A 56,396-nucleotide genomic window follows, 5' to 3' on the forward strand; every position below is an offset into this window, starting at 1 on the left:
GTCCACCTGCGGCAACAAGGGCTCTATCCGCTCCCACGCCGCATCCGTCAACTCACCTCTACCTGCCACAAGATCAATTATCAGACAGGCCTTAGTACTTCACCTCGGCCTCCACATAGGCGACCGGCCCTGCGGCGGACAGTGAGCGAGCTCCTTCTCGAAGCCTCCCCTGCAGCCGCCAACATCACAGGGGTCCTTCAGCACTGCCGTCCGTGACCGCGTCGAACATCTCATCCGTCATCGGCATCAGCGACAGGCCCTGGCGAAGGGTTCCACTCGCGCGCCAGGAACGTCCCGTGATGCGGCAGGCGTCGATACGGAACCGACCTATGTCAGTTGCCAGTTGAGTGGTGGGGGTGATGGCCAGTGGGTAGCCGATGACGTAGCTCTCCTGGCTCGCCCGTAGCTTCGGGTTGGATCCGTAGACCGCATCTGCGTGTCCCACTTCGCCCGGGCCAGTGGTGCCGCAGCCCATCGAGGGTGGCATGCCCATGCCCTGCGTGCCCGGCCGGGCGTCCAACCGTTCTCATACGGCGGGTCCGACAGCAATCCCATCACCAACTGCCTTGCGTGACAACGGGGGTTCGCACGGAACGGCTCTTGTAGATGTCTACGAACAGCCGGTCTCAGCCTGCGGGGTTTTCATGTCTTCCGCCCCTACCTGCCTCCGCTCTGATTGCTGTGTACTCCTCACACACACGTTGTAATGAAACAGGGGGAATTGCGCTTGCGGTGGCCGCACCGCCACCCGCTTCGAGGGGCGTTTTGCTTGATGCCGGATTGCCAGCCACTTTTCGTTCACCGACTATCTGATCCCAACCATTCCGGACACGCCGCCGATAACGGTGGATGTGATCGGAAGGGCTGACCCGAACTCGCCGTAGAGCGTGCGTAGCGTCGGCGGGCCGCCCACCATTTCCGCCACGCCGACGGTCGTGAACGCCATCCGCAATGGAACGGGGTCAAACCTGACCTACACCCCTGTCTCACCGAAGCACACTGTTGGCGCCTAGCCGCGCTGATTTACCGCGAGGTGTCGCCGGCTGCTGATCTCAACGCGGCACCCAGCGGAGCCCCAGTTGTTGCCCCGGTGGTCTGGCCGTGCGGTGTCCCGCACGGCCAGACCACCGGGGAGTCCCCCACCGTCTGCGACAAAGGAGTAACCATGACCGCGCATACTCAAGAAACCAGCGTCCAGGAGCTCGAGCGCACCTGGATGGACGAGGCCATCGGCTTTGCCACCAACAGCGTGAAGAACGGCGGCGGTCCGTTCGGCGCACTGATCGCCAAGGACGGCGAGATTATCGCGATCGGGAACAACAAGGTCACTTCGAACCTGGACCCGACGGCGCATGGCGAGGTCAGCGCTATCCGTGCCGCCTGCCAGAAGCTGGGCACCTTCTCGCTCGAGGGCTGCGTCTTGGTCACCTCGTGTGAGCCGTGCCCGATGTGTCTTTCCTCTGCGCTGTGGGCGAGAGTCGACCGGATCATCTTCGCCGCTGATCGGGACGACGCTGCGGTGGCCGGTTTCGACGACCGCAGGTTTTACGACCTGTTCGAGAAGAAGCCCGCGGAGCTGTGGCCGATGGCGATCGAGCGAGTGGACATGCCGAACCGTACGGCGCCGTTCGACGCGTGGGTGGCCAAGTCCGACCGAATCGATTACTGAAAATCCCGTTCACCGCGCACCGGCATCGAGTGAATCGAAGATTCCCCGCAAGCTGGGTTTCGGTATGACGACCGGGTCATCCGTCGCCCTGGGGGTCGTCTCCTGGGACCTCGTCGTAACACGGCGCAGGTGCCGGGCCCGGGAGGCGACCTCCGCCCCGCCGGTCGACGCGAACGCGTATAGACACGCAGGCCCTTCACCCCGTCCCCCGCACGACAGCCGCTGCCAGGTATCAACAAGTACTTCTTCGATGCGCGGGTCGATACGCCGGATCCGGCCGGAGGCTTCATCTGCTGGGACTTGGGGACCGCCACCACGTAACCGACGACCAACTGCTGGAGCGGGCGACGGAAGTGCCAGTCCTGCCCGCACGCCTGGTCGGGTGACCCAGGCGGCGGGCGGATCAGCGGTGAGGCAGCTCCGGACGATGTCCCGGGCCAGTTCGCCCGTGAGAAAGCCACCGTGTTCGTCAGGGATCTTCGCCGCCCGGCAACGTCGGCGGTCGGACGTCGGGGGCTTCGGCAGGTAGAGCTCACGGCTAGCTGGCGCGCGATCCGGGCTGCAGGCAGGGGGATGACGTTCGGGTCGTCGAAAGACGCAAGGTGCGTCCTGCCCTGGTGAGGCCGGCCTGCTGAAGTGACGGCATAGTCGTGCCCAAAGGGTGCCCCGCATATGTGCGTTCGCACGAGCGCGGGGCACCCCCTGTCGATGCGGGTAGAGAGTCAGTTCCCCTCAGTTTCGAAGGTGCGCAGCAAATCGGCAGCGACGCTCACGGCGATTGTCGCGGGTTCCTTGCCGGTGATGTCGGCCATCCCGATCGGGGTCTTGATCCGATCGATGGTGGCGTCGTCGTGACCGCCCTCGGTGGCGAGGCGTTTGCGGAACCGCACCCACTTGGCCGCCGACCCGATCAGCCCGATGGAGCCGAGGTGGGTTGTACGCAAGGCGGCGTCGCACAGAGCGGCGTCCTCGGCGTGATCATGGGTCATGATCAGGACGTGGGTGCCGTGCGGCAACTCTTCCAGCACCTCCTCGGGCAGCAGCGGCGTGTGATGCACGTGCACCTGCGCCACCGCGTCCGCCAGTACGTCGAGCCGCTCCTCGGTGAGGATGTCGGAGCGGGTGTCGATCAGATGGAGGTCGAGGTCCTGACGTGCCAGGATGCGCGCCAGTTCCAGCCCTACGTGCCCTACGCCGAAGACCGCGACTGCCCGTACCACCGGCAGCGGTTCGAGCAGCACTGAGACCGTGCCACCGCAGCACTGCACGCCATGCTGGTTGGTCACCTTGTCGTTCAAAGCGAAATCAATCAACTCCGGCTCGGGCTTGGACGCGGCGATCATCTCCCTGGCTCGATCGATCGCGACAGCCTCGATGTTGCCGCCGCCGATCGAGCCCGACGTCTCGGTCTGCCCCACGACGAGTTTCGCACCGGCATCGCGCGGGGCATGGCCGCGCACGGTCGCAACGGTGACCAGCACACCGGACTCCCGGCGTGCTCGCAACCGTTGGACCGCGGCGATCCATGTCATGTCAGGCACCGTTCAACGCTTTTGCGTCGGTTCGGGGCTCGCCGTTGGCGGCGTGCCCGTTTCCGGTGTGGCTGTCAGCGGCAAACCCGTTACGGGCGTGACCGTTCCGAGAGGCATCGTTCTGGCGAGCCGCCTGGATCGCCCAGTACACCGCCTCCGGGGTTGCGGGCGAAGCCAACTCGACGCTGGCCCCGCTCGGTCCGAACGCGGCGGCGGCCTGCCGCAACGCTTCCCGCACCGAGAACGCCAGCATCAGCGGAGGCTCACCCACCGCCTTGGACCCGTACACCGAGCCCTCTTCGGTGGCGTTCTCCAGAAGCGTGACGTTGAACTCCTCAGGCATCTCCGAGAAGCTCGGCAGCTTGTAGGTGCTCGCTGCCTGGGTCAGGAGCCGGCCCCGGTTCGGCCCGTCAGTGGCGTCCCAGCGCATGTCCTCGAGCGTCAGCCAGCCCGCCCCCTGGACGAAGCCACCCTCGACCTGACCGATGTCGATCATCGGGGACAGACTGTCGCCGACATCGTGCACGATGTCTACCCGCCGGATGCGGTACGCGCCGGTGAAGCCGTCCACCTCCACCTCCGCCGCGGCGGCGCCGTGGGAGAAATACTTGAACGGGGAGCCCCTGAACGTCTTCGCGTCCCAGTGCAGTCCTTCGGTCCGGTAGAAACCGGCTGCCGACAACTGAACTCGCTGGAAGTACGCGGTGCGCACCAGGTCGTCCCAGGCCAGCTCCTTGTCGCTGCCCAGGGTGCGCGCGACGCCCTCGACGATGCGTACGTCCGAGGCGTTCGAGCCCAGCTGCGAGGCGGCCACCTGTAGCAGCCGCTCACGCAACTGCTCGCAGGCGTTCTTCACCGCCGCACCGTTGAGGTCCGCCCCGGAACTGGCGGCGGTGGCGGAGGTGTTGGGCACTTTGTCGGTTCGCGTCGGGGCCAGCCGGACCTTGTGCAGCGGAATACCCAGCGTGGTCGCGGCCACCTGCAGCATCTTGGTGTGCAGGCCCTGGCCCATCTCGGTGCCGCCGTGGTTGATCAGGACGGAGCCGTCCTTGTAGATCAGCACCAGCGCGCCGCCCTGGTTGAAGGCGGTGAGGTTGAACGAGATTCCGAACTTGATGCCGGTGACCGCGAGTGCCCGCTTGGTGTTCGGGTGTGCGGCATTGAAGGCGGCGATCTCGCGCTTGCGATCGGCGACGCCGCCGTTGTCCAGGGTCTTCTGCCAGACGGCGGAGATCCGTTCGGGCTGGACGACCGGCTGTCCGTACGGCGTCGCCTGACCCTGCTGGTAGAAGTTGCGCTCCCGCAACTCCATGGGATCCAGGCCGAGCAGCGGCGCGCACCGGCCCATGATGTCCTCGATGACCAGCATGCCCTGCGGTCCGCCGAAGCCGCGGAATGCGGTGTTGGAGACCTTGTTGGTCTTGGCGATGCGACCGGCGATACTCGCGTTGGGAAGCCAGTAGGTGTTGTCGATGTGGCACAGCGCACGGGCCACCACCGGCTCGGACAGATCCAGGCTCCAGCCGCCGTCCGCGGTCAGGGTGGCGTCCAGTGCCCGGATGCGGCCGTCGGCGTCGAAGCCGATCTTCCACTGGGCGTGGAACCCGTGCCGCTTACCGGACATGGTCAGATCCTGCGTCCGGTTGAGCCGCAGCCGAACCGGGCGGCCGGTCAGCTTGGCACCGAGTGCGGCGACGGCCGCGAACCCGTGCGGCTGCATTTCCTTTCCGCCGAAGCCGCCACCCATCCGCAGACACTGCACGGTCACCTCGTGGCTGTGCAGACCGAGCACGTGCGCGACGATTTCCTGGGTCTCCGAAGGATGCTGGGTGCTGCTCTGGATGAACACCTGCTCGGCCTCGTCGACATGGGCCAGCGCCGCGTGCGTCTCGAGGTAGAAGTGTTCCTGGTCGGAGAACTGGAACTCGCCGGTGAACACGTGCGCGGAGTCGGCGAAGCCGGCGTCGACGTCGCCGGCCAGCATCACGGGCTGAGCGCCGTGAAAACTGTTGGCCGCGATGGCGTCCTGCAGCGTGACCACGGAGGGCAGTTCGTCAAGTTCTACCTCGACGGCCGCCGCACCGAGCCGGGCCGCCTCCAGGGTCTCACCGAGCACCCAGGCGACCGCGTGGCCGTAGAACATGACCTCGTCGGGGAACAGCGGTTCGTCGTGCTTCATCCCGGCATCGTTGACGCCGGGTACGTCAGCACCGGTCAGGACGCGGACCACGCCGGGCACGGCGAGCGCGGGCTCGGTGCGCAGCGCGTTGATCCTGCCGTGGGCCTTCATGACCTGGACCGGGTAGGCGTGCAGCACGTCCTTGGTGCGGTAGACCAGGTCGTCGGTGTACAGCGCGGTACCGGTGACGTGCAGGGTGGCACTCTCGTGCGGCATCGAGACGCCGACGACAGGCTTTTCGGGGCGTTCGGACAAATGACTCATGACGACACCGCCTCAGTGGTTTGCGCGTACAGCTTCAGCAGGCTCTGGCCCAGCATCGCGGAACGGTAGAGGGCGCTGGCGCGATGATCGTTCATCGGTGTGCCCTCGCCCCGCAGCTCCCGGGCCGCGGCCTCGACGGTCTCCGTCGACCACGGCTTGCCCTCCAGGGCCGCCTCGGTGGCGAGGGACCGGATCGGGGTGGCGGCCACGCCGCCCAGCCCGATGCGTGCCTTGCGGACGATCCCGTCCTCGATGTCGAGCGCGAAAGCGACTGCCACGCTGGAGATGTCGTCAAAGCGCCGCTTGGCGATCTTGTGGAAGGCCGCGACCGGCGACAGCGGCAACGGGATGCGTACCGAGCGGATCAGCTCGCCGGGACGCCGCACGCTCTGCCGGTAGCCGGTGAAGTAGTCCGCCAGCGGGACCTCGCGCTCACCGTCGGCGTCGGCGAGCACCACCGATGCCTCCAGCGCGAGCAGCACCGGCGGGCTGTCACCGATGGGGGAGCCGGTACCCAGGTTGCCGCCGAGGGTCGCACCGTTGCGGATGAGCCGGGACGCGAACTGCGGAAACAGCTCTGCGAGCAGCGGGACTTCGCCGTCGAGACGGCGTTCGATCTCGGTGAGCGTCAGCGCCGCCCCGATCTCGATGCAGTCGGATTCGACTCGCAGCTCCCGCAGTTCGGACAGCCGGTCGATGCCGACCACGCAATCCGCCCGGCGGGAACGGATGTTCACCTCGACGCCCCAGTCGGTGGAGCCGGCGACCACCACCGCGTCGGGCCGCTCGCGCAGCAACTCCAGCGTTTCGGACAGGGTGCTCTTCCGCAGGAAAACACTGTCGTCCTGGGTGTATTCGGTGGCAGCCGGTGCGGGCGGGGACTGCTCGCGACGCTGCGCCAGCGGATCCTCATCGGTGGGTGTTCCGACGGCGAAAGCGGCATCGCGAATGGGACGGTAACCGGTGCAGCGGCACAGGTTTCCGCTCAGGGCGTGCAGGTCGAAACCGTTAGGACCGTGCTCGGCATCGGTGCTGTCGTCCGGGCCCGTGCTGTTGGCCAAGTCCGCATGCGCGCAGCGGTTGGGTCGGTAGTACTCGGCGGCCATGCTGCAGATGAATCCCGGCGTGCAGTAACCGCATTGGGAGCCGCCGCGCACCGCCATCTCCTCCTGCACCGGGTGCAGGGTGGGCGGCTTGCCGGGTTCGCCTGCGGTGGCGAGACCTTCGGAGGTGATGATCTCCTGACCGTCGAGCGCCGCGACCGGGACCAGGCAGGCGTTGACCGCCACCCAGTCGGTCGGCTTGTTCACCCCGGGACGGGCCACCAGGACCGAGCAGGCGCCGCATTCACCCTCGGCGCAACCCTCCTTGGTTCCGGTGAGGCCACGCTCGCGCAGGAAATCCAGCGCTGTGGTGTGGGGCGCAGCCGGTGAAATCGGTGCTTCTTTCCCGTTGACCGTGATCCGCGCCGCTACCATGACAGGCCTTCATTTCGGTGCGCGATCGGTCGATTCATCATGTTCGCCAATTTCAGGCAGCTTTCTGTGTTCAGACGCGCCACGTGAGAGGAGTGGGCGCAGAAAGGCACGTAACAGCGACGTGCGGGAAGGTGGTGACGGGAAACCCGGAATGTGCCACGAACGGGCACATCAGAACGGCGTGCTCAGCAGCCGTGCGCGATCCGACCCGGAACCCAGACCGTGCACTGGGCGAGGCGACCAAGATCAGAGCTGGTGTACATCCGCTGGTCGCCTCCTTTCCGGTAGTCATGGGTCGACGATTACCGTAAGTTAGTGGCTCGGGCCACAGAGGTCAAGAGGTTGACCTCTGCATCTCGAGAACCGATCGGATGCGAGGCTGGGGCGCCACCGCTGGGTGGTCGAGCGCGCAGTGTCGTGGCCGGCCGGCTGCCGTCGCCCGCACCGCTGCTACGAACGCAAGGCCGAGCCGTCGCCATCCTCAGCAACTCGATGGCCGCGAGTTGTCGCGACCGGCTCACCGCCCGCCCGACCATCGATCACATCGCAACACCGGCCTTGCAACCCGGTCCGGTCTGCATCACATCAGTGATCCCGACCTGAGACGCGCCCCCGGCCGACCGAGGAATCCGTCAAAGCGTGGCAGCGCTGGGCGATGACTCGGTGGCGGCGTCGCCAGCGGGACCAGTTCAATGCGTGGCCGACGTGCCGGAGATGCGTCGGCGAGGGGCGGTTAGCTGCCAGGCGTGGTGCCGCGTACGCGATCTTCCAAACTTGGGCCCCACCAGCGCTATGATCGGCGGATGATGCCACGAAGGGCCAACGCCGCGTAGGGCCCCGGGTGCGCTTCGGGTCAGGCCGCCCGCTCGCCAAAGCCGTAGTCAGACCAGCACCTTGCTCATCGACACTTGCCCTGGGCCACCCGTATGCAGCGCCGTGCATACGTACCTTTTCGTCGACGGCCTCGATTTGATCGCGCGCAGCAACAGCAGCGTCATGGGCATGCATCCGGAGGAGCTTCTCCGGCCCGGCGGACCGCTCTACCCGACAGACGCCGCCCGCAGCGTCCGCCTGGCGTCTCAGGAACATTCCGAGTCCGGCTCTTTGGAGCTCCACATCCGGGTGCGACTACGTGGTGAGACGGTCGTCTGGAGCGAGCTGATGTGTCCGGGCCGCGACCACGGGGTAATCGAGGAGGCCTGCTTCGACCTGGGGCAATACGTGGGCGAGATCGAGCGAGCGCATCGCCTGCGCCCCTGGGCAGCGCCTTCGTCGGCTTGAAAGTCTGTCATTGAACGCCGAGGCTGCCGTCCCGCAGTCGAGTACAGCAACCGATTCGCCCGTGAGCGCCCTGTGACGGCCGGCAGCATCCCGGCAGCGGCCGGTATGACCGTCGCAGACCGATCTGGCGAGAGCTACGGATCAGAAGGGTCACCGACACCCAGGCTGACATCAACGACGCCGGACGGAGACGTACCCCACCGCCCTTGCGCAGTCGCCGTGTGAGTGGCTGGTGGCGGCCGGAGCAGGCCCTGATCGAACTCCTAGAGGTCCGTCGCGTCACGGGGGCCCATGCACGGCGACCGGCGGAGAGGTCGTCGGTGTTCGTCCACCACCGCGACTCATAGCCCAGGAGCTTCATCAGTCGCTCAGCGGCTCGAAGCGCATGGGCACGGTCGCGCCGTAGCCCAGGGAACACCAGGTCGTCGACCGACAGGTAGGTCATGAGCTCCGCTGCGCGGTGTCCGGTCGTCTCGGTGAGTGCGTCAGCGATCTCCGCCGGCGATTCCGGTTCCCTGGGCACCGTGCACGGCATAGCGCGCCCATGCCTGCTGGGCTTCAACGGCAAGGCGGGGCAAGGCGGTGGACCTCTTCACAAACGGCGCCGACCCCTGCGGGGACAACTCGCCCATAGACGTTCTCGCCGTCGGCCAGCGATCCCAAGAGTCTCTGCAGCTCCGTTCTCCACGAAGCCCCATGGTTGCAGAGCCCATCGCCACCGGTAGCCGTGCCAGAGCCGTTCCGCCAGAACAACCTGTCAGCCATGGTCAGTTGAGGGTGCGTACGGCGTGGCTGCGCACTACAGGCCGCGCGCGGCGATCGTGGGGAGGCGTCCTGGGTGAGCCGGTCCAGAGATCACCCCAAGGTCCAGAGATCGCCCCAAGCTTACAAACCAATTGTCGGCGGTTCGACAGCGTAGGAGCGCGCCAAGGCGACGGAAATTGGCCGCCAGCGCTTCAGCTTGAGGACGCTCAGCCGGGTTGACGTGGACGAGCGCGGACTGCAGCAGGGTGCAGGGCGAGGATTGAGGTTTCGGCGTGCTCATTGTGCAGGCCCGTGAGGGCGCCATCCTTGCCGTAGTGGAGCACGGTGTTCGCGCTGTTCCACTTCTCGGCGACCGGGAGCCCGCCGTGGATCTCGCGGCGCGGGCCGGGGCTGGTGAGGTAGTCGCAAGCGGAGATCGTGCGGACGGCCCGAACAGCTCACCGCTGTCACTGCTGCACATCCGTGGCCGGGTTGGACCTTCCGTCGCCGTCGCCGTCGCTGAAAGGTGGTGACAAACAGCCAGGATGACTCGACGCCCCCGGTTGCCGATCATGTCTTTCGGTGTGGATCTTCGTTAAGTGAGAGAAGGCGCGGCCTTCCATGGTCGGATCCCTGCCTTGCTCACCTGGAGTGTTGCCTTGTCAATTGGCTACGACGTCTCTTCCTCCGCTTCGGTCCCCGATGACCTGCCCGAGGACGCAGTGGCCGTGGTGGGGGTCGGTGTGCGACTGCCCGGCGGCATCCGGTCCTTGGACGGACTGTGGGCGGCGCTTACGGAGGGGCGCGACCTGGTCGGTGAGGTTCCGGACGACCGGTTCGAGACCTCGGGGTTCGTCGCGCCCGTCCCTGTGCGGCCGGGCAAGTCCTGCACGGCGGCCGGGGGTTTCCTTGCCGACGTGGCGTCATTCGACGCGGGGTACTTCGGAATCGCTCCCAAGGAGGCGGCCCGGATCGATCCGCAGCAGCGGCTCCTGCTGGAGTGCGCAGTCGAGGCGTTCGACGACGCCGCGATCGATCCGGCGAGGCTGGCGGGCAGCGATACAGCCGTGCTGATCGGTGTCTCCTCGCATGACTATGCCGATCTGCAAGTGCGGCGGTCCCGTTCGGTCAACGCTTACACGATGACGGGGTCGGCGGCCAGCATCACGGCGAACCGCCTCTCTCACTTCTTCGATTTCCGCGGGCCCTCGAACGCGGTGGACACGGCCTGCTCGTCGGCGCTGACCGCGGTGCATCAGGCCTGCGACGTTCTGCGGTCGGGGCGCAGCCCGATGGCTGTGGCCGGGGCGGTGAATGTTCTGCTGAGTCCTTCGCCTTATGCAGGCTTCACTCAGGCGTCGATGCTGTCGCCGTCGGGGCGGTGCCGGCCCTTCTCGGCCGCGGCGGACGGGTACGTGCGGGCCGAGGGCGCCGGCGCGTTGCTGCTGAAGCCGCTGGCGGCGGCGTTGGCCGACGGTGACCGGATGCACGGGGTGATTGTGGCCAGCGGTGTCAACGCCGACGGGCGGACCGCTGGGCTGGCCTTGCCCAGTGCCCGCTCGCAGGCTGACCTGCTCACGCGGGTGTATGGGGGTGCGGGTCTCCGTGCGGGCGATGTTGCGTATGTGGAGGCTCACGGGACGGGGACGCAGGCCGGGGATCCGGTCGAGTGCCAGGCCCTGGGGCAGGTCTTGGGCAGCGGTGGTGACGGGCAGCCGCTGGCAGTGGGATCGGTGAAGTCCAATCTGGGGCACTTGGAGGCCGCCGCTGGCGTACCGGGGCTGCTGAAGGGGCTGTTGGTACTGCGGGAGGGCAGGATCCCGGCGACCCTGCATGTCACGCCGCAGAACCCGGCCATCGACTTCGCGGGCCTCGGGCTGGAGCCGGTGGTGCAGGAACGGCTGTTGCCGACGGTAGGCAAGGGCCTGGTGGGGGTTAACTCCTTCGGGTTCGGAGGCGCCAACGCCCACGTCGTCCTGGCGGCGGCTCCTGCTTCCAGTCGGATTCAGGCAGAGGATCGGCAGGAGAGTGCCTCGCGGACGCGTCTGCCCGTGGTCGTCTCGGCCCGCACCCCCCAGGCTCTCACCGAAGCCGCGCTCCTGTGGGCGGATCACTTCGAGGCCTTGGCGCAGCGGCAGGACGAACGAGCCGAAGGCCGTTTCTACGATGCCGCGTTCACGGCATCCAGGCGCCGTGCTGGGCTGGAGCAGCGGATCGCTGTCTTCGGGGAAGGGCCCGGTGAGGTGGCTGCGGCGCTGCGTGCGGTCGCGTCCGGGGAGCCGGCCACGGGGGCGGCAACGGCGCAGGCGGCTGACTGCGGCCGCGTGGGGTTCGTCTTCAGCGGCAACGGCGCGCAGTGGATGGGTATGGGAGCCGATCTGCTGGGTGCGGATGAGGCCTTCACGGCCGAGGTGAGCGCTGTGGACGGTGTGTTGCGGCCGATGGTGGGCTGGTCGGTGTACGAGGAGCTTGCCGGGGGGAGGGAACAGGGGCGCTGGGATCGGACCGAGGTGGCGCAGCCGTTGCTGTTCGCGGTGCAGGCCGGTGTGGTGGCGGCGTTGGCCGCCCGTGGTGTCGAGCCGGCGGCGGTGATGGGCCACAGTGTGGGTGAGGTCGCGGCGGCATACTGCGCGGGGGCACTGACCCGGTCGCAGGCTTGCCAGGTGGTCGCTGAACGCAGCCGCGCGCAGGCGGCGACCGCTGGGGCGGGCCGGATGGCAGCGGTGGGGCTGGGCTACGACGCGGCACGGCGGCACTTGGCCGAGGGGGGATATGCCGATCGTCTGACGGTCGCCGCGATCAATGCGGACCAGGATGTGACGGTCGCCGGTGAGGCGGCAGCGTTGGGCGAGTTCGGGGCACGGCTGGACGGCGAGGGTGTTTTCTTCCGGGATCTGGGGCTGGATTACGCCTTCCACACGCCTGCGATGGACCGGATCCGCGAGCCGCTGGCCGATGCGCTGGGGGGTATTCGTCCCGGCAAGTGCCGCGTGCCGTTTGTCTCCACCGTGACGGGCACTGCGCTCGAGGGAACGGCTCTTGATGGCGGGTACTGGTGGGCCAATGTGCGCGAGCCGGTCCGGTTCGCCGAGGCGGCCGCGGTGCTGGCCGGGGATGAGCTTCAGTGCGATGTGCTCGTGGACGTCGGTCCGCATCCGGTGCTCAGCGGATATCTGCGGCGCGTGGTGTCTCACGGCGGCTCCCGTGTCAACGCCGTTCCGACGCTCTCGCGCGTCCACTCTGGCCCGGCGGCCCTGGATGCGGCGCACGCCCGCCTGCTGGCGCTGGGCGCTCGGGTCGACTGGTCGGTCTTCTTCCCAAGGCGGGGCACGGTGGTTGGCATGCCTGCCTATCCCTGGCAGCGAGAGCGGCACTGGAACGGCGATCCGCAGTGGTGGCGCGAGGACGACGCCGGGGAGGACGCCACGCGGGTGCGACAACCGCTGCTGGGCATCCGGCAGCCGGTCGCTGAGCCGGTGTGGCGCCAGCGCCTCGATCCCGACGCCCTGGCGTGGCTGGCCGACCACACGGTCGAGGGAACGGTGGTGTGGCCTGCGGCCGCCTACACCGACATGGCGCTGGCCGCCGGGATGGAAACCCACGGCGCACCGACAGAGATCACCGGACTCATCTTCGAGCGGGCGCTGAGCCTGCCATTCGACGACGCGGAGATGGAGATCGAGCTGTCCACCAGCCTGGCGGGCGACGGAGCACTCGTCGTTTCCAGCCGCGCCAACAGCCAGGGCGACTGGCGTCCACACGCACGTGGTCGGGTGAGGCGCCTGCTGCGTGAGCGGCCTTCGGTACTTGACGCGGACGCGATCCGCTCCAGACTTCCGCAGGTCCTGTCTGCGCGGGAGCACTACGACGCCTGCGCACAGGCGGGCTTGCCCTACGGGCCGGCCTTCCAGACTCTGACCGGCCTGCTCGCCGGCCCCGGGGAGGTCCTGGCGCAGTACGCAATGACGATCGAACCGGGTCCGGGTCATATCGCCCACCCCACTGTCCTGGACGGGGCCTTGCAGGCGGGCATGCCGCTCATCAGCGCCGTCACCGACGAGGCCTGCCCCTACCTGCCCGCCGTCATCGACACCGTCCGTTGCTGGCACCCCATGCCCGCAACGGGGCTGGTCCATGTGCGCCATCGCTCGATCACCACCCAGGAAGCGGTGTGGGACATCACCGTCAGCGGCCCTGACGGCGTGGTAGCGCTGGAACTCCTGGGGTGCAGGCTGAGGCGCTTCGAAGCGGGCCGCCCAGCCCGACCCCAGCGGTTGGCCGAGGCCCTGCGAGCGGCTCCCCTGCCTGGGCAGGCCGCGCGCCCGTCGCCGCTGCCGGCGCCCCGGCAGGTCTTCGCCGCCTGCTCCCAGGAACTGGCGGCACTCACCGACGCGTGGCAGGCGGGGCCCTACGACCGGTTCCGGGCGAGGGGCCTGGAGGTGGCCAGCCATTTCGTCGGAGCCGCGGTACGTGAACTGCTGCCCGGCACCAACATCGTCACCGTCGAGAAGCTCATCGCGGCAGGTGCCGGTGCCCAGCACACTCCACTGCTCCACCACCTGCTGGGCATGGCCGCCCAGCGAGGGGTACTCGAGTTGGTCGGCCCCGGCTGCTGGCAGCTGGGGAAGGAGCCCACCCCCGCGCCGATGTTCGCCGCGATGCTCGACGAATTTCCCGGGGAGGCGATCACCGGGCTGCTCTACGGAGTCTTCGGACAGCATCTGCCGGGGGTACTTCGGGGTGATGTCGACCCGCTCGAGCTGCTGTTCTCCGAAGCTGACGCCCTGGCGAGCCGCTTCTATGACGGTGCTCCCGTCCTGGCTCACCACGGCCGTCTCGCCGCTGCCATCCTGGTGGCAGCAATCGCCCAATGGCCCAAGGACCGCCCGCTGCGGATCCTGGAAGTCGGAGCGGGCACCGGCTCCACCACCGCGGCTCTCCTGCCCCACCTGCCGCCCGGACTGACCACCTACACCTTCACCGACATCTCCTCCGCCTTCTTCCCGCAGGCGCGGGCCCGTTTCGCCGCCTACGACTTCGTCGACTACCAGGTCCTCAACCTGGAAGGCGAACTGGCCGGACAGGGCTTCACCTCTTCGTCCTTCGACATCGTCGTGGCATCGAATGTTTTGCACGCCACCGCCGACCTCAAAGCCACGCTTGGCCGGGTCGCGGATCTGCTGGCCGACGACGGGCTCCTCCTCGCGGTGGAGAGCCACAGCCTCGATCTCCTGGCTCCGCTCTTCGGGCTGCTGGACACGTTCTGGGCCACCACCGATCACGATCTGCGGCCCGACGGGCCGCTCCTGGACCGAGACCGGTGGAAAACCCTCCTTGACCACAGCGGCTTCACCGGCACCGTCTCCACCGGCAGCTCCGCTTCCTTCTCGCTGAGCGATCACTCCGTCCTCGCCGCTGCCCGCCGCCCGCGCCGCACCGCTGAAAGCACCGTTCCACTCCCCCCGCCCACCCCCGGCGCGGTCGGCGCACGCCGGTGGCTGGTGGGCACCCTGCCCGGCCGCCAAGCAGGTGAAGCCAGCCTCCAGAGTGCGCTCGTAGCCTCTCTGCGCCGAAGCGCGGCCGCCGAGTGCGTCACCACCGTGCCCCTGGAAGACTCCTGTTGGGCGGCCCTGCTCGCCCACGAACAGCCGCCGACCGACCTCGTCCTGCTGGCCGAGGACAACAGCGCACCACCGACCGGCGTGACCGACACAGCAGTCCGGCACCTGTCGGTCCTGCGGGAGCTCAGCGTGGCGTGCGCGCAACCGTCCGGCAGCAGCGACCTGACCGTGTGGCTGGTCCACAGCAGCCCTCACCAGCCCATGACACCGCCGCCGGCGGCCGACATCGCCGGCGCGTGGGGAGGAGCGCGCACCCTGGCGAACGAGCATCCGACGCTGACGGTCCGCAGGATCGCCCTCACAGGCGCCCGCGACACCGAAGCCTGCGACCTGTTGGCCGGGCACCTGACACGGGAAATGCTGCTGCGCCCGGAGGACGACGAAGTCGTCCTCACCCCGCAAGGGCGCTTCACCACCGTCGTGCGGCCCCTGTCACCACCTGTGCGTCCCAGCGGGACCAGCGGCTACACCCTCACGCTGGACAACCCCGGGTTGCACTACCGGCTGAGCTGGCGAGCCGCCGGGCCCCCCGTGCCCGGGGCCGGTGAAGTGGTGATCTCGGTCGCGGCGGCGGCGCTGAACTACCGCGACATCATGGTCGCCACCGGCCGGGTCCCCGCGGTCGCGTCCAGCCGCCTGACCGACCGGGCCGGTGTCGGCCTCGAATGCGCCGGCGTGATCAGCGCGGTCGGTCCCGGCGTCACCCACCTCGCCCCCGGTGACCGGGTAGCGGCACCGGCACGAGGCGCCTTCGGTACCCACGCCCTCGCCCGCGCCGACCGCATCGTGCCCCTTCCTGCGGACATGACCTTCGCCGAGGGCAGCACCCTTCCGGTGGCCCTCGGCACCGTCCACCACAGCCTCCACCACCTCGCCCGCCTGACCCGGGGCGAGACCTTGCTCATCCACGGTGCCGCCGGCGCCGTGGGCCTGGCCGCCCTGCAGTACGCCCGGCGCGTCGGCGCCCACGTGATCGCCACCGCAGGCACCCCCGTCAAGCGCGACGCGTTGCGCCTGCTGGGAATCGAGCACGTGCTGGACTCACGGCGGCTGGACTTCGCCGAACAGGTCAAGGACCTCACCGGCGGCGAGGGAGTCGACGTAGTCCTCAACTCCCTCGCGGGCGAGGCGCTGGTGCGCAGTGTCGGCCTGCTCAAACCTCATGGCAGGTTCATCGAACTGGGCATGCGGGACTTCCTGCTGGACAGCCCGCTGCCCCTGGCCCCGTTCGTGCGCAACCTCTCGTTCTTCGGGGTGGACCTGTCACCCATGCTGAACGGGCCCTCACCCTTGATGGACGCTCACCTCTCGGAGCTCAGTGAGGCCGTGCACGTGGGCGATTACAAGCCGCTGCCGCACCGCACCTACCCCGCCCACCGCATCGCGGAAGCGTTCAGCAGCCTCCAGCACTCCCGGCACATCGGCAAGGTCGTCGTCACCTTCGAAGACCAGGTCCCCCTCCACCAGAACGCCCAACGGACCGCCCTGGACCCTGAAGCCACCTACCTCATCACCGGCGGCCTGAGCGGACTGGGCGCCGCCACTGCACGCCATCTGGCCAACCGCGGCGCCCGCCACCTCACCCTGCTCAGCCGCCGCGGCGACAGCGCCCCCGAAGCCGCCCCTCTCCTGGCCGACCTGCGCGGCACCGGCGCGGACGCCACCGTGTACGCGGCCGACGTCAGCGACGAAGCAGCCCTGCGCAGGATCCTGCAGGACATCGACACATCCGGGCGCCGACTGGCCGGCGTCGTCCACGCCGCCATGGTCCTGGACGACGGGCCACTGGCCGACCTGAGCAATGAGCGCCTGCGCACCGTCCTCGCGCCCAAGACGACCGGAGGCCTGCTCCTGGACTCCCTGACCCGCGAGCGCGCTGTGGACCTGTTCGTCGTGTACAGCTCGGTGGCAGCCCTGGCCGGCAACATGAAGCAAGGGCCCTACGTCGCCGGCAATCTCGCCCTGGAGGCCCTGGCCCGCGAACGGCACCGATCCGGCCTGCCGGCCCTGGCCGTGCAGTGGGGCAGCATCTCCGACACCGGTTACGTCCACCGCAGCGGCCGAGGCTCCGAGATGGCCGCGATCGGTCTCGGCCACCTCACCGCCACCGACGCCCTCGCCTGCATGGACGAACTGCTGGAGCGGGGCAATGCCCCGAGCGTGACCATCGGCCTTTTCGACTGGGACCTGCTGCAGCAACACGTGATGCCGTCCCTGGCAGCCCCCCGCACCTCCGGCCTGCTCCAGGGCCGCCAAGAACGCGAAGCCGCACACCACTGGCGCACCACCCTGGCCGCCGCCGCCGGCCCCACCGAAGCCATCCAGCTGATCGAGGACAAGCTCACCGACCTCCTGGCACGGGTTCTGCAGACCGAACCCGAACGCATCGACCGCTCCCGCCGCCTGGAACTACTCGGCCTGGACTCCCTGATGGCCCTGGAACTGTCCACCGCGCTGGGCGAGAACACCGGCTGTGACCTGCCCGTCGTGGAACTCGTCGGGGCAGGCAGCCTGACCGACCTCGCCCAGCGTGTCGCCGCGCGCCTGGGCCGCCTGGAGCACTGAGCACCCGGTGGCAGCCGCCCCACGGATGGCGCGGCGACCACCGCCCCACGCCCGTACAACCCCTCAGGACACGCAACCTTGACACTCCACAACGACGCCGGTGCGGGACCCACGCTCACGGCTCTCACCAACCACTCCGACGCCACCACGCGGCTGGTGTGCATCGGACCGGCAGGCAGCACCCCCGCCTTCTACCTCCCTCTCGCGCAACACCTGCCTGCGACAGTGGACCTCCACGCCGTTCAACTGCCCGGCGGCGGCCACCTCGCCGACCAACCACCTCTCACCGACCCGCAGCAGATCCCGCAGGCCCTGGCCGAGCTGATCCGCCACAGCACCGACGAACGGCCCTTCGCGCTGTTCGGCCACAGTCTCGGCGCTCTCCTCGCCTACGAAACCGCGCGCGCCCTGCACCGCGGCCGCGGCCGCGGCCGCCCGCCCGTGCTGCTCGCGGTGTCCGCCCTGCCCGCCCCCCACCAGGACACCCTCCTCACCATGCTCGCGCCCCTCTTCTTGGACAGTCGCCAGGGGCTGGTGAAAATCATGGGATCCCTGCCGGACAAAGTCCCGCACGACCGCCGCATCCTCACGGCGGCCGTCCCGTTCGTAGCGGACCTGCTCATGGCCCTGCAGTACCGACACCACCACGAGCCACCGCTCGATCTGCCCCTGGCCGTGTACGGCGGCAGCGACGACCCCCTCGTCTGCTCCGACGCCCTGAACGCCTGGAGCGATCTCGTCCTGCAGCCCATTACCCCCCGGCTCTTCCCCGGTACGCACACCTACCCAGCCCATCAGGCCGGTGCTCTGGCCGAGCGGCTCGCCAAGGACCTCCACGCCGCACACCGCTACACACCCGACCGCCCATGACCGGCCGCCATGACCCATCGCATACGAGGTGGTGGTCCCGGCGGTGCGGGCCGGCCGGGCGGTCAGGAGGTGCGCTGCTGCGGCCGACGCGAACAGACTGCCCCGGCTTGGGCGACATCAGCCCGGTCCGCCGCTGGGCCGCCACCGGCGTCGTCTGCCTGAGCCTGTTCCTCCTCGGTCTGGACCTCACCGTCCTCAACGTCGCCGTCCCCGACCTCCAACACCGTCTGCAGCCCACCATGGCGCAGGTGCAGTGGATCGTCGACGGCTACGCTCTCGTCCTGGGCGGCACCGTCCTGGCCTGTGGAGCCCTCACCGACCGCATCGGCCGCCGCCGCTCCCTGATGCTCGGACTGGCCCTGTGCGGCCTCACCTCCCTTCTCGGCGTCACCGCCACCAGCCCCGACCAGGTCATCGCCGCCCGCTGCGGCATGGGCGCCGGAGCCGCCCTGATGATGCCCGCCACCCTCTCCACCATCACCGCCCTCTTCCACGATCCCCGCCCACGCCGACGAGCCATCGCTTTGTGGGCAGCGGTGGGCAGCACCGGCGGCCTGACCGGACCGGTTGTCGGAGGCTGGCTGGTCGAACACTCCTCCTGGCGCGCCGGATTCTGGATCAACCTGCCCGTCGCCGCAGCAGCGATCGTCCTGACCCGGTGGCTCGTACCAGAATCCCGCGCCCGGCAGCCCCAGCGTGTCGACTGGCCCGGAGCCGCCCTGTCGACCGGCGGCCTTCTCGCCCTCGTCTGGGCGATCATCGAAGGACCCGCCCGAGGATGGACCAGCCCGCCCATCCTGTGCGGCTTCACCGCAGCGGCCCTGCTCCTGTGCGTGTTCCTCATCTGGCAAGCACGCAGCACCGCACCCATGCTGCCCCTCGCCCTGCTCCGCAACCGCCGCATCAGCACCGCCACCACGGCGCTCGCTCTGATGTCCTTCGCCTTGTTCGGCGCCCTGTTCGTCATGACGCTCTACCTCCAAAGCATCCTTGGCTACACCCCCTGGCAGGCCGGCCTGCACACGCTCCCCCTCCCCGCGGCCCTCGCCACCGGGGCGGTTACCGCGCTGATACTGCTCGGCCGGTGGAGAGAACCACGCTGCATGGCCCTGGGCCTGGCCCTGGTGACCACCGCCTTCGCGGTCCTCGCCGGCACCAGCACCACCTCCGGCTACCGCCGGCTGCTCGTCTTCCAGGTCATCGCCGGCTTCGGCGCCGGTATCGTGGCCACCGCCGGAACCGAAAGCGTGATGCGCACCGTCCCCGCCGACCGCTCCGGCCTCGGCTCTGCCATCAACGACGCCACCCGCCAGATCGGCGCCACCCTCGGCGTCGCCGTCCAAGGTTCCGTCCTGACCACGACGCTTACTTCCCGCCTGCAGACCCTCTCCGCCACAGCCCCCGCGGACCTGGCCGAAGCGGCAACCGACGGCCGCCTCACCGCCGCACAAGCCGCCGGCCCTCCCTCAGGCGCACGCCACCAGCTCTCCACCGCCACCCGGCAAGCCTTCATCGACGGCCTCACCGTCACAGCCCTCACTGCCGCAGCAGTCACCCTGGCAGCCACCGCTTGCGTCGTCCTCTCCCAGACGTGGCCCACCGCAGGGACCCGCAATCGCAGCGGTGAAACGCAGCCGTCCGTCGCACCCCCCGGGCTTGAGTGAGAACCGGGGGTGCGCGTGGGTCGGGTCGACCTCACGACCGCTGTGGACCGGCAGCGGGAACGCGCGGGAGGCGCCGTCCGGGTGTCACCGTCAACCGTCCCTGTAGCGCGGGAAAGCGGCGTGGTGCGGCCGACCAGGCGCAGCCGCCCGTCGCGCAGCGTACGGGGACGGAGAACTCGACACGTTCTCACTGGTCATCGATGAAACTTCCTTGATCAGGGGTTACACCGAACGATTTCCAGTCCCCGGACCGGGCTCGGTCTTCCCTGGGGCGACTCCTTACGAACGGCACCGGTTGACGGCGAGGACCACCACCCTCTCGCCTGCCAATCGTTGATCTCCGCTGCGGGTCGCAGATCGGATCTCCGGAACATCTGGGACCATTCACCCATGGCGCCCGGGACAGACACGGCTGAGAGTTCGGCAACAGCGCGACTCGTCCTGCTGACACTCGCGGCCGGTCAGTTCCTGATGACGCTCGACAGCTCCGTCATGAACGTCTCCATCGCGACGGTGGCCGACGACGTGGGCACGACGGTCACGGGGATCCAAGGCGCCATCACGGCCTACACGCTCGTGATGGCAATGCTCATGATCCCTGGCGGCAAGGTCGGGGCCGTCATCGGCCGAAAACGGGCATTCATGATCGGCTGTGGCATCTACGGCTGCGGCTCCCTGATCACGGCGCTCGCACCGAACTTGCCGGTGCTACTGCTCGGCTGGTCATTCCTCGAGGGGGTGGGAGCGGCGCTCATCCTGCCCGCGATCGTGGCGCTGGTGGCCGGAAACTTCACCACTGAACGCCGTCCCGCCGCCTACGGACTCGTCGCGGCCGCAGGAGCCGTTGCGATCGCGTTCGGTCCGCTCATCGGAGGTGTCGCGACGACGTACTTCTCCTGGCGCTGGGTTTTCGCCGGTGAGGTCTTGATGGTGCTCGGCATCGTGGTGCTCGCCCGCCGCATCGCTGACGGTGCGAGCGACGAACACCCCCGCATCGATCTCGTCGGCGCTGTGCTCTCCGCACTCGGGCTCGGCCTCTTCGTCTACGGCGTACTGCGCTCGGCCGAGTGGGGCTGGTTCCGCCCGAAGCACGACGCGCCTTCGTGGCTCGGGGTCTCGCTGGTCGTGTGGCTGATGCTGGCCGGCCTGCTCCTGCTGTGGCTCTTCCTCCGCTGGGAAGCCCGCCTCGTCAAGCGGCACAAGGAGCCGCTCGTCGATCCGGCCATACTGCGCAACAAGCAGCTCACCGGTGGATTGACCATGTTCTTCTTCCAGTACCTCGTGCAGATGGGCGTGTTCTTCGTCGTACCGCTCTACCTGTCGGTCGCCCTGGGGCTGTCCGCGCTCGCGACCGGTGCTCGCATCCTGCCGCTCTCGCTGACACTGCTGGCGGCAGCGGTCCTGATCCCACGCTTCATCCCGGACGTCTCTCCACGGCGGGTGGTGCGGCTCGGCATCCTCGCGTTGCTGGCAGGCTCGGTGGCCTTGATGGCCGCGCTCGACGCAGACTCCGGTGCGGAAATCGTCACCATCCCCCTTCTACTGATCGGGCTCGGCATGGGGGCGCTGGCCTCCCAACTCGGTTCGGTCACCGTGTCCGCAGTTCCGGAGAAGCAGAGCGCAGAAGTCGGCGGCGTCCAAAACGCCGTCACCAACCTTGGCGCTTCCATCGGTACGGCACTGGCCGGGTCGATCCTGATCGCCACGCTCACGACTTCGTTCCTGACCAGCGTGGACCAGAATCCGGCAGTCCCGGCCGACGTGAAGAGCCAGACCGCCGTCAAACTCCAAAGCGGCGCGCCCTTCCTGTCGGACGCCCAGCTCGAAACCGCCCTCGGCAAGGCCGGCACGAGCGCCGAGGTGACCCAAGCGGCGCTCGACGCGAACGCAGACGCCAGGCTCGACGGCCTGCGTGCCGCACTCGCCATCCTCGCTCTCACCGCTCTCCTCGCGCTGTTCTTCACTGCGCGGATTCCGGCAGTCCAGCCCCATTCGACCAAGCGATAGCCACCGACGGCCAGGAGACCGGGCGCGGGCACTGTGCGCTGCACCCAGTCGGCCCTGGGGCGATCCGTCCAGGGCTGCCTTCAGCGTCGTACTGGACCGCGAGCTTCCTGCTCTTCGGCGCGGTCCTGATCGGCCCGGCGCCAGAGCTCCTGGACGGCCCCGCTCGCCGTTACTCGGGTGGCCACGGATCCCTCAGGGCTGATGATCAACGGCCTCGCGTACGCTGCGGCGAACCATGCGCGAGGCCCGGATGGGTTCTAGGGTTGAGGAAGGTCTCGGCGCTCGCGGACATCGGCTTCCCTGCGCCTCACTTCCTCACTCGGGCTTCGACACACGCCAGGAGGACATGCGACATCTCCACTGCATCTGAAACTCCTGTCCTGACACCCTCGCCGCCATGACGGCGGCAGGCAACGTCGCCGCAGTGCTCGGCATCGCCAGTGCCGATGCCGAGATCGACGCCCAGGGCTGGGAGCAGACGCCCACCCGGCATCGGCGATCGGGCTCGACCGACATCGGAGGAGGCCACGGAGCCGTTCTGGCCGCCGTACCCGGTGTCGGCCATCCCACCGCAGGAGGGCCTTCGATGACCCACAACGCGACCACGGCGATGCGCGCCGCACCCCACGCCACACCTGAGGAACGCGCAGCCCTCGGCAAGGAAGCCCGGCGCCGCTCGTCGCGATCGGGACATGCCCAGTACAAACCCGCCCCTCACAGGCCGGACCCGCTGGCCATCCTGGAAACGCAGTCCGCGGCACGGGTGCCCGAACTCGTCCCGATCCGCTACGCCCGGATGACAGAGTCCCCGTTCCGCTTCTACCGGGGCGCAGCCGCGATCATGGCGTCCGACCTCGCCGACACTCCACGCTCAGGACTGACGGCACAGTTGTGCGGGGACGCGCACCTGCTGAACTTCCGACTTCTTGCCTCGCCGGAAAGACAGCTGATGTTCGACATCAACGACTTCGACGAAACCCTGCCCGGCCCCTGGGAGTGGGATGTCAAGCGCCTGTCGGCCAGCCTCGTCATCGCGGGCCGGGCGAACGGCTTCGACGACGCCGAGCGCGCCCGCATCGTGCGCTCCGCCGTCCGTTCGTACCGCAATGCGATGATCCGCTTCGCAGGCATGAGCAACCTTGACGTCTGGTACGCGAAGATCGACGCCGAGCGCCTCGAGGCCCTGGCAACAGGCCGGCTCCACAAGCGCGGTCAGAAGAACCTGGCCCGCGCCATGGCGAAGGCCCGAACCCGCGACAGCCTGCAAGCCTTCGCCAAGGTCGCTGAGACGCTCGACGGCCAGACCAGGATCGCGGCCGATCCCCCGCTGCTCGTCCCGATCAGCGACTTGTTGCCGGACGTCGAGCGCAGCGCGCTCGAGCGCCAGTTCCGGGAGCTCATCCAGCGGTACGGCCGCACTCTGGCTTCCGACCGTCGCACACTCCTGGAGGACTACCGACTGGCGGACGTCGCCCGCAAGGTGGTGGGCGTCGGCAGTGTCGGCACCCGATGCTGGATCTTCCTGCTCCTCGGCTGGAACGACCATGACCCGCTCTTCCTCCAGGCCAAGGAAGCCGACACTTCCGTGCTCGCCGAACACGTCGGCGCGAGCCAGTACCTCAACCAGGGCGAGCGGGTGGTCTCGGGCCAGCGGCTGATGCAAGCCGCGAGTGACATCTTCCTAGGCTGGGAGCGGGTGGACGGGATCGACGGCAAGCAGCGCGACTTCTACGTCCGCCAACTCCGCGACTGGAAGGGCATCGCCATCCCGGAAAGGATGCGTCCGAAGGACATGCAAGCGTTCGGCGAGCTGTGCGGATTCACGCTGGCTCGTGCGCACGCCCGGTCCGGCGACCGGATCGCGATCGCCGCGTACCTGGGCAACGGCGACCCGTTCGACCGAGCACTCGCGACGTTCGCGGAGGCATACGCCGACCAGAACGAGCGTGACCACCAGGCACTGGTCGCCGCAGTACGCACAGGCCGGCTGCCCGCGCAAGAACTTCCGGCGTCCTGACCGCGTGGCGGTGCGCCGGAACTCCGACCGAGAGGGAGAACGACGCACTCATCGGCGTGGTGGCCGCAGGCCGGCCGAGGAGCCGCACTCCGGCGGATCATCCCAGGTCACCGCGCGGTGGGCGGGCTGCCGTTCCCGCCACCCGTTGCTGCACGGCCCTTAAGCACCGGCCTTCCTGCACGCGCCCTCGCGCCGCTGCGCGGTGCGGTGGTCCTGCGCGCCTGCCCCTGGCGATTGATCTTGGTGTCCATCGTCCGCGCGGGTGCGGGTGCCGGTGCGGCGTAGGTCTGCTGTGGTTGCGCGGCGTCTTGCTCGTAGTCCTGCCCGAACACAGCAGCCCGCCCCCATCACCACCTTCAATTGCACCACCGCACAGCCGTGAACGCACCTTAGCCCCGGGCGGGCGGGCCTCGGATGCACTGCGGGCAGAACCAGAACGGCCAGGGCACGAGTTCCCCATCAACTGATGGGATGCCCCGGTCCTGCAGGCCGAAGGGCCGCGAGCGTGCTCGCGGCCCTTCGGCGTGCCGACCCCGGGATTGTGCGGTTTGCTGGAGACAGCGCCGCAGACCTGGCACGGATCGCTGGCGCAGCGCCCGATCGCCGCAGCGATGTGCCGCGCAGGCGGGCAGGCGACGCCGACGGACCCGTCAGGGAGGGCGCGATGAACCGAAGTACCACAACTGTGACTCGGCAAGTGAAACGCTCCCCCAGGAGCGAGCGGCCTGCGGCGGAGCAGCTTGAAGGCGGGCGCCGCGGTCCGCGCACACCGAATCGTCTCCCTCCCGGTACTGGCCCGACCCGGTCGATGTCTGAGCCCCTCCGGTCAGGGAGACGATCTCGACTGGCCCCCACAGCCACCACCATGGCGGGCAGCGCTCCCGACGAGCGCATTGCCGTGAGCCAATCTGAATCGAGGCATCATGACTTCCAACCCTGAGCACCGCACCGATACGCCGACGGGCAGGGGCAGCGGGCTGGTGATATTCGCCGCCGTCCTCCTGCTTGTCGCGGGAGTCCTCGATGTCCTGCGCGGCATCATGGCCATTGCCGAGGACGACGTGTTCGTCAACACGCCCAACTACGTCTTCAAGTTCGACCTCACGAGTTGGGGCTGGATCCACCTGATATTCGGCCTACTGGCGATAGCCGTCGGCGCGGGCCTGTTCAAGGCCGCGCTCTGGGCACGCGTCCTGGGCGTTGGTCTGGCGGGGCTGCTGATCATCGCCAACTTCCTTTCGCTGCCGTACTACCCCGTCTGGTCGATCATGGCCATCGCGATGTACACCTTCGTCATCTGGGGTTTGTGCGTGGTCCGCAAGGACGACTTCTACCTCCGCGACTAGTCAGCCGGGCCAGCAGCCCTGATCACCCCGGAGCAGTCGTTTTCGCCGCAGCTTGCGCCGTTGGAGTCGAGCCGACCGACGCCGGCTGGCGTTCGGCCGTCCCGTAGGTCGCGCAGCCCGCGCCTGCCGACCGGTCCGACGCCGGCCGGCCTGCCTTTCAGCCCTTCGGCAGACCGGCCAGGCACCAGCCTGTGGCGCGCTGCTGCGCCGATACGAGCAACTGGGCTCGCCGGGGCCTGCGCGACCAGGGCGTCAAGCGACCGATGTCCCAGGCCACGGCACCCGCGTCGGCGAGCGGTGCGCGATCCGGCTGGAGGATCTCTCCCGGCCCCGGAGGAGGTCCGCATCATCCGCCGACCGCAGAACGCCCGACCGACGACCCGGTCTCGATCGAGGTCGGTCCGCTGCGCCGGGCGACCCAGCCGCGCAAATGGTCTCGCCGGCCACAAGCGCCCCACCCGCTTCATCGCGCTGGACGAACTCCCCCGCAACACCATCGGAAAGCTCCTGCGCCGCCCCCTCGTCGAGCAGGTCGAGCCCTCGTCCATCGACCGGCTGGTGGTCGCCTACCTGCTGGAGCGGTGGAACCTGGGGCTTGGTACCTCGCTCGCCGAGCGGCGCATCGCCCTGAGGCTCGCGTGTGAGCGTGCTTCCGCCACTTGCCGCTCAGGAGGGCAGGGATCCGCCTCGTTCTCGGCCGCTTCAGCACGAGCGTTGGCATCCGGTCATCGATGACGCGGTCGATACCGCCGACCTCCCGTGCGGGAGCACGACTGATGTGACGGTGCATTCAGGTGTGGGTCCCGTCTGGAAGAGGTTGTCCGTCAGGTGTCTGATCTGGACCAGCGATCCGCCGTGACTCGCGTAGTGCCTGGCAGAACCGTGGAAGCAGCTGCCGCCGAGGGCGACCCGGCCGGACCCGTTCAAGCCAGTGACTCGTCGACGATTCTGGGGTCGTCAGCCAACCTCTATGGTCGCTTTGCCGGGACGGGCTGAAGCGCGGGCCAGCGAGCGAGCATTCGTCGGCGCATAGCGGCGCTGAGGCTGCTCACGCCGCTAAGAGAGGTGTGGTCGGCCGTCATCTGGCTAACGACCCCGAGCCGATGGACGAGTCGCTGCCGAGCGGTCGCGGTGCCCCACTTCCAGTCCCGGTGCGGAATCCGGGCCAGGTGATCAGCGCCTTCGCGGCGGGCTCTCTCAACCAGCGCGTCGCCGCGCAGCAGCCAGCCGGCGCACGCGTCAGCGAGCCCGTCTTGGGCTTCGGAGCCGGTCATAGTGCGCCACTCATTGCGGTATGCGCGCTCCGCCCGTTCCAGCAACGGCTCCGACGCTGAAGTAACACACCAGCAGGTCGGAAACCCGATGCGCAGGTAGGCGAGCTCCGTCAAGCCGCTGCCCAGTGACGCTTGCTCAAAGTCGATGAATCTGATCCCCGTTGCGGTGTGGAGATCATTACCGGGACAGGGATCCCCGTGGAGAAGGGCATGCCCAGAGGCGTGGTCGAGCCGCTTCACGAGGTCATTGAGTTCGTCGGACACGCCAGACGTGACAGGTACCTCCAGAGACCCGGCCAGCCGCAGGAAAGACTCGATATCGGCCTGTTTCGGGCCCCGCCACCGGGGAAGTGCGCCTACATCCTCCGGGCGGGCAGTGGCATGCAGTCGCGCCAACGCGGCTGCATAGTCGACGATCCAGTCGCTGGCCGGCCGTCGGTGATCCACATGCTCCAGCACCAAGACCCGCTCGCCGGGGTCGGTGGCCAGCAACGCGGGCACCACAGGCGTTTCAGCTCGGGCGGCGAGCCTCAGGGCGGTCACCTCGCGGGCGAAGCGCTCGTCGGCATCAGGACCGCCGACGATCTGCTTCACCACCGCCGTTGCCTCTGGCAACTCGACGCGCCACACCCGCGAGCGAGGGCTGCTGCCCAGTCTGCGAGAGCGCCCGGGCGATCCAAGCTCGGCCCGTAACGTGTTTCCGAACGGCAGTCGCCACCCCATGCTCTCATCCTTCCACGTGGCCGCACGAGCGTGCGAGTAGTGCGCACAACTGGCTGCCCTCCTTCACGCCGCGGAGGACCGCCACCCCGCAGCGAGAGAGCAGGGAGCGACCTGGGACTGCCTGCCAGGTGCCGCCAGTGCAAATCAACAGCGGAGCAGGACCGCGCTGGCACCAGAACGGGTGGAGCAGTTGTCCGCGGCCCGAAGGAAGCGCAACACCATCTGCCTGACCTCATGCTGGCCCCGGGCCGCGGTGCTTGACCGGAGGCCACCCCTGCCCAACTGGGGTCTTGCGGTACCCGGGCCGTGCTGCCGCCCCGGGCGATCGTGGTGGCGCTCGACTCCTCCAATATCGTGCTTCTGCGGGTACTGCTGATACTGCGTACTGCGGGTAAAGCATCACTGCTGTACTGCGACCATTGGGTCTTGCTGGTGCTGCGAACTGCTCGTGACTTTGACAGCGACGTCGTCCGGCAGCCGGCCCCGTCGCCCATGGTGCGTCTGCTCTGGCTCAGAACCCCACTGCCGGACCTCTCCGCTCGCACACCCGTAGCCGACGCCTTCACTGAGAGACCACTGTTACTTGCGCATGGCGGCCCCTGATCGCTGCGGGCCGGTTGTCAGTTCCGCCACTGTCCTGCAACAACCCTGGCCTCGGAGCTTCACTATGTGGGCGGCGCCGGGCGCATGGCAGTCGTGATGACCTTTTCTTGGCCCGAGATCACACCCGACATCTACGACGCGGTGCGCCGGAGGGTGGGCTGGGAAGAGGACTCGCCGGGCGGGTGTGTCCTGCACACCGCGTGGTTCGTCTCCGACGGCCTCAACGTGCTGGACATCTGGGAGTCGCAGGATCACTTCAACCGGTTCATCGCCGCCCGGGTCGCGCCTGTGCTCAAGGGTGAACTGGGTGTGCAGAGATCCCGATCCGAAGTTCTTCCCGCTACACCGGCGCTTCGTCGCCCCAGGGGTCAGCGGCGGCGGCTCCTGACGTCCGCGTTCGGCTCTCTCCCCCCGATGGCCCACTGAGGCTCGACGGCCGGTTCGGTGGCGCAGGCGCTGGCCATGTCCGCGGCGATGTTGAAGAACAGGTTGGTGCCGCTGATCTCCAGGAGTTTGATCACCTGCGGGGCGAGTGGGCCGGCGACGACGAGTTGCTGGCGATTGTGGGCCCGAGCGATGCTTCGATTTACGCGCGCCTCGTCGAGGAACGCGGAGACGTACCGACTGAGGTACCCCGTGTGGCCGAGCAGGCCAGGGGGCTGCCGGGGCCGTCGCCTTCAAATTGGTACGCCCCGCCCTGGCCTGAGCAGCTGCGCACCATGGGCACAGCAGTTCCGTACGAGGGGTGATTGTGCTGACCGGCAAGGCGGGCACCAGAAGGCCCCGGCGGAACGGTGCGGTCTCCGTGAGGCGACGCCGTTGCGGCCCACCCCCCTCCGTGGATCGGGTTGGCCAGGTGCGTCCGATGGGCAAGTCTGGCGTCAGGTCGTTGTCAGCGGCTCGTCCTATGCTGCTGACTCATGATCGAGAACAGACTTGATGCCTTGCTGGAAGCCGGATCGCCGACCGTCTGGGCGAGCGCGACAGGACGCTGCTCGCACGCCGGGCTCTTCTCAAGTCCTGCTACGAGAAGCCCTCCCCGCTTCTCTCGGACAGTTGGTGGTACGCGGTGCCTGACGAGCGCTACGAGGGTCTGTTCACGGCCTTGAACCTGCCTGCTGCCGCTCCGTACTCGGATACGCCAGCCTGGGCAGCCGGCTCCGCCGGGCCACCGGCACCGGGCAGACGGGTGACGGGCACACGGGTGGCAGCGCCCGGCGGGGCCGCGTCAGCGCCTGGTGTCGGTGAACCAGGCGAATCCGTCCGCCTCCCGGTCCCCCTCCACGCCCTCCTCCCCGAACACCGGCCCCCCGGCACCCGGGTGCTTGTTGGCGAGATCGGGCAGGAGCAGTTCGACCCGTACGGTTCCGGTCTTGCGCTGCTGGGCGACGAACTCGTCGATCTGGGTCCGGCACGCGTGGTCCAGGTGCGTCAGGGCCGTCAGGTCCAGGCGCATGCGCGGTGTTCCGGCGGCCGCGAGGGCTTCGAGGGCTTCCAGCAGCTGCGGGAGCCGGACGAAGGTCGCGCTGCCCGTGATGGTCAGCTTCGCCGTCTCCGCGTCGGCCGTCTGCCGGAAGGCCGTACGCGACATGCGCAGCACCGCCAGCAGGGTCCCCGCCGCCAGTCCGACCAAGACGCCCTCCAGCAACGCCGTACCGAAGATGGCCAGCGTGGTGACGGCCATGACGGCGGCTTCGCCGCGGTCCTGCTTCCACAGCAGGCGGAACTGCTCCGGGGCGAACAGCTTCCATCCGCTGTGCACGAGGACGCCGGCCAGGACCGTGATGGGGATGAGCGCGAGCAGGCCGGGCAGCAGGAGCGCGAACGCGAGGAGCCACAGGCCGTGCAGGGTGCGTGAGAGGCGCGTGCGTGCGCCGGCCTGAACGTTGGCGGAGCTGCGGGCCACGACGGCGGTCATGGGCAGCGCGCCGAGGGTGCCGCAGACGGTGTTGCCGATGCCCTGGGAGAGCAGTTCGGTGTTGTAGCGGGTGCGCGGTCCGGTGTGCATGCGGTCCACGGCGGCGGCGGTGAACAGGCTCTCCGCCGACGCGATCGCGGTGAAGGTGAGGATGGTGGCGATGACCGCCGGGTCCACCAGTCCCGCCAGTTCTCCGGGTCCCGGCAGGTGGACGGAGCCGAGGAGGTCGCCGACCTGGAGGGTCTTGATGTCGACGCCCGGCAGTGCGGCGACGCCCATCCCGAGGACGACGGCGACGAGTGCGGCGGGCACCCGGTTCAGTGGGCCCGGCACCTTCTTCCAGAGGAAGCTGAGGAGCACGGTGACCGTCCCGAGCGTGGCGGCGACGAGCGCGTCCGGCGTGCCGAAGGTCCTGGTGACCAGTCCGGGCAGCCCCAGCAGGTTCTCCATCGGCGTGCCCGGCGCCTTGGAATCGGCCACGACGTACGACTGGCCGATCATCAGGGGCAGTCCGATCCCGGCGAGCATGCCCTGGACGACCGCGACCGAGATGGCCTGGAACATACGGCCCAGCCGTACGAGCGCCAGAACGATCTGGAGCAGGCCGGTGGCCAGCACGATGGTGCCGAGCATCGCCAGTCCGTGTTCCAGCACGGCCTCGGCGACCAGTGCCGCCAGGCCGGCGGCGGGCCCGCTCACCTGGAGCGCGCTGCCACGCATGAGGCCGACCACCAGTCCGCCGACGATGCCGGAGACGATGCCCAGCTCGGGCGGCGCGCCGGACGCCACGGCGACCCCGATGCACAGCGGGAGGGCGACCAGGAAGACCACGAACGAGGCGGTGATCTCCGTACCGAGGGACGCGCCGCGCAGTTCGGCGACGAGTCCCGGCGCTGCGGCTGACGCGGGCGCGGGAGCGGGGGTGGGGGTGGAGGGGCCGGCGTCGGCGGCACGGGTGATGGGGCGGACGGTGTAGCGGGGGCCGGTGGGGCGGGCGTGTCGGGCGCGCTGGCGGGGCGGGGACGGGGAGGACATCGTGGGGGTACTCCTTGTGCGGGCCGGAAGCGGGCTGGGCGGTCAGTGGGCCGCGAAGGTGCCGTCCTCGCCCAGCTCGTGGAGTTCGCCGGTGTCGACGCGGTAGTACCAGCCGTGGAGCCGCAGCAGGTCGTCGTCCAGGAGGTCGCGGACCACGGGGTAGGTGCCCAGCGTCGCCAGCTGGTGCACCACATTGAGCTGGACCAGCCGTTCGAGCGAGTCGGCGTCGTCCGGTGTCCGGGGGGTCAGCACGGGGCGCACGAGGGACAGCCACGCGTCGACACCGGGGAGGAGCGAGAGGTCGCGTCCGGAGGCGAGCGCGCTCATGGCGCCGCAGTGGGAGTGGCCGCAGATGACGATGTCACGGATGCCGAGCACATTGAGGGCGTACTCGATGGTGGCCACCTCGCCGGACGCGTCGGCCGCCCAGCGCGGCGGAACGATGTTGCCCGCGTTGCGCAGTTCGAAGATCTCGCCGGGGCGCGCTCCGGTGATCAGCGAGGGAACGACACGGGAGTCGGAACAGCTGATGACGAGAGCCTGCGGGGACTGGCCGTCGGCGAGGCGCCGGTAGGTGTCACCGGCGTCGGCGACCTGCTGGTGGAAGGAACGGGCGTGGTCGAGAAGGGCCTGCATGAGTGGTGTCCTCCTGATCGGGGCAGTACGGGCGTTCCGGCGGCGCGGACCGGCGGCGCGCGGCGCCCGGGGACTGTGCGGACGACACTAGGAAGGTGTCCTCAAGGCGCAGGCCAGCGATTGGTTAACGCGAGTCCAGCAATCGCCCAGAACTTCGCCGCGGGAAGGTGTGAGGTATCGCTCGAAGAGCGAAAGCGGCGGCATGTGGCGACTGGTCCTGTTGTACGGTGCGGAATCCCGAACAGTGTTTCGGGGCTCGGTAGTTGGCGCATCCGGGCGCCGTGCGGCGCGTCGCGCCCCGGTGGGAACCGGAAGGACGGGAACAACGCATGCGGGTGCTGCTCATCGAGGACGACGAATCCATCGCCGAACCGCTGGCCGAGGGGCTCTCCCGCTACGGACTGGCGGTCGACCGGGTGGCGACGGGCGGGGCAGCGCTCGCCGGGCCGTTCGGAGACATCGTGCTGTTGGACCTCGGCCTGCCGGACATGGACGGCATCGACGTCTGCCGCCGGATCCGGCAGGTGTCCCACGTGCCCATCATCATGCTGACCGCCCGCGGCGAGGAAGCGGACCGGGTGGTGGGGCTGGAGATGGGGGCCGACGACTATCTGGCGAAACCTTTCAGCATGCGGGAGCTCATCGCACGGATCCGCGCCGTGACCCGCCGCACGCGCGCCGGGGCGCCGCACGCGGCCCTCCCCGTGCACGCCATGCCGCAGGCCGGGCACCCGCACTTGCCGGGGGCCGGCGCCGCCGGCCCCGCGCCGCGTCGGCGGGAGGCGCTGGTGGTGGACCGCCGTACCCGCCAGGCGTGGGTGGGCGACGCCCTGGTGACACTGACGCCCAAGGAGTTCGATCTGCTGGCGCTGCTGGCCGAGGACCCGGGTGCGGTGTACTCGCGCCAGCAGATCCTCGACCAGGTGTGGGACCCGCACTTCCACGGCCCCACCAAGACCCTCGACGTCCATGTGGCGGCCCTACGGCGCAAACTGGGCGATCCCGCCTGGATCCACACGGTACGGGGGGTGGGGTTCCGCCTCTTCGTCCCCGCGTCGCGCGGCTGAGGGGCGGAACGCGCCATGACCCGCCGCCTGCTCCTGAGCTACCTGACGGTGGCCCTCCTGGTTCTCCTGTGCCTCGAGGTGCCGCTGGGCATCGTCTACAGCCGGGCCGAGCAACAACGCGCCACCCAGGCCGCCGAGGACGAGGCCGAGTCGCTGGCCGCGTACGCCGCGGTCTCGCTGGAGGGCGGCCGGACCAGGGCCCTGGAGGACAGGGTGGGGCACTGCGCCGAACGCATCGGCGGCGAGGTGGTCGTCTTCGACGGGTCGGGCCGCCCCGCCGCCTCGTCCCGGCCGCTGACACCCGATCAGGCCCGGGATCTGGCCGGCACCCGGGAGGTGCGGTCCGCGCTGCGGGGGCGGGCGGCCATCGACGTCCGTACCGCTCCGGTGGGCGGCGGGGTGCGGGTGCTGGCCGCCGCGGCGCCGGTGCCGTTCGGTTCCTCCCGCTACGGTGCAGTACGCGTCACCCTCCCCACCGACACCGTGCACCAGCGGGTCCACGGCGTGTGGCTGACCCTGGCGGCGGTGGGCCTGCTGGCCCTGACGGCCGTGGCGGGGGTGGCGTTCTGGCTTGCCCGCTGGACGAGCCGGCCCGTCCTGGAGCTGGAGCGGGCCACGGCCCGCCTCGCTGAGGGAGACCTCTCGGTGCGGGCGACCCTGGCCACGTCGACCGGCCCGCCCGAGGTCCGGCGGCTCGCGGTCACGTTCAACGAGACCGCCGCGCGTCTGGAGCACCTGCTCGCCTCGCAGCGCGCGTTCGCCGGTGAGGCCTCGCACCAGCTGAAGACACCGCTGGCCGCGCTGCGGCTGCGCCTGGACAACCTGGAGCCGGACGTGGCCGCCCACGCCAGGGGCGGCCTGACGGCGGCGGTGACCGAGACGGACCGGCTGGCCCGGATGGTCGAGGGGCTGCTGGCGATGGCACGGCTCGACGAGAAGGCCGTCACACGGGTGCCGGTGGACCTCGACCGCATCGCTCTGGAGCGGGTGGAGACCTGGGGCCCGGTGTTCGAGGCGCGGGGCTGCCGGCTGGCGCTGGGGGTGGAGCACGCCGGGCAGGCCCTCGCCGTGCCGGGCGCCGTGGAACAGATCCTGGACAATCTACTCTCCAACGCCCTCCGGGTGTCGCGGCCCGGGTCCGTGGTGCTGCTGGACCGCCGACTCCCCCGCCCCCCGCGCCGCGGGCACCGCGAACACCGTCCGCAGTACGCCGAGTTGCACGTCATCGACGAGGGTCCGGGGATGACTCCAGAGCAGCGGGAACGCGCCTTCGACCGGTTCTGGCGCGCACCGGGCTCCACCGAGGGCGGCAGCGGCCTCGGCCTGTCCCTTGTGCAGCGGCTCGCCGTTGCCGGTGGCGGCCACGTCGTCCTGGAGGAGGCCGCCCGGGGCGGCATCGACGCCGTGGTGCGGCTGCTCGCCGTCCCGTCACGCGGCGGGCCCGGACCGGCGCCCGGCCGGGGCGAGGCTCTCCGGCAATGGCCCACCCTGAGGACCGTGCCCGTCCCCCGCCTCCGCTCCAGGCCGCACAGCGGCGCCCGGCCGTGAGCGGGCGGCAATCATTGGACACGACGACGCTGGCGGCCTTCCTGGCAGTGGACCTTCTGCTGGTATTCACCCCCGGCGCGGACTGGGCCTACGCGATCTCCGCCGGGCTGCGGGACCGGTCGGTCGTCCCGGCGGTCGCCGGGCTGACAGCCGGATACGCCGGGTACACGCTCCTCGCGGTCGCCGGCCTGGTGGTAATCGTGGCGAGCTCGCCGCCCGTGCTCACCGCGCTGACCGTGACCGGGGTCGGCTACCTGGTGTGGCTGGGGTGGGGAGTCCTGCGCCGCCCGGCCATGCTGGGCCCGTCCACGGAAGCCATGGCGGCCTCGCGCGGGCAGATCATGCTCAGAGGAGCCGGGATCAGCGGCCTGAACCCCAAGGCACTGCTGCCGTATTTCTCCCTCTTCCCGCAGTTCATCGATACCGCGCACGGCTGGCCGGTCGCCGCGCAGACCGGACTTCTCGGCACGCTCCATATGACCGCGCGCGCTTGTCTACCTCGCCGTCGGCGTCCTGGCCCGCACCGTTCTACGGACACGAAGGAGAGCACGTACGTGGAAGACAGGACGCAGCAGGAACAGGCGAGCCCCGAGGTCCACAAGCGCATCCAGGACAGCTTCGACCGCCAGGGCCTGATGACCCACCTCGGCGCGCGCCTGGCCCACATCGGCCCCGGCCGCGCGCACATCGTGCTCCCGGCCCGCCCCGAAGTGACCCAGCTGCACGGCTACATCCATGCAGGTGCCACAAGCGCCATCGCCGACAGCGCCGGCGGCTATGCGGCGCTCACGCTGTTCCCCGAGGACGCCGAGGTCCTCACCGTCGAGTACAAGATCAACCTCCTCGCGCCCGCCGCAGGCGACCATCTCGAGGCGATCGGCACCGTCCTGAAGTCCGGACGCACCCTGACCGTGTGCCAGTTGGAGGTCTACGGCGTCCAGGACGGCGGCGAGCGGAAGCTCGTCGCAAACGGGCAGCAGACACTGATCCGCGTGAACCGGCCTGCCAGTTGAACCCGTTGAACCCGCAGCCGTCCCTGCCGTCCTGGCTGACGTGGTGGCAGCGCCCCTTCCCCGACGCCGACACCCTGCGCTGCACTCCGCCTGGGCCCGCGCGCATGCCGGAAAACATCGGCTTGGGCGGGTGCCGTTGAGCCGCTCATGGTGTCGCGGGCGCCGCGCCAGGAGCAGATCTGCTGTGCGGAGCCGCCGACGAGGACCAGCTGGGCATGAGCCCGTCGCAGATCGAGTACGTAGTACGTGCCGGGCTTCGTGTTCTCGAGGACGGCGGCCCGCCCGCGCACCAGTGGGCCCTGGACCGGTGGTCCAGGGCCCACACCTATGCAGGGATTCGAGGCCCCCGAGACGCCTCGGCACGACCTTGCCGGCGCAGAGCAGCGCTCAGCTCTTGATCAGTGATCCCTGGCCCACCGTGTGTGAGTCAGCGGCACCAGGGGATGTAGTCCAGGTTCTTGACGTAGCGGGCGGTCACCCAGCCGCTACGGTGGCCCAGCTTGTACCAGATGTGGTTGCCGTCGACGTTTTGGCCGTACGTCTTGCAGGCCAAGGCGATCTTGGCTCCTGAGTGGAAACTGCCCAGCACCCTGGAGTAAGTGGTTGCCCTGCTGCGGATCTTGACTCCGGTGCTGGCGGTGACCCTGCCGTACTTGGTATAGGCCGTCGCCCCACTTGCCTGAGGCGCCGTGGCGCCGACGGCAGGGGTCCTGATCTGGTCGGCCGCTGTTGCCTGGGGGGCGGCGCCGAGCAGCCCCAACGCCAGGCCTCCGGCGGTCAGCGCAACTGTGGTTTTGACGGAGTTGAGCACAGCAGTCTCCTTTGGTTCCATTGACGCGGTGCGCCACGACCCGGGACGCAATCCACACATATCAAGAGAATGAGCAACAAAAACACAGGACCAGTGCTGCCATGCCGCTCACTCACTCAATGAGCCCAACTCTCCGGGGTGGCGATCTTGAGTTCTGCGGGTGCCCTCTTCCGTGACCGGGGGAGGCGGGAGCCCCGCGGCGGGACGTGACGGCCACTGTGGGGGTGTCGGGCAGCCAGTGTGCGACGGCTCGCGCTGTCGCTGACCAGACCCGGTAGAACTCGCGGGCCCGGGGACAGAGGACACATCAGGTTCACCTCCGGATACTTCGCCCGAGACGGCCGCGTATCGGTCCGGATGCTGCGTCATCACGACGCGACCGGCCTGCTGCGCCCGGCCCACGTCGACCCTGCCACCGGCTGCCGCCGCTACACGGCCGCCCAGCCGGCCCGCCCCAACCGTGTCATCGCGCTCATGCTGCCGTCGCGGTCGGCGGCAGATCTGATCGCCGGGCGCTGGCGCTGCTGACCGATCTCGTGCCGCCGAGGGTGTTGGTCTGGAACAACGAGGGAGCCGTCGGCTCCTTGCGGTCCGGCGGACCACGGCTGACGGATGAGTTTGCGGCGCTCGCCGGGCTGCTGGGGGGCAAGTTCACTCCTGCTGGGGTTCGCCGGTATGGAGGTGGTGGTGCCCTGGACAGGTAAGGCGGCCCGGTGAGCGCGAAGGAGACGCCGACCGCTTCACCAGCCGGGAGGCGCTGTCTCCTCTCCGGCACTGGCTCTTCGCGTCATTCGGAGAGGAGACCACCGCATCCCGTGCGTTAGGCCGACCTCGCCCATCAGGCGGTACCAACCGCGGCCAGTACCGCCACCGGCAGCAGCAGCATCCACTGCGGCAGGCGCAGCAGCGGCTTCGACCAGTTGGCGACCAGAGACACCACCAGGAACACGCCGGAGTAGGCCACGAAGTGGGCGGCCAGGAGCCAGGCGATGGTGTCACCGCCAAGGCGGTTGCCCAGGCCCAGCCAGATCAGTGCGACGGCGGCCATCACCAGGTCGACCGTGACCATGTGCCAAACGGCGTGCAGCACGCGTCGGGGCTCCTCGGAGAGATTGCCGACCAGGAGCGGCCGGACAACATCACGCCCGCCCCCGATGGCATGGATGGCGGCGACAGCGGCGGCAGTTGTGCCGGCGGCGAGAAACCAGCCGTTCATCGGGCCTCGATTCCGCGGCCGACAATGGCCGCCAGCTGAGCAGCGAGCCGCGGATTGGGCTGCTCACCTACCAGCCCGACGTGGAAGAAGACGGCTCCGGCGAGCGTGTCGAGAACCAGATCGACCGGCGCGCGGGGGTCGGTCTCTCCACGCTGGGCAGCCCGCTCGAACACGGCCACCAGACCGTCCTTTGCCGGGGCCAGGAACTCTGATCGGATGCGCGCCTGTAGGTCCGGGCTGGCGGCGAAGTCCGCGAGCAGGCCCGGCAGAGCAGCGGCGGCGGCCGGGGCGGAGAACTCCTGGATCAAGGCCTCCAGCAGCGCCGTCAGGTCGCCGGTCAGGCTGCCGGTGTCCGGCGCCGGCGCCGCCTCGGCCTGCGTGAAGACTGCCTCGTACACCAACTCCGCCTTCCCCGACCAACGTCGGTAAACGGTGTCCTTTCCGACACCTGCCCGAGCAGCCACAGCCCCAATTGAGGTAGCGGCGTAGCCGAGTTCAGCCACCAGATCGGTGGTGGCCGTCAAGATCGCCTGATGAGCACGGTCATCACGGGGACGCCCACGCGGGGCGCTGGGAAGCGTCATGAGTTAACCATACGGGACGACCCGTTTGCTTAATAGCTGCCACTTCACCGTCATGGTTGGCGCGGCACTGTGACGGTGCAGCTCCGTGGACGACGACGCGGGACAGCTTTCGTGCCGGCCTCGCCCTGGCTCCCAGGAGCCGTAGTGCCCGCCGACAGGCACCTGAGTGCCAGGACCGGGGGTGATTCGTATGGCCGCAGGTCAAGCCGGTGGCCGACGTTCCATCCCTGCCGCAGCGACGCGTCACCCGGTTGCCGACACCAGGCCGCCCGCACTCTTGCTCGCGCATGACCGGTCTCGTCGAGACCCTGACCGACAGTCGAGGCCCTGACCGACAGCGGCAGCGCCCGCCGCCTCACCCTGCCGCGCCCGTGACCGGCGAGTTCACTGGCGCCGTTGTGCCGGGCGGGGCACGCATCAACCACCCCACGGCATGTGCGAGCCCCGAATGGGCCCTGGTAACCGCGCCAGGCTCAGGGCCCCACCCATCTGGCTCCTGGCGCTCACACTCCTTGGCCCGGTACGGACACCGTAGTCACCGCACGCGGTGCCGATTCCCAGCTGTCACCGTCGACAGACCTCACGGGCCACGCGTTGGGCACGCCGACACGGCTTGGCGGCAGCCACAGACTGAGAGGTCGATTGCGACCAACCCCGCCACAGGAATGAATCCCACAGCGCTCGCTCCCCGGCAATTGAAGGAATTCTTCATCCCTGTGCGACATGTCATTCACAGACCCAGCACGTGGCCTCTGGCAGGCTCATCTTCTACGCGCCGGGACCCGCATGCGGAACTGAGGGGTGTCGTCGGCATCATCTCTCCTCTGCGGGTAGGGAGGCGAGTTGCTCGTAGAACAGTTCCCCGCCGAGTGCCTGGAGGAGTCAACGGCCACGCTCGGCTGGACAGCCTGGCGCTGTCGGCAGAGGACTTCTCCGCTGTCGACCATGGCTGGGTTGCCGGGTCTCAGCTGTGCCCTCCAAGGCGCCGAAGCTCCGCCCGTCGGACAATTCTGCCGGTGGCGCCGATGCTCGCACGAGTCGATTCGAAAGTGACTGGCAATCAGAGAGTGAGGGGCGCCGATGCGGAGCCGAACGGTCAGGGTTGGTCATGGTTTCGCCGGATGTCCGCGTGGCGTCGGGTTCCCTCTACAAAGCAGGCGCGTCGCGACCGGCGCGCTCGCGGCCGCAATCCTGTTCCTGTTCGGATGTGAGCTGCCCAGACCGTACGCCCCGCCGAGCCCGAACGCTGCGGGCGGGTATACGTATTACATCAGTCCGGATGGTGACGACGACCATGACGGCATGTCCTCCTCGCGCGCTTGGCGGTCGCTGGCGCGAGCCGACTCGGCAAGGTTCAAGCCTGGGGACCGGCTGCGACTCCGGGCTGGTGCCCGCTTCCGCGGCGAGTTGACTCTTGGCGCGCGAGATGCGGGAAGCGCGAAGGCCCCCGTGGTGATCGAGTCGTACGGCGACGGACGAGCCACGATCGTGGCCACCGGTGAATCAGGGATCTCCGTCCACAACACAGCTGGTATCGAGATCCGCAACCTCAACCTCGTCGGCAACGCCACCTCGTTCAAGAAGCGGGCCGGCATCAACTTCTTCACCGATGCACCGGGCGGCAAGAAGCTGGACCACGTCACCGTCGCCAATGTCGACATCTCCCATTTCCGGACCGGGATCGGGATCGGCGCGGGAAGGGGCCGCTCAGGCTTCCGCGATGTGCGGGTCCACGACTCCACGGTGCGCGACAACAAGGACGCGGGCCTCGCCACGTACGGACCCGCCTTCGATGCGGAGGCTCCGAAGTACGCGCATGAGCGTGTGACCCTGTCGCGAGTCAAGGCGTACGGCAACGACGGCGACCCAGCTGCCCACGACCGCAATACCGGTAGCGGCATCGTCCTCGGCAGTGTCCGCACCGGGAAGGTGCAGCGGTCCCTCTCCCACGACAACGGGTCGAGGTCGTCTGCCAGGGCAATGGAGGGGCCGGAGGGGATCTGGACGTACGACTCGACCGGATTGGTCATCGAGAACAACGTCTCGTACGCCAACCACACCGGCTCTCGTTCGGACGGTGGCGGATTCGGCCTGGACAACAATGTGTCCTCCTCGGTGCTCCAGTACAACCTGTCCTTCCGCAACGACGGCCCCGGATATTTGGTCTATTCCGCTGCGGACAACAGTGCGCACAAGGACAACACCGTCCGCTTCAACCTCAGTGGCGACGACGCCCGGAAGTTGTCCCTGTATGGCGGGATCGTGGCGTACGGGACGCGAATCAAGGATTTGGACATCTACCACAACACGGTCGTGCAGAAGGCCAACGGGTCCGTGCGAGCCCCGGCCCTGCGTCTGCAGGAGGGACTCAGCGGCGCCGTGGTTCGCAACAACCTCTTCGTCACTGACTGGGCCTCGCTGGTGGAGTCGCAAACGGCCTACACACCCGCGGAAGTGCGCTTCCAGGGCAACGGCTACTTCAGTACCGGAAATTGGCAGGTGCGGTGGGGTGGCGGAACGTACAACGATCTGGGCCTGTGGCGCACGGCCGCTGGACAAGAACGGCTTGGCTCCGAACCGACGGGAACGAGCGAAGACCCGTGCCTTGCGGGTGTGACGGTCCCGATCACACATGTGACCGAGACCGTCACGATGGTGCCAGCATGCGCCGAAGGGGTGACCGGCGCAGTGGATCTGAGGTCGCTCGGCGTCGACCCGGGCCCTGTTGACTACTTCGGTGCGAGGCTCAGCCTCTCGGCGTCGATCGGGGCGGCCAAGCCCAGACCGGCGGCGTGAGGGATGGTGACGTGTACAGGCTGGCGGCCGGGCGTCGGCCGTCCGAGCGCACGCACGGTCCAGCCGGCCGCGCGCCACAGCTCGGCATCAAGGCCGTTGCGTGCGTCAAGGACCTTCGGCGTGCGCACCACCGCCGCCAGTGCGACAGGATCCAGCTCGCGGTACTGGCTCCACTCCGTCAAGTGCAGCACCAGACAGGCGCCCTGGCAGGCTGTGCTCACGTCAGAGGAGTACCGCAGGGCAGGGAAGATCGCGCGGGCGTTGTCGACGCCTTCCGGGTCATGGAGGCATACCTCGGCCCCCTCGCGGTGGATCGCAGCGGCGACCGCGAGCGAAGGCGAGTCGCGTACATCGTCACTGTTCGGCTTGAACGTCGCGCCGAGCACCGCGACGTGGCGCCCGGTGAAGGTGCCACCGGCCAGCTCCCTTGCGATGTCGACGGTGCGCCGACGCTGCCGCATATTGATCTCGTCGACCTCCCGCAGGAAGGCCACGGCACGGCCCACACCGAGCTCACGGGCGCGGGCGGTGAAGGCCCGGATGTCTTTGGGGAGGCATCCGCCGCCGAAGCCGAGACCCGCGGAGAGGAAGCGTCGTCCAATCCGCGTGTCGTGCCCGATGGCGTCAGCCAGGGTGACCACGTCTGCCCCGGATGCGTCGCACACTTCCGCCATGGCGTTGATGAACGAGATCTTGGTGGCGAGGAACGAGTTCGCCGCCACCTTGACGAGCTCTGCGGTCGCCGGATCCGTGCTGATGTATGGAACGCCTGCCGCCAGCATCGGCGCGTACACCGCACGAAGCACCTCGTCGGCGTGTGACGAGACGACGCCGGTCACGAGCCGGTCGGGCTGGAGGGTGTCGTGGACGGCGAAGCCCTCGCGCAGGAACTCGGGGTTCCAGGAGACTTCGACGGCTACCTCGTCAGGGAGGAGTTCTGCCAACCGGGCGGCGAGCCGTTCCGTCGTACCGACCGGGACAGTGGATTTACCGACGATCAGGCAGGGGCGGCGCAAATGCGGAGCCAGAGCCTCGATGACAGCGTCGACGTGACGTAGATCCGCGGCATGGGAGTCACGCTGCTGTGGTGTGCCCACGCACACGAAGTGGACGTCACCGAACTCGGCAGCTTCGCGCAGCGAGGTAGTGAATCTCAGCCGCCCGGAGCCGATGTTCCTGGTGAGAATCTGATGCAGACCTGGTTCGAAGAAGGGGGGTCTGCCGTCGGCCAGCGCCCTGATCTTGCCGGCGTCGATGTCGACGCCGAGGACCTCGTGCCCGATATCGGCCATGCACGCGGCGTGCACAGCTCCGAGGTATCCCGTGCCGATGACGGTCAACCGCATGCTGGCGCTCCTGTCTGAAGAACTTCAGACGACTCCAGATGAGTCAGTCTGGGATAGCCCGACGGGTTCTGCTCCTGGAATCGCCACGCGTCGCGGCACATCGTGGCGAGATCGCGTGTCGTGGCCCAGTTCCAGGCCCGGGCCACGGCGCTCGGATCAGCGACAAGCGCGGCCACGTCGCCCGGCCTGCGCGCGACGATCTCGTAGGGGATCTCCCGGCCACATGCGTCGGCGAAGGCTGCCACGAGTTGGAGGACGGAGGTGCCCACCCCGGTGCCGAGATTGAACGTGCGCATTCCGTTCGCGTCACCGAGATGTTCGAGCGCGGCCCGGTGCCCCTCGGCAACGTCCATGACGTGGATGTAGTCGCGCACACCGGTGCCGTCCGCAGTGGGGTAGTCGTCGCCGAAGACGCTGAGCCGGTGCAGTCGCCCGATCACGATCTGGGCCAGGTACGGCATGACGTTGTTGGGCACGCCCCGGGGGTCCTCGCCCAACAGCCCGGTGGGGTGAGCGCCGACCGGATTGAAGTACCGCAGCGCCAGGACACGCATGTCCGGCAGGTGCCGACAGATATCGGCCAGCACCTGCTCGCAGAGCCACTTTGTCGTGGCGTACGGGTTGGTGGGGCCTGCCGGGTCCTGCTCGGTCAACGGCACCTTGGCGGCATCGCCGTAGATCGAGCAGGACGACGAGAAGACCAGCCGGTTCACGTCGTGCTCCCGCATCGCCGAAAGAAGTGCGGTAGTGCCACCGACGTTGGTGTCGTAGTACTCGACCGGCTTCTCCACGGATTCGCCGACCGCCTTCTTCGCGGCGAAGTGGATGACCGCGTCGAAGGCGTGGGTGTCGAACACCCTGGACAGTGCGCGCCGGTCGCGCAGGTCGATCTCGTAGGTCGCGGCGACCGGTCGGCCGGCGATCTCCGCAACGCGCTCCAGGGCCTGGGGCGAGCTGTTGGAGTGGTCATCGACAACGACCACGTCGTAGCCGTGATCGAGCAGCTCGACGCAGGTGTGGCTGCCGATGAATCCGGCACCGCCGGTCACCAGGACCGTTGCAGACATTGGACTACCTCTTCCAGGCTCGTCACGGGACTTCGTGGGGGTTTGTCCGATTCACCAGTTGAGCAGGCCTGCCAAGTAGACCGGGTACATCGAGATGGCCCACGCCAGCGGAAGGAGCACCGCGATACCGGCGAGGAGCGGCCCGCGGGCCGTCACCAGCGCGCGGTGCGGGGGCACTCCAGCCGCTCTGGCCGTCTCGACGACATGCAGCCCGCTGATCGCAAGCGTGACCACCGCGTACGACAGGGCGCCGACCATGCACAGGAAGACATATCCCGCCGCGGGGCCGGTGAGCTCTCCGATGACGGCCGCACTCGACAGAGTCGCTGTGATGAGGAGGTGTGGCGCCACGAGCCGCAAAGGCAGGGGTTCCAGACCGTCACGTTTTTTCGGCGTGACCTTGAAGACGATCGTCCGGGGACGCAGCTTCTGCAGTACGGCTGCGCCCACCCCCCAAGCGACAAACGGCCAGCGGGACAGACTGAACAGCCAGTTCTCCCAGCTCAGCACTGGTGCGTCCGGCGGGCGCAGCAGGCCGCGCCGACGCAACATCACGGCCATGAATGTCATCCACACGGACATCGCCCAGAAGTGGCCGAGGAATTCGAAGTAGTTCACGTTGATCCATGCCAGTCCGGTGACTGCTGCCACGGGAGGCAGCGCGAGTCCGGCAGTCGACGTCAGCGCGAGGAGCGGGTAGAAGAACAGTGCGAGGAGGAACCTGACCCGCAGCCACCCGCGCAGGCGGCGTAGGTGCCGAGGAACCAGCCCGAAGAGCATCACAGCCAGGCTTCGCGACCACTGGAATTCCTGTGTCGCCATCGCAGCGAAGGTGATCGGCCCGTCGCCGTGAGCCTCGGCGTCGATGGCGAATGCCCCTTGCCAGCCTGCGGAGTTGATGAGGAAGGTGGTGGAGAAGTCCTCGGCCAGCTCGGGGCCGACTCCCCCGATGTCCCGCAGAGCCCGAGTGCGAACTGCGTAGTGGGAGCCGATGCATACGGGAGCCAGGCCTCCGGAGTGTCCGAGCTGGACAGCGCCGTGAAACAGGGCTTCCCGGTGGAGACGCCCTCGAGCCGACCACGAGGTGGCGGCGTTGGTGTCGCACACACTCGGGGCGGCCACGTATCCGACCGCGGGGTCGGCGAACGGCCGGACCACCTCGGTCAGGTACGTCGGGTGCGGCACATGGTCACAGTCGAGCTGGGCGACGACGTCGTAGTCCCGGTACCCCCAGTTGTCGTAGAAATACGCAAGGTTGCCCTCCTTGCACCGCGTCCGGCGCGGCCACGTGGCCCGGTGGTAGTCCGGCAGGCCACGTCGGCACGACATCCGCACCCCGTTCGCCACGCACCACTGCAGGATCTCCTGGGACGGGTCCTCGTCGCAGAGCCACACGTGGTACGAGTACGCAAAGTCCTGCGCCAGCATCGCCCGGAGCGTGGCGCGGGCCATCTCCCAGTGCTCGGAGGGGGCACGGGTTACCACGAACGCGGCCCTCACGGGTGGCACCTCGATCTCCGGATTGAACCTGCGAAGCCGCAGAACCGCGACGAGGAAGTGCAGGGGCATGAGTGCCAGGTACGTCAGCAGCGCGCTGTTCACAGCCAGCCCTACCCAGCTGATCCGGTGCTCGGGCTGCAGCCACCATGTCCAGAACCAGACCAGGCACACCACCCAGCCGGCTGCCAACGCGCCCACCTTCACCCGGTCGAGCGGGGAGAGCGCGGTAATCAAGCTCGAGGCTTGAATCCGCAGGGAGCGTGACGGAAGGCCGAACTCCGGTCCTTCGGAATGGATTCGGACGACACGGCCGTCCGAGAGGCTAAGGAGCTGGGCGCTCAGGGCTTCGTGCGGACCGGCGGGCGCGGTGATCAGTTGGTCGGTCGCGTCAGCCTGGCCTGCGAGACCTGGCTCGGCCTGCGTCATGAGAGGGTGCTCCGGAAGTCGTCTCGGCTTGGCGACGTGAATGGCTCATGGCCGCCCTGGCTGCGGGGGATCGCCCCGGCCCGGCGACACGCGAGCGCCAAACCCGGCCGGGGCGATGGTCAGTACATGGGGTCAGCAGCCTGTGAGACAGTCGCGGCGACAGGGGTCGGCGTGCTGTCCGGCCCGGCGAGCGGGACGCCGTCCTGCTGGCCGCCCCTGATCGCTGCCGCACCGGCCGCCACGTCCTGAGGGCAGGAGACGAACCACTCCACAGTCCGCCGCAACCCGTCCTCGATGTCCACGTCCGGGTACCAGCCGAGCCGGTCCTGGGCGCGATTGATCACCGGGCGGCGACGAACCGGGTCGTCGACGGGAAGCGGGTAGTACCGCACCTCCGACGTGGAACCGGTGATCTTCAGCACGAGTTCGGCGAGCTCGGTTACAGTCCGTTCCACCGGATTGCCCAGATTGAACGGTCCGGCTTCACTCGAGTCGAGCATCGCGACAACCCCGCGGACCAGGTCATCCACAAAGCAGAAACTGCGTGTCTGCTTCCCGTCGCCGTAAATCGTCAACGGCTCGCTACTGAGCGCCTGCGTAATGAAACTGGACACCACACGGCCGTCGTGCGGGCGCATCCGCGGACCGTACGTGTTGAAGATGCGCAGGATACCGACATCCGCTCCCAGGCTCCGCCGGTATGCAACCGAAACTGCCTCGGCGAACCGCTTGGCCTCGTCGTAGACACTTCGCGGCCCGACAGGATTGACGTTCCCCCAGTACTCCTCGTCCTGCGGATGGACCAGAGGATCGCCATACACCTCACTTGTCGACGCAAGCACGAACCGTGCACCGTGGCGCAGCGCCAGCCGGAGGGCATTCTCGGTTCCACGGCTGCCCACAGCCAGCGTCTCCAGGGGCCACCGCAGATAGTCCGGCGGCGAGGCGGGACTCGCGAGATGCGCAACCGCATCGATCCGCCCCGGGACGTCCGCCGCGACACTGACGTCAGAATGGATGAATTCGAAGGCAGGATTCGCCCTCAGATGTGCGATGTTCTTCGGCTCACCGGTCAAAAAATTGTCGAGGCACACGACGGAATCCCCACGCCGCAGGAGCGCCTCGCACAGGTGTGATCCTAGAAAACCACCGCCACCAGTCACGGCAACGCGCATGAGTTTCTCCACAAATCAGGGGCAGGAAAGCCTGAACTCCGAGACCCCGAACGCAAAACGAGGCCCTCGGGATCGGAGGCAGTTCTCAGGGAAACCGCAGGAAAAGCATATTTACACACATTAAGGCTCTCCGTGAGGATCGGAGCGCGGTGGTGCGCCAATCGGCCGTCACGCCGGCAAAGCGCGCAACCCCCCTTGACTGCGGTCCGGGAACCTTCCGGCAGCTGCCGATTACGCGTCGCTCGATCACTCACCCAGGTGAATCGAAGTCGCGCGCGTCGAGCGGCGGAGAGATTCCCTCCGGAGCAGCGGCGCCTCTTCTCCGAATTGGACCGTGCGAAGCTCCGCCCACCGCTGCCCCGATTGCCGCACCGGACGATGATCCCGGTGGCGCTGTACATCTGATCTGGGTGCACCGACGACACGTGGTGCCGCATCGGCAAGCGCGCCGCGCATTCCGCATCCACACGCGCAACGCCTGCGCCGCTCGGCCGAACGCCGTTGGATTCGACAGCACCATCACCGTCATCGGCGTGCTCCGCGCCTAGGTGATCGATCCCAAGGGGGCAGCGATCAGCCCGCCCCAACTGATCGATCCGGCCCGGCCTTCGCGGCCCAGATCGGTGTGCGGATGGATACTCCGGGCGGAAATGGGTCCACTTTAGTCGAATTGGACTTCGCGCAATTGTGATTGGCGTCGATACGGTCGCGGTATGCGTATCCACGTCGTCGACGCCTTCACCGACCGGCCGTTCGCCGACAACCCCTGCGGGCGTATGCCTGCTCGATACCGAAGACTGGCCTGAGGATGCCTGGATGCAGCAGGTTGCTGCCGAGATGAACTACTCGGAGACCGCCTTCGCGCTGCCGCTCCCCGACGGCGACGACGCCGACTGGGAGATCCGCTGGTTCACCCCGCTCGCCGGGACCAATCTGTGCGGCCATGCCACTTTGGCCACGGCGCACACACTGCGGCGGGAGCGTGCGGCTGTCGGTGCGCTGCGCTTCCGGAGCCGGTTCAGCGGCATCCTCACCGCGCATGCGCACCAGGACGGCCTCATCACCCTGGACTTCCCGGCCGCGCCCGGCACCGCAAGCCCGTTTCCGGAAGGCCTGCCGGAGGCCCTGGGGGTGAGGCCGGAGGCCGCCTTTCGCACCGGTATGCTCGGCGATCTGTTGACCGTCCTGCCCGACGAGGCAACCGTCCGGGCCGTGATCCCCGACCTCGAGGTGATGGCCGACATGACCCGCCGCGAGGGCCTGCGCGGCGTCATCATCACAGCCCCGGCACCCAGTCCTGGCCTGGAGTACGACTTCGTCTCCCGCTTTTTCTCACCCGCCGAGGGCATCCTCGAGGATCGGGTCACGGGCAGCGCCCACACCGCACTGGCCCCCTACTGGGCGACACGGATCGGCCGCGACGAGCTCACCGGTCTGCAGGTATCCGCGCGCAGCGGGCTGGTCAGGACCGCTGTGTACGGTGACCGCGTTCATCTCACGGGGCAAGCGGTCACCGTTCTTGACGGGGCCCTGCATGTTCAGCTGATCGATTCCGCAGGATTGGCGACTCGCATGGGCGAGAGGGCCCAACGTCAGTGCGTGAAGACAGAATCGGACTCCCTCGCCACCGCGCTGTACGCGAATACGTCCACGTCCTTGTCGGCGTCCTCAGCCTGACGGCTTGCCGAGTGCGGCGGGTGTGTTGTCGTGTGGCGGTCGGCCGAGCCAGCGGCCGTCGCGCATGAGGTGGCGTCCGCGCAGCTCGTTCGCCTCACGCCAGGCCTGGATACGCTGCGGCCGGATCAGGAAGTACTGGTAGGGCTCGTCGAGCTCGCGCGGGTCGAAACCGGTCTTGGTCGCGAACGTGTCGCCCGTCTTGGGAGCGAGGTCGGCGATGTCCACCGGCTCGGCGATGCCGTCGACGACGACAACGTCGCGGGTCGGCCCGAGGCTGAGGCGCACCCCGCCGTCCGCCAGCAAGTTGCGGCCGGTGACCGAGGCACGCGGCGTCGAGATGAGGAACGCGATCCCGTCCCAGAGGTAGGAGAGCGGGATGAGGTGGACGCCGCCCGAGCCCGAGGTCGCGGCCCACAGATCGACGTCGCTCTCCAGTCTCGCGCGAGTGTCCCGCAGCCTCTCCTCAAGTCCACGCGGCAGCGTGCCCGTCATGCTTCCTCCAGTCGCTTCGTGCAGGGCCCTGCCTTGCGAGGGCGGGCTCCGTCGGTCGTCGGTCGGTTCACTTCGGTATCGGCCTTCGCGGACGCCACGGCCTCCAGCGCCCTGCGGTCTCGCGCGCACCGCCCTCTCAGGGGCCGGTGAGCACGAAGCGCGTCGTATGTACGGAGCCGTCCGGCGGCGGGCCGGCAGCCGGACCCATGTCCGGCGAGGCGCGGTGCACCTGGTCCGAGTGACGATGGCGGGCGGTCGCGGGCGGGCGGATCCGCCAGGCGCCCGGGCGCCGCCCGGAGCCCGGCGGCCATCTCATGATCGGCGGCCAGGCAGGGCAGGCAGCGGTGACACATCAGGGCGTGGGTGCCAGCGATGCGGCCTCCCAGGCAAACCCGTCCGGGTCGGTGAGGGGCCCGGCAGCGCCGCCGATCATGAGCCGGTGCGATCCGGTGCCGTCGGGAGAGACACCGGCGTCCTTGGCAAGCGCACGACGCCGGTACAACGCCAGCTTGACAGGGCCCGCCCCAGCAGCGAACTCGACGTACACGCGGCCGAAGCTCTTCCCCACCGCAAGACCTTGGTCAACGTAGAACCGCTTGCTCGCGGCCACGTCCGCGACCCCCAGCAGGAGCACGATCTCGTCGATCTTCCCGGTGGCCGGGCCAGTGTCCTTCTTCGCCGAGGTCGCGACCTTCCAGATCGCCCCGTCCGGAGCCTGCACGACACCGCCGTAGCCCCACAGCGACTTCGCGACAGGCTTCAGCACAGTGGCACCCGCCTCCACAGCGGCGTCGACGAGACGGTTGACAGTGGCCGGCTGGGACACCGTGAGCGCCAGCGTGAACCCACGGAAGCCGGTCGTCGGCGCCTGCGAGGCCCGCAGACGTACCTGCGTGTCCAGACCGAACGCGGCGGAGTAGAAGCGGTGAGCGGCCGTGGGGTCGGCCACCTCGAGAGTGACGGATTCGATGTTTGCCATGTCCATCACGCTAGTTGCCGCTCGGCGGCCGGCGCTTCTCGATTCCTGACCGGTCTTGACACCCACTCCTCCACACACGGCGCCACCCCCCGCGCAGCACCCGTCGAACGGGCCCGGTAGACACTGGGCGGCATACCGACCAGCCCGAAGAAGCGGGTACTGAAAGTGCCCAGCGATGAACAGCCGACCGCGAAGCAGACCTCGGTGACGCTGAGGTCGCCACGACGCAACAGCGCCGTCGCGCGCTCGATGCGACGCGTCATCAGGTACGCGTACGGCGACTCGCCGTACGCCAGTCGGAACTGGCGGCTGAGGTGTGCGGCCGACATGTTCACGCCGCGAGCCAGCGCCTCGACGTTCAGCGGCTGCGCGTACTGCCGGTCGATCCGGTCACGGACCCGGCGCAGCTGCGCGAGGTCGCTCAGGCGCTGCGCCGCGGTGCGCGCGCGCCCCCACGAGGGATGGCACATAGAGAACTCCTTTGAATCGGTACCCGCGAGCACCTGGGTTGCACGACGGCGTAGGCGGCAAAGTGCTCGATGGCGATGACCCGCTCGCCGTCGACGAGCCGGCCCAGCAGACCGAGCGGGCCGAGCAGGCCGAGCAGCCGCTCGACGGCGGCGGGATGGAAGCCGGTTGTCGGCTGGGCGAGGACGCAGACGCCGCCGCCCTTGTGGACGGCCGGCGTGCGCGCCCCGGCCTCGGCGGCCGCTCTCGCGCGTACCTCTGCGATGATGCGGCCGCCGAAAGGGGTAGTCGCCCGAAGGGTGGTCGAGGACAGCGCGCCTGGAATCGCCGGCCGCCGTATTCCTCGCAACTGGTCGCGGCGCCGGCCATCATGACCGGGTCGATGACCGGAAACTCAGCGGAGTTCCTGGATGCGGACCAGGTTGCCCGCGGGATCGCGGAAGGCGCAGTCACGGATGCCGTACGGCTGCTCTGTCGGCTCCTGGACGACCTCGGCGTCGCCGGCCTGCACCTTCTCGAAAGTGGCGTCGAGGTCCCGGGTAGCCAGCAGAATCCAGCCGTACGTGCCCTTGGCCATCATCTCGGCGATGGTACGGCGCTCGTCCTCGGTGACCCCGGGATCAGCGGCCGGCGGCGCCAGGAGAATGGACGTGCCGGGCTGACCGGCGGGGCCGACCGTGATCCAGCGCATCTTGCCCTGTCCGACGTCGCTGCGGACCTCGAAACCGAGGACGTCACGGTAGAAGGCCAGAGACGCGTCCGGGTCGTCATGCGGGAGGAAGCTCGTGTGAATAGTGATGTCCATGACCATCATGCTAGGCAAGCTCCACGACCAGCGCTTCTCGATTCCTGACCGATCCGGCCACCCGTCCCACCCCACACGGTTGTATCCCCGCCATGGCGCGCACCGCCTGGCCCCGCGTCGTCCGACCCGTGTGTTTGGTGGTTCCGTTGCCACCAGTCGTCGGCGTGTAGAGGACCGGTGCTCGACTGGGGCCAGGCAGGGGCGTGACAGCGCCCAGCGCCCTCCCGATGGAGGGGCTCCCCTGGGCGGCAGCGGGGTACTGGACCTGAGGCAGGGGGGTGATGGCCGTCCGGGATGAAGACGGTTTCCAGGGATCCTCTCAGGATGGCGCGGTCGACGTACGGACCGAAGCAGTCCTGGATCAGGCGCAGTGCGACCTGGGGCGGAGCCAGCGGCTCCCCTCCAGCCACCAGTGGGGCGGATGCCTGACGCAGGGCGTCGTCCAGCGCTGGGTATGAGGACGGTCCGACAGGCCGCACCCGATAGCGTGTTCGATTATCGGTGGCGGCAGGATGCGAGTACGGCGATGGAACATGACGTCTCTTCGGGGCTCGGCGACAGTGATGCGAGGCCTTGGACGGGCGGAGCTGGGATCCCCGGTGACCTGTTGGCGGCGAAGGAGCTGGTGTACGACCCATGTGGGTTCACGTACTCCCAGCCGGTGCCTGAAACGGAGAGCGCCGAGTACGGGGCATGCGAGTTCACGCTGGATGGCTCCTCGGTCAGGTTCCGCGTGGCCAAGACAACCCCGACAAAAGTCGGCCAGTTCGTCACGGTGTGGAAGCGGTCCGCGAGCGGGCCGATACAGCCGTTCGACGCTGCAGACCCCGTTGACCTGTTCGTCATCAGCACTCGCGAAGGCCAGCGGTCCGGGCAGTTCGTGTTTCCGCGCGACGTCCTCCGTGAACGGGACATTGTGTCAAGGAACGGATCCGGCGGGAAGCGGGCATTCCGCGTCTACCCGCCGTGGGTGACGACCACCAACCGCCAAGCCCGCCACACGCAGACGTGGCAGTTGAGCCACTTCCTGCCTCTGCCCGGAAACAAGCTCATCGACACCGCCCAGGCGCGCGCGCTCTATCACGCCTGCCGCCCGTGACACGCCTGCCCGCCACCCGGCGACGGCAGCCCGTGACCGGTAGGCGCGAGCAAGCCTGAGACTGCTGCGTTGCAAGCAGGCCGAGACATGGCGCCGGTGGCGATCCGGGCGGGTGAGTGGAGATCACATCCGCCTTCAGCGTCCTCAGCCGCGACGTGCAGATGGTGACTGGGCATGACGACGTAAACCCCGGCCCGTTCTCACGCGGGCAGTGACCTCTGACTGATCACCCTCATCGTCCGGCCGGGGAGAGACCACGGCTCCCACGACCGCGCCACCCCCAGGTGCTGATCCCCAGACTCCGTCCACGCGCATCAACCCCAGGCCGACTGACCTCCACCCGTGCCCTCCAAAACGAGACCGCCCTTCAGCCCGACGCTGACCAGGAACACTCACCTCACCGGACGCCATGCCCAACTCACCCGCAACTTGCGACACTTCGTACGTCGAAGTGTGCCCTGACCTTCCGGTTCAGGAAGTCAGGGCAGCACGCTCCGATTCGCTACGCAGGATGCAGAATTCGTTCCCTTCGGGGTCTGCGAGGACAACCCAGCCCCAGCCGCTGGGCTTGCGGTGGTCCGCGACGACAGCGGCGCCAAGGCCCAGCAGGCGTTCGACCTCTTCCCCACATGAGGTCTGCGGACGCAGGCACAGGTGGAGCCGATTCTTGACCGCCTTCAGCTCCGGCACCTCGTTGAAGTGCAGCATGAGACCGTCGGCCAGCATCACCTCGGTCTCGTCGTCTCCGGGCCGGTCCTCGGGATCGATTGGACGGCCGGTAACCGCACTCCAGAACCGGGCCAACTCATAAGCATTGGCACAGTCGATCGCCACGTTCTGCAATATCGAAAACATGACCAGGAGCCTGCCTGAACATGACCTTCACACGCCACCCAATTACCCCGGGCACCTCTCCGGGTTCGCCACGGCCGCCCGAAAACAGGCGCACAGGCATCAGGTATGCCGCTGATGACGACTCCGGGCGCCATGGCCTCTCGGCCTAGCCGTTCCGAGCGGACAGCAACAGACCCGCACAGCAACGCGTCAGCATCGACGTGACGCCTCCCCGTGGTCAGCTCGTCCCGGCCGCGGCCAGGAGGACCCGTTCGCGCAGGAGGGAAGCTTCGCTCGTCCGCACATCCGCGCTTGGTCATCTTGATCGTGTACACGGCCTTCATCCCGGCCGAAGTTCCACAGGTGGTCAGGCCCCGGACTTCGGCATCTGACATCTGACTTCGACCGATTTTGCGGTGTCGGTCTGTTGTGACATCACGCAGGAGCTTGCGGTGTCCAGGCGTCCTGAATGGCGCGGTGCAGGTCGAGCAGCAGAGCCCGGCCGCCCATCTCATGCTCGCTGATCGGGCGCCGCGCCCGGTAGGCGGTGAGGAAGCGCCGCTCCACCGTTGGTGCGGTCTCCGGTGGTTGCCGGGCGGTCAGAAACAGCTGCCAGCTGACAACGTCGTACAGCAGTGGGCCCCAGCTGGGGCTGCCCCAGTCGATCAGCGCGAGTGCAGTGGAGCCGGGGTCCTGCAGGATCTCCGGTGCCGGGTCGCCGTAGAGCACGCCCTCGCTCAGCGCCGCACCGGTGCCGAAGTCGGCTATGGCGGTCAGCGCTTTTCTCAGGGCAGCGCCGCGGCGTCTGCCGAGGCGTCTGGCCTCACCCTTGTAGAAGTCGAGCATTCGCCCGGCCGGCCGGGGTACGTCCGGAAGGGTCATCAAGGTGTGATGGACGCGCCCGAGGAGGTCACCGGCCTGCTCCGGGGCTGTTCCGGTGGTCAGGTCCAGCGGCGAGCCCGGGATGAAGGTGTGCAGGGCCAGCGTCCAAGGACCATCCCGGGGCCGGCCAACCGGGCAGCACAGTCTCCCGTCGACGGTGGGGACCGGCGCTCCGGTACGAATGCCGGCGCGGTCGAGCACGGCGGCGATCCGCAGCCCGGGTTCGACGAACTCGGGGCCGTCGAAGGTCAGCTTCGCGACGTACGGGCCGTCGCTGCTCTCCACCCTCCATACCCGTGAGCGGTCTCCCAGATCGGTCAGTTCGGCGGCGAGTCGTGGGGCGGAAAGGTTCCACGGAGCGAGCAGCGGCAGGAGGCGCTGATCCCAATCGGGGCTCATGCTTGCTGATCCTCTCGAACGGCCATCAGATCCGCAGCGGCAGTGCGGGCGTCGGGTCGGCCGTGGGCAGCCCGGAGGCTTCCGGTCACAGCCCCGACCGCCTCCCGTTCGGCTGCGTGGGCCCGGTAGAACTGGCGGGTGCGGTCCTGCAGAGCGGCGTACGCGCGCTCCAGGCCCTCCGTGTGACCGCCCCCCATCTCGATGTAGGGCTGTCCGGTCGAAACGCACGCGTCACGGACGATGGCGCTCCGCCCTGTGATCCACGCAGCGGTACGGCGGTACGTGGCATCGTCGGCCCCTTCGAGCCAGTGCGGGGCGATCCGCAGATCGTCGGCCGTCAGCGCGGTGTTGCCGAGGAAGACAGCGGCTACCGCCAGCCCGAAGTCGGCCGCGGCCCCGGCCACCGCGGGCGTGACGACGTCGCCCTCGACCACATAGCACTCCGACGGCTCGGGGTCCTCACCGATGCCGTCCGCCACCGCGCGCAGGAACTCGATGAGGAACGGCTGCGCCAACTCCGCCTTGTCGGAATGCATACCGTGCCGCACCCCGTGGTGCGGGGCCGCGTTCTGCAGCATCGACACCAGCGCGTCGGTCGAGCACCCCGGGACACGGTCCCGGTCCAGCAGCATCCGCGCCAGCGTGCTCTTGCCCACCCTCGGCGGACCGCCAATCAGACAGATCACGTACAGGACCGTAGAGGCAGGGCGTGGCTCGAGCAACGCAATTACCCGCGGCGCGGTGGAACTGGTGACGAACGGTTCCCATGCAGCGGACGAGCGACCCGGACGGGTACCGAGAAGGCGGCCGGGATCAAGTCACGCCAGTCGCCGCAGCAGAGACGCCGAAGTCGCATCCTGTCGCGATCAGCCATCCCCTTTGGGCTGTGAACTCACCAAGTGGAAGCCGCCGATGCCGTGGTGCGCGGCCTCGACAATCTCCGGGTATGCGGATTCCGCGCGAGGGCTTGCGGGCCACGGTGGTAGCTGCCTGCGGCACGGGAAAGGCCTTCGCCGTCCAACTGTCCTTGTGGCACAGGCAGGGCATGGTGACCCTCTACGCGGCACCTATGCCTGTCTTCCGGTCCTGGCCAAGGCCGTGGAGTACGCGTACGGGCAGCAAATGCTGCCGTTCGACCTGGTGGTGGTCGATGAAGCCCACCGCACGAGCGGTGGGGGCGGGCAAGCGACCAGACGCTTTCATCCGTGGACTGCCGGCGTTGAGGCAGTACGTCGGGCGGGCGGGAAGAGAAGAAGGTCGTCAGCCGACAGAAGAGCGAGGAGCTGCCCGACGGCACAGCCGTAAGGCTGGCCCATTCCTCAGCGACCACAAAGCACGCCAGGACCGGCTGGACCAAGAACAGCGCACCGCCTCGCCGAACTCGGGCTGGACAGGGCTGCAGAGCCCCGAGGTTGATGATGGTTAGTCCGCGGTCGGAGGCGTCCGCGCAGCACCGGCTGGGAGCCTGGGCGCCGTCACAGCTGTCCGCCCCCGCGCTGGAACACACCGTCTGCGCCTACTTCGCCCGCTGGCAGGAGGAAGGCGCTTTCGCCCAGCTCACCAGCCTGCTCTGGCGCCAAGTGCGTCGGCAGGAAGGCCGGGAGGAGGGAGTCGGTACTCTGACCGGGATGATTCACCGGGTTGTGGCAGGCAGATAGCAGCGATACTCATCATGGTCTCCTCCGCGTGGTGGGTATCCCAACGGGCGATAGTCAGGTGAGGGTCGCGACCACTACATCCCCCGTTTGGGTTCCTGCTTGGACGAGCACGTCGCCGCCCGGTGCCCGCACTCCGGAGCCACCAGAGGTCTCCACGCACTCTCCGCTCGGCCCTGCCGTGGTCGACAGCGCCACCCAGACCCCGTGGGCGGCCGCCCGATCCCTCATATGCCCATCGCGACGGGCAAGCGCACCAGGGCTCGCACCGTAGAGGGTGCTCGCCACGTACGCGTCCATGCCCAACGCCGCGGTGTCCGCGGCATGCTGGGGCACAGCGACACCCATCGCCGGCGGTACGCCCTCCCCGTCAGCCTCTTCAACCCGTACGGTGACCTTCCGGACCGGCTATGGAGCAACTGGTCTGGGGGGGAGGCGTTGTGTCGCACAGCGCGGAGGATCCGGGCACGGTACGGCAGATTTTGCGAGCGGCCACCTGCGAAAACAGGTCGGCTCCCGGGTCTCTCGCAGAACTCTCACAGATGGTCGTAGGCGAGAAGTCGGAAGCGGAACTGGCGCTACCGCCAACCGCCGCCCGCTGGTCCCCAACCCACGAATATGCGGATCAGCGCTGACTATCGCCTCTCCTTCCTGACAGGGCCTGGTCGGGACCCATATCGCGATATAGCGTTAGTCCTCTAGTCGCGCCGCTGGCTGCATCACGCGACAATCTTCGACAGGACCAGGATGGAAGCATGTCGCGAGAGATCCCGCCCACCGGGAAGCGCTCCGGCCCCGGCTCATCACCCGAGTTGCGGGCCTCTCACGCGGACCGGGACCGGGTGGTGGACGTATTACGTGTCGCGGCAGGGGACGGCCGACTGACCTTGGCCGAGTTGGACGAGCGCATGGAGGCTGCCCTGTCCGCGCGGACCGTCAGCGAACTCACCACGCTCACCGCTGACCTGCCGCCCGTGTCGGCCTCGGCCGGCGTGGCCATTACGGAGGTCAAGGATGTACTCCGGATCGACCAGAGGGGGCCCTACCCCTTGATCGTGGACACCCTGATCATTGGATCGTGAAGATCCCTAGGACAGGAGTTCCCGTTGGGGACATCGAAGTACTCGCCTG

General features: G+C 68.6%; 35 protein-coding genes and 7 pseudogenes. 20 read left to right on the forward strand and 22 right to left on the reverse strand.

Annotation, left to right across the window (positions count from 1 at the left end; all coding sequences use genetic code 11):
- Window positions 1–184: 184 nt before the first annotated feature.
- Window positions 185–520 (reverse strand): hypothetical protein, encoded by a 336-nt coding sequence (locus ACWIHY_RS32975; protein ID WP_454379950.1) that lies wholly within the window; start codon window positions 518–520, stop codon window positions 185–187.
- A 645-nt stretch (window positions 521–1,165) separates the two neighbouring features.
- Between ACWIHY_RS32975 and ACWIHY_RS32980 the strand changes: the two genes are divergently transcribed.
- Entirely contained in the window at window positions 1,166–1,669 is a 504-nt protein-coding gene (locus ACWIHY_RS32980) for a nucleoside deaminase (protein ID WP_454379952.1), read from the forward strand.
- Between the two features lie 722 nt (window positions 1,670–2,391).
- Here the strand turns inward: ACWIHY_RS32980 and xdhC are convergent.
- Genes xdhC through ACWIHY_RS32995 form a run of 3 tightly spaced genes read right to left on the reverse strand, consistent with a single transcriptional unit; the run spans window position 2,392 to window position 7,122 of the window.
- A complete protein-coding gene (xdhC, locus tag ACWIHY_RS32985) occupies window positions 2,392–3,201 on the reverse strand; it encodes a xanthine dehydrogenase accessory protein XdhC (RefSeq protein ID WP_454379954.1) in 810 nt (269 codons plus the stop codon).
- Between the two features lies 1 nt (window position 3,202).
- Window positions 3,203–5,644 (reverse strand): xanthine dehydrogenase molybdopterin binding subunit, encoded by a 2,442-nt coding sequence (xdhB, locus tag ACWIHY_RS32990; protein ID WP_454379955.1) that lies wholly within the window; start codon window positions 5,642–5,644, stop codon window positions 3,203–3,205.
- Window positions 5,641–7,122, reverse strand: a complete 1,482-nt coding sequence (locus tag ACWIHY_RS32995; protein ID WP_454379957.1) for a xanthine dehydrogenase small subunit — start codon at window positions 7,120–7,122, stop codon at window positions 5,641–5,643. Before ACWIHY_RS32995 ends, xdhB begins: the two co-directional genes overlap by 4 nt.
- A gap of 367 nt (window positions 7,123–7,489) precedes the next feature.
- Between ACWIHY_RS32995 and ACWIHY_RS33000 the strand changes: the two are divergent.
- Window positions 7,490–7,591 (forward strand): annotated as a pseudogene (locus tag ACWIHY_RS33000) (IS5/IS1182 family transposase); the annotation flags it as partial.
- Window positions 7,592–8,058: 467 nt separating this feature from the next.
- Window positions 8,059–8,403 (forward strand): hypothetical protein, encoded by a 345-nt coding sequence (locus ACWIHY_RS33005; RefSeq protein ID WP_454379959.1) that lies wholly within the window; start codon window positions 8,059–8,061, stop codon window positions 8,401–8,403.
- 971 nt (window positions 8,404–9,374) lie between these two features.
- Here ACWIHY_RS33005 and ACWIHY_RS33010 read toward each other — a convergent pair.
- Window positions 9,375–9,587 (reverse strand): annotated as a pseudogene (locus ACWIHY_RS33010) (Tn3 family transposase); the annotation flags it as partial.
- A gap of 219 nt (window positions 9,588–9,806) precedes the next feature.
- Here ACWIHY_RS33010 and ACWIHY_RS33015 point away from each other — a divergent pair.
- The 6 genes from ACWIHY_RS33015 to ACWIHY_RS33040 all read left to right on the forward strand — a co-directional run bounded on the left by ACWIHY_RS33015 (window position 9,807) and on the right by ACWIHY_RS33040 (window position 25,237).
- Window positions 9,807–17,333: an SDR family NAD(P)-dependent oxidoreductase gene (locus tag ACWIHY_RS33015; RefSeq protein ID WP_454379960.1), complete on the forward strand. Its 7,527-nt coding sequence runs from the start codon at window positions 9,807–9,809 to the stop codon at window positions 17,331–17,333.
- Between the two features lie 78 nt (window positions 17,334–17,411).
- On the forward strand, window positions 17,412–18,203 hold the full coding sequence (locus ACWIHY_RS33020) for a thioesterase II family protein (protein ID WP_454379962.1): 792 nt from the start codon (window positions 17,412–17,414) through the stop codon (window positions 18,201–18,203).
- A gap of 107 nt (window positions 18,204–18,310) precedes the next feature.
- Entirely contained in the window at window positions 18,311–19,867 is a 1,557-nt protein-coding gene (locus tag ACWIHY_RS33025; RefSeq protein WP_454379964.1) for an MFS transporter, read from the forward strand.
- 390 nt (window positions 19,868–20,257) lie between these two features.
- Window positions 20,258–21,874 (forward strand): MFS transporter, encoded by a 1,617-nt coding sequence (locus ACWIHY_RS33030; RefSeq protein WP_454379966.1) that lies wholly within the window; start codon window positions 20,258–20,260, stop codon window positions 21,872–21,874.
- A gap of 586 nt (window positions 21,875–22,460) precedes the next feature.
- The gene (locus ACWIHY_RS33035; protein WP_454380009.1) at window positions 22,461–23,891 is read left to right on the forward strand and encodes a DUF2252 domain-containing protein; all 1,431 of its coding nucleotides are present in this window, start codon (window positions 22,461–22,463) and stop codon (window positions 23,889–23,891) included.
- A 923-nt stretch (window positions 23,892–24,814) separates the two neighbouring features.
- Window positions 24,815–25,237 (forward strand): DUF7144 family membrane protein, encoded by a 423-nt coding sequence (locus tag ACWIHY_RS33040; RefSeq protein WP_454379968.1) that lies wholly within the window; start codon window positions 24,815–24,817, stop codon window positions 25,235–25,237.
- A 968-nt stretch (window positions 25,238–26,205) separates the two neighbouring features.
- Here the strand turns inward: ACWIHY_RS33040 and ACWIHY_RS33045 are convergent.
- Window positions 26,206–27,234 carry an aminoglycoside phosphotransferase family protein gene (locus tag ACWIHY_RS33045; RefSeq protein ID WP_454379969.1) on the reverse strand — a complete coding sequence of 343 codons (1,029 nt, stop codon included), beginning with the start codon at window positions 27,232–27,234 and terminating at the stop codon, window positions 26,206–26,208.
- Between the two features lie 699 nt (window positions 27,235–27,933).
- Between ACWIHY_RS33045 and ACWIHY_RS33050 the strand changes: the two genes are divergently transcribed.
- Window positions 27,934–28,263: a hypothetical protein gene (locus tag ACWIHY_RS33050; protein ID WP_454379970.1), complete on the forward strand. Its 330-nt coding sequence runs from the start codon at window positions 27,934–27,936 to the stop codon at window positions 28,261–28,263.
- Window positions 28,264–29,065: 802 nt separating this feature from the next.
- On the opposite strand, the gene ACWIHY_RS33055 is transcribed toward ACWIHY_RS33050, so the two are convergent.
- The gene (locus ACWIHY_RS33055; RefSeq protein ID WP_454379972.1) at window positions 29,066–30,790 is read right to left on the reverse strand and encodes a SulP family inorganic anion transporter; all 1,725 of its coding nucleotides are present in this window, start codon (window positions 30,788–30,790) and stop codon (window positions 29,066–29,068) included.
- A 42-nt stretch (window positions 30,791–30,832) separates the two neighbouring features.
- Entirely contained in the window at window positions 30,833–31,426 is a 594-nt protein-coding gene (locus ACWIHY_RS33060; protein ID WP_454379974.1) for a carbonic anhydrase, read from the reverse strand.
- Between the two features lie 329 nt (window positions 31,427–31,755).
- Between ACWIHY_RS33060 and ACWIHY_RS33065 the strand changes: the two genes are divergently transcribed.
- The 4 genes and pseudogenes from ACWIHY_RS33065 to ACWIHY_RS33080 all read left to right on the forward strand — a co-directional run bounded on the left by ACWIHY_RS33065 (window position 31,756) and on the right by ACWIHY_RS33080 (window position 35,054).
- The gene (locus ACWIHY_RS33065; protein WP_454379976.1) at window positions 31,756–32,493 is read left to right on the forward strand and encodes a response regulator transcription factor; all 738 of its coding nucleotides are present in this window, start codon (window positions 31,756–31,758) and stop codon (window positions 32,491–32,493) included.
- 15 nt (window positions 32,494–32,508) lie between these two features.
- Window positions 32,509–34,041 (forward strand): sensor histidine kinase, encoded by a 1,533-nt coding sequence (locus ACWIHY_RS33070; protein ID WP_454379978.1) that lies wholly within the window; start codon window positions 32,509–32,511, stop codon window positions 34,039–34,041.
- Between the two features lie 14 nt (window positions 34,042–34,055).
- A pseudogene (locus ACWIHY_RS33075) lies at window positions 34,056–34,590 on the forward strand (LysE family translocator); the annotation flags it as partial.
- A 5-nt stretch (window positions 34,591–34,595) separates the two neighbouring features.
- On the forward strand, window positions 34,596–35,054 hold the full coding sequence (locus tag ACWIHY_RS33080; protein WP_454379980.1) for a PaaI family thioesterase: 459 nt from the start codon (window positions 34,596–34,598) through the stop codon (window positions 35,052–35,054).
- 427 nt (window positions 35,055–35,481) lie between these two features.
- On the opposite strand, the gene ACWIHY_RS33085 is transcribed toward ACWIHY_RS33080, so the two are convergent.
- Entirely contained in the window at window positions 35,482–35,865 is a 384-nt protein-coding gene (locus tag ACWIHY_RS33085) for an SH3 domain-containing protein (RefSeq protein ID WP_454379982.1), read from the reverse strand.
- A 357-nt stretch (window positions 35,866–36,222) separates the two neighbouring features.
- On the opposite strand from ACWIHY_RS33085, the pseudogene ACWIHY_RS33090 reads away from it, so the two are divergent.
- Window positions 36,223–36,339: pseudogene (locus ACWIHY_RS33090) on the forward strand (MerR family transcriptional regulator); the annotation flags it as partial.
- A 364-nt stretch (window positions 36,340–36,703) separates the two neighbouring features.
- On the opposite strand, the gene ACWIHY_RS33095 reads toward ACWIHY_RS33090, so the two are convergent.
- Window positions 36,704–37,081 (reverse strand): hypothetical protein, encoded by a 378-nt coding sequence (locus ACWIHY_RS33095; RefSeq protein WP_454379984.1) that lies wholly within the window; start codon window positions 37,079–37,081, stop codon window positions 36,704–36,706.
- Window positions 37,078–37,605, reverse strand: a complete 528-nt coding sequence (locus tag ACWIHY_RS33100) for a TetR/AcrR family transcriptional regulator (RefSeq protein ID WP_454379986.1) — start codon at window positions 37,603–37,605, stop codon at window positions 37,078–37,080. Before ACWIHY_RS33100 ends, ACWIHY_RS33095 begins: the two co-directional genes overlap by 4 nt.
- 1,509 nt (window positions 37,606–39,114) lie before the next feature.
- Here ACWIHY_RS33100 and ACWIHY_RS33105 point away from each other — a divergent pair.
- A complete protein-coding gene (locus ACWIHY_RS33105; RefSeq protein WP_454379988.1) occupies window positions 39,115–40,461 on the forward strand; it encodes a right-handed parallel beta-helix repeat-containing protein in 1,347 nt (448 codons plus the stop codon).
- Here the strand turns inward: ACWIHY_RS33105 and ACWIHY_RS33110 are convergent.
- The 4 genes from ACWIHY_RS33110 to ACWIHY_RS33125 all read right to left on the reverse strand — a co-directional run bounded on the left by ACWIHY_RS33110 (window position 40,395) and on the right by ACWIHY_RS33125 (window position 45,975).
- On the reverse strand, window positions 40,395–41,807 hold the full coding sequence (locus ACWIHY_RS33110; protein WP_454379990.1) for a UDP-glucose dehydrogenase family protein: 1,413 nt from the start codon (window positions 41,805–41,807) through the stop codon (window positions 40,395–40,397). The genes ACWIHY_RS33105 and ACWIHY_RS33110 overlap by 67 nt on opposite strands.
- Complete coding sequence (galE, locus tag ACWIHY_RS33115) at window positions 41,798–42,874, reverse strand: UDP-glucose 4-epimerase GalE (protein WP_454379992.1); 1,077 nt, start codon at window positions 42,872–42,874, stop codon at window positions 41,798–41,800. Before galE ends, ACWIHY_RS33110 begins: the two co-directional genes overlap by 10 nt.
- A 51-nt stretch (window positions 42,875–42,925) precedes the next feature.
- Window positions 42,926–44,800 (reverse strand): glycosyltransferase family 2 protein, encoded by a 1,875-nt coding sequence (locus ACWIHY_RS33120; RefSeq protein ID WP_454379994.1) that lies wholly within the window; start codon window positions 44,798–44,800, stop codon window positions 42,926–42,928.
- Between the two features lie 119 nt (window positions 44,801–44,919).
- Window positions 44,920–45,975 (reverse strand): UDP-glucuronic acid decarboxylase family protein, encoded by a 1,056-nt coding sequence (locus tag ACWIHY_RS33125; RefSeq protein WP_454379996.1) that lies wholly within the window; start codon window positions 45,973–45,975, stop codon window positions 44,920–44,922.
- Window positions 45,976–46,688: 713 nt separating this feature from the next.
- Between ACWIHY_RS33125 and ACWIHY_RS33130 the strand changes: the two are divergent.
- A pseudogene (locus tag ACWIHY_RS33130) lies at window positions 46,689–47,508 on the forward strand (PhzF family phenazine biosynthesis protein); the annotation flags it as partial.
- A gap of 135 nt (window positions 47,509–47,643) precedes the next feature.
- Here the strand turns inward: ACWIHY_RS33130 and ACWIHY_RS33135 are convergent.
- The 4 genes from ACWIHY_RS33135 to ACWIHY_RS33150 form a co-directional block, all read right to left on the reverse strand.
- Window positions 47,644–48,144 (reverse strand): pyridoxamine 5'-phosphate oxidase family protein, encoded by a 501-nt coding sequence (locus ACWIHY_RS33135; RefSeq protein WP_454379998.1) that lies wholly within the window; start codon window positions 48,142–48,144, stop codon window positions 47,644–47,646.
- Between the two features lie 352 nt (window positions 48,145–48,496).
- Window positions 48,497–49,123: a glyoxalase gene (locus ACWIHY_RS33140; protein ID WP_454380000.1), complete on the reverse strand. Its 627-nt coding sequence runs from the start codon at window positions 49,121–49,123 to the stop codon at window positions 48,497–48,499.
- A gap of 5 nt (window positions 49,124–49,128) precedes the next feature.
- Window positions 49,129–49,593, reverse strand: coding sequence for a helix-turn-helix transcriptional regulator (locus ACWIHY_RS33145; protein ID WP_454380002.1), 465 nt, complete (start codon window positions 49,591–49,593; stop codon window positions 49,129–49,131).
- Between the two features lie 392 nt (window positions 49,594–49,985).
- The gene (locus ACWIHY_RS33150) at window positions 49,986–50,396 is read right to left on the reverse strand and encodes a VOC family protein (protein ID WP_454380003.1); all 411 of its coding nucleotides are present in this window, start codon (window positions 50,394–50,396) and stop codon (window positions 49,986–49,988) included.
- 526 nt (window positions 50,397–50,922) lie between these two features.
- Here ACWIHY_RS33150 and ACWIHY_RS33155 point away from each other — a divergent pair.
- The gene (locus ACWIHY_RS33155) at window positions 50,923–51,495 is read left to right on the forward strand and encodes a MepB family protein (RefSeq protein WP_454380005.1); all 573 of its coding nucleotides are present in this window, start codon (window positions 50,923–50,925) and stop codon (window positions 51,493–51,495) included.
- 471 nt (window positions 51,496–51,966) lie between these two features.
- Here the strand turns inward: ACWIHY_RS33155 and ACWIHY_RS33160 are convergent, their stop codons facing one another.
- From ACWIHY_RS33160 to ACWIHY_RS33170, 3 genes are all read right to left on the reverse strand, one after another.
- Window positions 51,967–52,350, reverse strand: coding sequence for a VOC family protein (locus ACWIHY_RS33160; protein ID WP_454380006.1), 384 nt, complete (start codon window positions 52,348–52,350; stop codon window positions 51,967–51,969).
- A gap of 414 nt (window positions 52,351–52,764) precedes the next feature.
- Entirely contained in the window at window positions 52,765–53,610 is an 846-nt protein-coding gene (locus tag ACWIHY_RS33165) for a phosphotransferase enzyme family protein (protein WP_454380007.1), read from the reverse strand.
- A complete protein-coding gene (locus ACWIHY_RS33170) occupies window positions 53,607–54,296 on the reverse strand; it encodes a hypothetical protein (RefSeq protein ID WP_454380008.1) in 690 nt (229 codons plus the stop codon). Before ACWIHY_RS33170 ends, ACWIHY_RS33165 begins: the two co-directional genes overlap by 4 nt.
- Window positions 54,297–55,112: 816 nt before the next feature.
- Here ACWIHY_RS33170 and ACWIHY_RS33175 point away from each other — a divergent pair.
- Together ACWIHY_RS33175 and ACWIHY_RS33180 are read left to right on the forward strand one after the other, a co-directional pair.
- Window positions 55,113–55,217: pseudogene (locus ACWIHY_RS33175) on the forward strand (IS5 family transposase); the annotation flags it as partial.
- 803 nt (window positions 55,218–56,020) lie between these two features.
- Window positions 56,021–56,305 (forward strand): annotated as a pseudogene (locus ACWIHY_RS33180) (DUF1707 SHOCT-like domain-containing protein); the annotation flags it as partial.
- Window positions 56,306–56,396 lie beyond the last annotated feature (91 nt).

It is taken from the genome of Streptomyces sp. NPDC055287, from assembly GCF_053646035.1.

Coding starts and splice junctions, on each gene's coding strand:
- ACWIHY_RS32980 (WP_454379952.1), top strand. CDS start 1,166: ATGACCGCGCATACTCAAGAAACCAGCGTCCAGGAGCTCGAGCGCACC.
- xdhC (WP_454379954.1), bottom strand. CDS start 3,201: ATGACATGGATCGCCGCGGTCCAACGGTTGCGAGCACGCCGGGAGTCC.
- xdhB (WP_454379955.1), bottom strand. CDS start 5,644: ATGAGTCATTTGTCCGAACGCCCCGAAAAGCCTGTCGTCGGCGTCTCG.
- ACWIHY_RS32995 (WP_454379957.1), bottom strand. CDS start 7,122: ATGGTAGCGGCGCGGATCACGGTCAACGGGAAAGAAGCACCGATTTCA.
- ACWIHY_RS33030 (WP_454379966.1), top strand. CDS start 20,258: ATGGCGCCCGGGACAGACACGGCTGAGAGTTCGGCAACAGCGCGACTC.
- ACWIHY_RS33035 (WP_454380009.1), top strand. CDS start 22,461: ATGACCCACAACGCGACCACGGCGATGCGCGCCGCACCCCACGCCACA.
- ACWIHY_RS33040 (WP_454379968.1), top strand. CDS start 24,815: ATGACTTCCAACCCTGAGCACCGCACCGATACGCCGACGGGCAGGGGC.
- ACWIHY_RS33045 (WP_454379969.1), bottom strand. CDS start 27,234: ATGGGGTGGCGACTGCCGTTCGGAAACACGTTACGGGCCGAGCTTGGA.
- ACWIHY_RS33050 (WP_454379970.1), top strand. CDS start 27,934: ATGACCTTTTCTTGGCCCGAGATCACACCCGACATCTACGACGCGGTG.
- ACWIHY_RS33055 (WP_454379972.1), bottom strand. CDS start 30,790: ATGTCCTCCCCGTCCCCGCCCCGCCAGCGCGCCCGACACGCCCGCCCC.
- ACWIHY_RS33060 (WP_454379974.1), bottom strand. CDS start 31,426: ATGCAGGCCCTTCTCGACCACGCCCGTTCCTTCCACCAGCAGGTCGCC.
- ACWIHY_RS33065 (WP_454379976.1), top strand. CDS start 31,756: ATGCGGGTGCTGCTCATCGAGGACGACGAATCCATCGCCGAACCGCTG.
- ACWIHY_RS33070 (WP_454379978.1), top strand. CDS start 32,509: ATGACCCGCCGCCTGCTCCTGAGCTACCTGACGGTGGCCCTCCTGGTT.
- ACWIHY_RS33095 (WP_454379984.1), bottom strand. CDS start 37,081: ATGAACGGCTGGTTTCTCGCCGCCGGCACAACTGCCGCCGCTGTCGCC.
- ACWIHY_RS33110 (WP_454379990.1), bottom strand. CDS start 41,807: ATGCGGTTGACCGTCATCGGCACGGGATACCTCGGAGCTGTGCACGCC.
- galE (WP_454379992.1), bottom strand. CDS start 42,874: ATGTCTGCAACGGTCCTGGTGACCGGCGGTGCCGGATTCATCGGCAGC.
- ACWIHY_RS33120 (WP_454379994.1), bottom strand. CDS start 44,800: ATGACGCAGGCCGAGCCAGGTCTCGCAGGCCAGGCTGACGCGACCGAC.
- ACWIHY_RS33125 (WP_454379996.1), bottom strand. CDS start 45,975: ATGCGCGTTGCCGTGACTGGTGGCGGTGGTTTTCTAGGATCACACCTG.
- ACWIHY_RS33135 (WP_454379998.1), bottom strand. CDS start 48,144: ATGACGGGCACGCTGCCGCGTGGACTTGAGGAGAGGCTGCGGGACACT.
- ACWIHY_RS33140 (WP_454380000.1), bottom strand. CDS start 49,123: ATGGCAAACATCGAATCCGTCACTCTCGAGGTGGCCGACCCCACGGCC.
- ACWIHY_RS33145 (WP_454380002.1), bottom strand. CDS start 49,593: ATGTGCCATCCCTCGTGGGGGCGCGCGCGCACCGCGGCGCAGCGCCTG.
- ACWIHY_RS33150 (WP_454380003.1), bottom strand. CDS start 50,396: ATGGACATCACTATTCACACGAGCTTCCTCCCGCATGACGACCCGGAC.
- ACWIHY_RS33155 (WP_454380005.1), top strand. CDS start 50,923: ATGGAACATGACGTCTCTTCGGGGCTCGGCGACAGTGATGCGAGGCCT.
- ACWIHY_RS33160 (WP_454380006.1), bottom strand. CDS start 52,350: ATGTTTTCGATATTGCAGAACGTGGCGATCGACTGTGCCAATGCTTAT.
- ACWIHY_RS33165 (WP_454380007.1), bottom strand. CDS start 53,610: ATGAGCCCCGATTGGGATCAGCGCCTCCTGCCGCTGCTCGCTCCGTGG.